Source organism: Streptomyces sp. NPDC093225 (assembly GCF_044753805.1).
GTDB lineage: Bacteria > Actinomycetota > Actinomycetes > Streptomycetales > Streptomycetaceae > Streptomyces.
On sequence record NZ_JBIVNX010000044.1, the window covers coordinates 1 to 56,316 of the forward strand.

Sequence of the window (56,316 nt, forward strand, 5' to 3'; positions counted from 1 at the left end):
TGCGGGGCGGGGGGGGGGCGTCAAGGGCGCCCTTCGGGCGTCGCCTGCGGCGATTGCGCTGCGCTTCACCCTTGACGCCCCGACCCGGCCCGGAAGGGCAAAACCTCGGCGGACAGGCCCCGGAAAGGACGCCCGGGGCAGGTGTGAAGACTTCGGCCCGTCGAGTCCGGCCGGCGGGGTCAGCGCCTCGGATCGCTACGCCCCACTGGTTCGGGTGGCGGGCTCCGGGTCCGGTGGGGGCTGGACATAAGCCGCCCACGATCGCTACGCCCCACCGGTTCGGGTGGCGGGTGCGGCTGGGTGGGGGCTGGGCATAAGCCGCCCACGATCGCTACGCCCCACTGGTCGGTTCGGCGGCTGCCGGGCCGGATGGGGCGGTCGGACTTCTCCTACGGCTTCACGCCCATGAGGTCGCGCAGGGGCGGGGGGAGGAGGTCGTTGCACTTGAGGGCGGCGGACTTCGTCAGGGCGTCGTCGCGGCAGACGTAGAAGTCCTTGTACGCGATCTGCATGGCGTAGGTGCTGGCCGTGAGGATCAGGGCCAGGGCTGCCGTGAGGAGGCCGGCGACCGCGGGGGTGGTCTGGGGGCGCACGGGCGGGGTCGGGGTGCCCGGGGCCGGCGGGGTGGGCTTGGCGCGGAGGGAGCTGAAGCCCCAGTACATCGCGAGGGAGCCGAGGAGGAGGCCCATCGCGGGGACGTGGAAAAGGGTGAAGAAGAAGGCCCACATGCCCGAGAGGAGGGCGTACCGGGCGCGGCGCTGGACCGGGTCCGTGGGGTCCCAGCGGGGGGCCGGCTGCTGCGGGGGCTGGCCGGGGCCGAAGGGGCCCATGGGGCCGGTGGGGCCGGTCGGGCCCGTGGGGCCGGCGTCCGAGTGGCGGGGGCGCCACGGTTGGTCCGGGCGGCCCTCCGGGGGTGCTGCGAAGGGGTTGTCGTCGGGCGCAGGCGCGGTGGGGCCCTCCGGCGCCTCGCCGGAGTCGGGGGCGGAGGGCTGGGCGGAGGACTGCTTCGGGTCCGGCATCGGGTGTGTTTCTTCCCCTTGGGTGCTGCGCTGACACTGCGACGTGTACGCCCGACGCTACCGCCCGGCCATGCCCCCGTCCCTCGGGGGTTGTCCGGTGTGCCGGTATCGTTGCGTGCGGTCGGTCGCTTCGTATGGTTCCCCGTATATCGGGGGCGCGGAGTTTCGTACGATCGCATAAGACGCACCCGCGAGAAAGGGCCTCACATGGCCGCCTCCCGCCTGGTCGTGCTGGTCTCAGGCTCCGGCACCAACCTCCAGGCCCTGCTCGATGCCATCGCGGCGGATCCGGAGGGCTACGGCGCCGAGATCGTGGCCGTCGGGGCGGACCGCCCCGGGATCGCCGGTCTCGAGCGCGCCGAGCGGGCCGGGATCCCCACCTTCGTGTGTGCGGTCAAGGACCACGCCTCGCGGGAGGAGTGGGATGCGGCGCTGGCCGCCGCGACCGCGCAGTACGAGCCCGACCTCGTCGTCTCCGCCGGGTTCATGAAGATCGTGGGGAAGGAGTTCCTCGCGGCCTTCGGCGGGCGGTTCGTCAACACGCACCCCGCCCTGCTGCCCGCCTTCCCCGGTGCGCACGGTGTGCGGGACGCGCTGGCGTACGGGGTGCGGGTGACGGGCTGCACCGTCCACTTCGTGGACGACGGCGTGGACACCGGACCGATCATCGCCCAGGGTGTGGTCGAGGTCCGGGACGAGGACGACGAAGCCGCGCTGCACGAGCGCATCAAGGAAGTCGAGCGCACCCTGCTCGTCGATGTCGTGGGGCGTCTGGCCCGCCACGGCTACCGCATCGAGGGACGAAAGGTAACGATCCAGTGACCGCCGAAGGTACGAAGCGGCCCATCCGCCGCGCTCTGGTCAGCGTGTACGACAAGACCGGGCTGGAGGAGCTGGCCCAGGGGCTGCACGAGGCGGGCGTCACGCTGGTGTCGACCGGGTCGACCGCGTCGAAGATCGCCGCCGCGGGCGTGCCCGTCACCAAGGTCGAGGAGCTGACCGGGTTCCCGGAGTGCCTCGACGGGCGGGTCAAGACGCTGCACCCGCGGGTGCACGCGGGGATCCTGGCCGACCTGCGCCTGGAGAGCCACCGGGCGCAGCTGGGTGAGCTGGGCGTGGAGCCGTTCGACCTGGTCGTCGTGAACCTGTACCCGTTCCGGGAGACCGTCGCCTCGGGCGCGTCCGAGGACGAGTGCGTCGAGCAGATCGACATCGGCGGGCCGTCGATGGTGCGGGCCGCCGCCAAGAACCACCCGTCGGTGGCCGTGGTGGTCAGCCCCGAGCGGTACGGCGACGTGCTCGAGGCCGTGAAGGCCGGCGGGTTCGAGCTGGGTGCGCGCAAGCGCCTGGCGGCCGAGGCGTTCCAGCACACCGCCGCGTACGACGTCGCGGTGGCCTCCTGGTTCACGAACGCCTACGCCCCGGAGGAGGGCGCGGTGCTGCCCGAGTTCCTCGCGGGCGCGTGGGAGCGCAAGGCGACCCTGCGCTACGGCGAGAACCCGCACCAGGCCGCGGCCCTCTACTCGGACGGGCAGCCGGGCGGGCTCGCGAACGCCGAGCAGCTGCACGGCAAGGAGATGTCCTTCAACAACTACGTGGACACGGAGGCCGCCCGGCGGGCCGCCTACGACCACGACGAGCCGTGCGTGGCGATCATCAAGCACGCCAACCCGTGCGGCATCGCGGTGGGTGCGGACGTGGCCGAGGCGCACCGCAAGGCGCACGCCTGCGACCCGCTGTCCGCGTTCGGCGGCGTCATCGCCGTCAACCGGCCGGTGACGGTGGAGCTGGCCGAGCAGGTCGCGGAGATCTTCACCGAGGTCATCGCCGCCCCCGGGTACGAGCCCGGCGCGGTGGAGGTGCTCGCCAAGAAGAAGAACATCCGCGTGCTGAAGGTGGACGGCGACGCCCGTCCGGTCGGCGACCTGCGGCCCGTGTCGGGTGGCGTGCTGCTGCAGCAGGGTGACGTCTTCCAGGCCGAGGGCGACGACCCGGCGAACTGGACGCTGGCCACGGGCGAGGCCCTGTCGGAGGGCGAGCTGGCGGAGCTGGCGTTCGCGTGGAAGGCCTGCCGGGCCGTCAAGTCCAACGCGATCCTGCTCGCCAAGGACGGCGGCTCGGTCGGCGTCGGCATGGGCCAGGTCAACCGGGTGGACTCGGCGAAGCTCGCGGTCGAGCGGGCCGGTGCGGAGCGCGCGCAGGGCTCCTACGCGGCCTCGGACGCCTTCTTCCCGTTCCCGGACGGGCTGGAGATCCTGACGGCGGCCGGCATCAAGGCCGTGGTCCAGCCGGGTGGCTCGGTGCGTGACGAGCAGGTCGTCGAGGCGGCGAAGAAGGCCGGCGTGACCATGTACTTCACGGGGACCCGGCACTTCTTCCACTGATCCCCGCTTCCGGACCCGGCCCTGCGCCGGGTCCGCAGACGGCGAAGGCCGCCGCCCGCTGGTGCGGGTGGCGGCCTTCGCCGTGGGCGTTACTTGACCTTGACGACCAGGGTGCCGGCGGCACGGTCGTGCCAGCCCTGCAGCTTGCCCGAGTTGTCGAAGAAGGGGGAGAGGTAGACCAGGACGGCACCGATGTAGCAGAGGAAGGCGCCGACGATCGGGATGATCCAGCGGATGAAGCCGCCGCCCAGGCCCGGGTTCTGACCGGTGTTCTCCTTGACGACCTTCAGGCCCAGGGCCATCTTGCCGACGGTGGCACCGAGCAGGGAGATCATCAGCCACTCGTAGAGCAGGGTGACCAGGAAGAACAGCAGCATGACGCCCAGGAAGGTCATGATGATGCCGCCGGCCGCCTCGTTGGCGTCGTTCACGCAGTCGGCGTACTCCTGGCTGCCGAACTGCATGCCGGAGCAGTCGTCGATGGACTTCGAGGCGCCGAAGACGCCCGCGAGGCCGATCGCGCTGAAGATGAAGTAGAGGATGCCGATGGCCACGCCGTCGATCAGACGGGCGCCGAGGCGGCGGCCCATCGTCGCGACCTGGACGGTGCCGAGGCCGGCCACGTTGATGTAGCCGTTGTTCGCCTGAAGGGTGCCGGGGGCCTGCGGAGGCACGCCGCCGTACGGCGGCTGGCCCGGCGCCGGGTAGCCGTAGCCGCCCTGCGGCGGGACGCCCTGCGGGGCCTGCTGCGGGTAGCCGTAGCCGGGCTGGCCCTGCGGCTGCTGGGGCTGCTGCCCGTACGGGTTGTTCGGGTCGCCGAAGCTCATGTCGGGGTGTTCCTCCGTATGGAAGTGCGGGGACGCGCGACCGCGCACGGAGGAACCTGCGAACTGAGCGGTCGGCCCCCCCGGCACTGCCCGCGGCACTACTATCCGGCCATCGTGGTGGGCCCGGCTCGCTCTTGTCCAGTCGGTTGCACGTCGGTTGCGGGCTCGTTGTGCACCTGCAACCTCATGTGCGGTCGTTCGGGTCGACGGTGCGACGTGTTCGAAATCCGGGCGCGGACGGAAGTGGAACCGGGCACCCCGATCCGGGAGGATGGAACCATGACCGCCCAGATTCTCGACGGCAAGGCCACCGCAGCCGCCGTCAAGTCCGAACTGGCCGCCCGCGTGGCGGCGCTCAAGGAGCGGGGCGTCACGCCCGGCCTGGGAACCCTGCTGGTCGGCGACGACCCCGGCAGCCGCTGGTACGTCAACGGCAAGCACCGGGACTGCGCCGAGGTCGGCATCGCCTCGATCCAGCGCGAACTGCCCGGCACCGCCACCCAGGAGGACGTCGAGGCGGTCGTCCGCGAGCTCAACGAGGATCCCGCGTGCACGGGTTACATCGTGCAACTCCCGCTCCCCAAGGGCATCGACACCAACCGCGTGCTGGAGCTGATGGATCCGGCCAAGGACGCGGACGGCCTGCACCCCACCAACCTCGGCCGGCTCGTCCTCAACGAGCCCGGCCCGCTGCCCTGCACCCCGTACGGCATCGTGCACCTGCTGCGCCACCACGGCGTGGAGCTGGACGGCGCGCACGTCACGGTGGTCGGGCGCGGCGTGACGGTGGGGCGCTCGATCGGCCTGCTGCTGACGCGCCGGTCGGAGAACGCGACCGTGACCCTGTGCCACACGGGCACCCGCGACCTGTCCGCGCAGCTGCGCCGGGCGGACGTCGTCGTGGCGGCGGCCGGCGTGCCGCACCTGGTCAAGCCGGAGGACGTCAAGCCCGGCGCGGCGGTCCTCGACGTCGGCGTGAGCCGCGACGAGAACGGCAAGATCGTGGGCGACGTCCACCCGGGCGTGGCGGAGGTGGCCGGCTGGCTGTCCCCGAACCCGGGCGGCGTCGGCCCGATGACCCGGGCGCAGCTGCTGGTCAACGTGGTGGAGGCGGCCGAGCGGGCCGCGGACACCGGCGGGGCCGTACGGGCCGCCGGCGACGCGGTGGCGGCCGAGCGGGCGGCGGAGGAGCGGGCCGAGGCGGAGCCCGGTGTCGGCTGAGCGCACGGCCGGGGCGCCCGTGGCCGCCTCGCGGGAGGAGGCACCCGGCTCCGGGGTCGATAATGCGTTCGTGAACGGTTCTCCGAACGGTTCCCCGCAGGGGTCGGAAGACCCGGCGCAGCCCGCCTCGCGGCGGTTCCCCCGGGTCACGCGGGACACCGCCCGGCCCGAGGGCGGCGGCCGGGCTGCCCCCGGGGACGCCCCCGCGCCGGCCCGGCAGTGGCCGATGCTCGCCGTGCTCTCCGCCACCGCGGCGGGGCTGCTGCTCACCGCGCTCGACTACTTCCGGGCGGGCTGCCTGGTGATCGGCGTGGCGCTGGTCGTGGCGGCCGTGCTGCGGCGGGTCGTGCCGTCGGTCGGGATGCTGGCGGTGCGCTCCCGGTTCACGGACATGGTCACGTACGGGCTGCTGGGCATGGCGATCATCCTGCTAGCGCTGGCGGTGGAGCCCGTGTGGCCACCGATCGCACCGCTGCTGAAGGTGCCCTTCCTGGAGGACGCCGTACGGTTCACCCTTCGCTGACCGGAACGTCGATCGGATCTTCCGATCGACGGTGGAACGTACGCCATTCCTTCGAACCCCCGACCCGTGTGCGACGCACCACACGGGGTCGGGGGTTAGCGCTGTTCCGGGTCGGATAGCCTGACCGCGGATGTCTCTTCACATCAAGATTCAGGGAAGCGGCGTCCTCCAGCACCCGGGGCACCCAGGCCCCATCGCCAGCTGTCTAACGGAGAAGGCCATGACCCGCACTCCCGTGAATGTCACCGTCACCGGCGCCGCCGGCCAGATCGGCTACGCGCTGCTCTTCCGCATCGCGTCCGGTCACCTGCTCGGCGCGGACGTGCCGGTCAAGCTCCGCCTCCTCGAGATCCCGCAGGGCATGAAGGCCGCCGAGGGCACCGCCATGGAGCTCGACGACTGCGCCTTCCCGCTGCTCAAGGGCATCGACATCTTCGACGACCCGAACAAGGGCTTCGAGGGCTCCAACGTCGCGCTGCTCGTCGGCGCCCGTCCGCGCACCGCGGGCATGGAGCGCGGCGACCTGCTCTCCGCCAACGGCGGCATCTTCAAGCCGCAGGGCAAGGCCATCAACGACCACGCCGCGGACGACATCAAGGTCCTGGTCGTGGGCAACCCGGCCAACACCAACGCCCTGATCGCCCAGTCCGCCGCCCCGGACGTCCCGGCCGAGCGCTTCACCGCGATGACCCGCCTGGACCACAACCGCGCGATGACGCAGCTGGCCCAGAAGACCGGTGTCGACGTCACCGACATCAAGCGCCTGACCATCTGGGGCAACCACTCCGCGACCCAGTACCCGGACATCTTCCACGCGGAGATCGCCGGCAAGAACGCCGCCGAGGTCGTGAACGACGAGGCGTGGCTGGCCGACACCTTCATCCCGACCGTCGCCAAGCGCGGCGCCGCGATCATCGACGCCCGTGGCGCCTCCTCGGCCGCCTCGGCCGCCAACGCCGCCATCGACCACGTCTACACCTGGGTCAACGGCACCGCCGCGGGCGACTGGGCCTCGATGGGCATCCCGTCGGACGGCTCCTACGGCGTCCCGGAGGGCCTGATCTCCTCCTTCCCCGTCACCTGCAAGGACGGCAAGTACGAGATCGTCCAGGGCCTGGACATCAACGAGTTCTCCCGCAAGCGCATCGACGCCTCCGTCAAGGAGCTGTCGGAGGAGCGTGACGCGGTCCGCGAGCTCGGCCTGATCTGACGTTCCGGACACCGGTCCTGACCGGTGCGTAGAACGCGCTGAGCGCCCCGGCAAACCCTGCCGGGGCGCTTTGGCGTGTTTGCAGCTGTGGCCCTCACTCGCCGGAACCTAGAGTGCGGGGAGTGACCCAGACCACGGTTCCGCCGCAGCCCCCCGGCCCGCCTCCGCAGGGCCGGCCGGCCGGTCGGAGGCCGGTCGCCCCGTGGGCCAGCGAGGCCGGCCGCTCCTTATGCGCGGGGGTCTACCTCGACCCCGTCTTCCGGCACCAGGTGATCGACGAGCTGTACGTGCACGAGGAGCGGGTCGTCGCCCCCAGTTACGGCGTGGACGCCGCCCGGGTCCTCGCCCACGCCCTGCGCGCCAGACGGCACGAACTCGGCTGGGCGGTCGGGGTCCTGCTCACCTGGTGGCTGGCCTGGAAGCTGACCGCCGGACTGTTCGTGATGGACCTGCTGCTGCCCTGTCTCCTGCTCAGCCTGGCGGCCGGCGTCGCCAAGCCGCGCAAGGGTCCGGCGGGCACGCGCGTTCTCGCGGCCCTGGTGCGGTTCTACGGCCGGCTGCTGCTCGGCCTCGCGCTGGTCGGGCAGGTCGTCGCCATCTGGGTGAGCGGCAACGCGTTCGAGCGGGCGGAAAACGGTCTCGTCCAGGCGTTCTGGGATCTGCGCCGGCTCGTCGACGTGCAGGGACGGCTGATGCCGGAGGAGTGGGAGCGCCGCGTCATCCTCGGCGAAGACACCACGAAGCTCTTCTACGGCGTGCTGCTCTTCTTCGCCGTGCTCGCCCTGCTGGCCGGGCTGCAGCGCGGCCAGTTCTCCCGGATGATGGCCGCCGAGCTGTCGCCGCAGAAGTACCCCGACCCCAAGAACGACCCCGCGGAGAAGGCCGCGGGCCTGCGGTTCGCCAAGGTGCAGCGGTGGATCCGCAACGAGCAGTACTCGGCGGTGGTCCTGTACGGGACCGCGAGGCCGTTCTGCGGGGCCGGGCTGCCGTTCAAGGTGTGGAACCTCTCGGTCGAGCTGAGGCCCCGGACGGACCTGGAGGACCGCGAGCCCGAGCCGCTCGACAACGAGCGGGTCCTCGAGCACGTGGTGCCGCTCGTGGAGGCGCTGCGGGTCCCCTCGCCCCGGCGCCGGCCCCAGGCCGCCGCCGCGGTCCTGGACCGGCTGCGGGAGCTGGCGGTGGACGAGTGCGTCTTCCTGCCGGTGGCCGGCCTGCGCGACCGCTACGAAGTGCCCTGCGAGCCGGACGATTTCGAGGAGCACCGCGCCGCGGCCATCGAGGAGGGCGGCGAGAAGCGCCGGCACTTCCTGCGCATCCGCGTCGGCGGCTGGGACGAGGACGTGGTCGTCACCGTCTTCGTACGCGTCCACACCCAGGGCGGGATGCTGATGCTGGAGGTGGCCCCGCACGTGCTCATGCCGGTGCGCGAGGCGTACCAGGAGGCGGACGCCATCGCCCAGCGCTACCGGAACAACAGCCGCTTCGGCAAGGTCGTCTGGGCCGTGGGACATGCGCCGCGCTCGCTCACCACGGCCGTGGCCACCCTCGGGCGGGGTGTCGTGAGCCTGTGGCAGGTGCTGACGGCCGGCCACGGTGGCGCGCGTCCGGAGGGCCCGAAGCAGGCGGTCCGGGAACTGGCCACCGACCTGGACTCGTCGCTGTTCCAGGACATGGACGTGGTGCGCTACCTCAAGACGATCGAGGACCGCGTGACGGGCGGGGTCAAGGTGGCGCTGCACGAGGCGGGTTGGCAAACCGGCGAGTTCGAGCAGAAGATCGTGAACGTGGGCTCGGGCGCCACCTACGTCGGAGAGGTGCACGACAGCGCCGTGAACTTCGGCGAGCAGGGCAGCGCCACGGTCGAGAACAAGAACAAGGGCAAGGCCAAGAGGAGCAGCGGTGGCAAGCAGTGACGACCGGGGGTCGTTCCGGATCGGCTCGATCTCCGGCAGTGCCGTCAACTTCGGGCAGGGCGGTACGGCCCACAACACCAACAACCACGGCACGGCGGCCGGCCAGGACCCGGCCCACGCCGAGCTGCTGCGGCTGGTGCGCGAGCTGCGGGAGGACCTCGGGCGGGTGCGCGCGAGCGAGCAGACGCGGGCGCTCGACGGGGAACTGGCCGGGGCGCAGGAGGAGCTGGAGTCCGCGGGCGAGGCGGGGCCGGGCCGGCTGGCCCGGCTGCGGGACGCGCTGACGCAGGCGGGCCCGGTGGTGGACGTACTGGCCTCGGGTGCGGCGGTCGCCGCGTCCGTCGCGCAGCTGCTGGGGGGCTGAGGCATGGCCGACGGTCCCCGTTGGAACCCGCAGACCCAGACCTGGGAGTTCGGCCCGGCGGACCTCCAGGCCCCGGACTCCGTGTCGCACGCCCCGGCGCCCGAGGCCGGTGCCGAGGCCGGGGGCGCGCCCGCGGGTCCGGCCGCGCCGCAGCCCGCGTACGACCCGCTGCGCGGGTGGCAGGGGTCCTCCGCCGCGGACGCCGGGAGCCCGGCGGGGCCGCCGCCCGCCGCGGGCGCGCCGGTCGGCGCCGCCCCGGGCGCGGGACCGAGCGCCGGGACGCCCCCGCTGCCGCCGCTCCCGCCGACCGCCCCGGTCGTGCCGGGTTCCCCGTACCCCGGAACGCCCGGTACGCCGTACCCGACCGCTCCGTACCAGGGCGTGGACTGCGTGCTGCCCGCGCCGCCGCCGTTGCCGCCCCGGCCGCAGGCGCCGGCCCGGTCGGGCTGGCTGTCGCCGCTCACCGTCGGCGTGGCGGTGGCGGCGCTCGTGGCCGGCGCCGCGGCCGTCTGGTTCGTCCAGCGCGGCGGCGACGCCACGCCGCAGGCCCGCGCCACGGCCCCGGCGACCCCGACGGACGGGGCGAACGGCGACGGGACCCGGAGCCCCTCGGACCCGGCCACCGACCCGGCCTCGGCCTCCCCGTCGCCCTCCGCGTCCGGCGTGCCGGCGGGCTTCCGGGAGGTCCGGGACGCGTCCGGGTTCACGACCGTGGTCCCCGAGGACTGGCAGCGCTCGCAGGAGGCCACCGGGGTGTTCTACCGGTCCGCGGACCGGGCCTGGCTGCTCCAGGTCTTCACGGTCGAGGAGGCGGGCCTGTCCCCGCTGGAGGCCGTGCGCGGCGCCTCGCAGAGCCTGTCCGGCAAGCCGGGCTACCGGGAGGAGCGCACCCGGGAGTACGGCGACGGCTCGGCCGACCTCGTGTACGCGTACGACAACGCGGAGTCGGGCGGCCGCCGCAAGGGCATCGAGCGGGTCTTCGTGGCTTCCGACGGCAAGAAGTACGCCGTCCTCGTCGCCGGTCCGGAGACCGACTGGCCCCGTCAGGCGCAGACCGAGACCGCGGTGGTCGACGCCTTCCGGCCCACTTCCTGAGGGCCGCTCAGGCGGTCTCGGGGGGCTCGCCGAAGCGGGCCAGGGCCAGGGCCCCGGCGACGGCCACGACGAAGCCGACGACGGCGAGCCAGGCCAGCCCCGCCCGGGGCTCGTCGCCCAGGCAGACGACCCCGACCACCGAGGGGCCGATGGTCTCGCCGAGCACCAGTCCGGCGGTGGCGGCGGTCACCGAGCCCTGCTGGAGCGCCGAGGTGAGCAGCAGGAACCCCGCCGCCCCGCCGAGCAGGAGGGCGTAGAAGGCGGGGTTCGCGAACGCGGCGGGGGAGACGTCGTCGATGAGCCGGACCGCGACCTCGACCACGCCGAAGCCGGTGCCCGAGGCCAGGCCCAGCACCAGCGAGCGGGACCGGCCCGGCAGCCGGCCGGCCGCTGCGCCGAGCAGCAGGACCGCGACGGCCGTGCCCAGCAGCGCCCACTTCAGGGCGTCCGAGCCGGGCCGGTCGCCCTCGGGCCCCGAGGCGAGCCCGATCATCGCCAGCCCCGCGCAGACCGCGGCCACCGCGGCCCATTCGGTCCGGGTCAGCCGCACCCGCATCAGCCGGGCGGCGACCACGGCCGTGACGGCCAGGCTGGCGGCGAGGGCCGCGCTGACGGCGTAGATGGGCACGGAGAGCAGCGCGACGATCTGCAGGACGAAGCCCAGCCCGTCCAGCCCGAGCCCGGCCGCGTAGCGCCACTGCCGCACCGCGCGCACGAACAGGGCGGGGTCGACGCCGGAGCCGGTACCGGGGGCGGTGGCGCGGGTGGCGACGGCCTGGAGGACGGAGGCCGTGCCGTAACAGACGGCGGAGGCGAGTGCACAGATCATCCCGAGCAGCACGAAAGGGACTCTAGTCCAGCGGGGGTCCGCCGCCGTCCGTACCGGACTCGTCCCGGCCGCGTATCGGATGCGTACCACCTGCCCGGCCGGATTCCGCCCCTCTTGCGGCTGGTTCTACGCTGTAGGGAACGCATAAACGCTTCACAGGGGGGACTCCACAATGGAACAGCGCACCGGCAGGCGCCTGCGCTCCGGCGCCGTCGTGCTCGGCGGCATGGGCCTGCTCGCGGCCACGCTCGTGGCCTGCGGCTCGGACCCGGACAAGCGGTGCGCCGACCGCGTCACGCTGGAGAAGCTGCCCACCTCCGACTGCAAGAGCGGGGGCCGCGGCTCGTACTACTACGGCGGCAGCGTCGGCAAGGGCGGCAAGCTCTCCGGCGGCAGCTTCGACAAGTCGGCCGTCTCGCGCGGTGGCTTCGGCAAGTCGAGCGGCGGCAAGTCCGGCGGCGGCAAGTCCAGCGGCGGCTGAGGCGGACCGTGCAGCGCCACCGCATCGATCCCCGCCCCGACTGGCAGCGCACCGTCGAGGAGCAGGGCCTGGTCTACCCGCTCACCCGTCACCCCGACGGCTCCCTGCGCCCCTACTGGGACGAGAGCGCGTACTACTCCTTCGGCCTGCCCGAGGTCGAGGCGCTGGAGGAGACGGTCGAGGAACTCCACGCCATGTGTCTGGCCGCGGCCGGCCACATCGTGGCGCAGAACCGTTTCGCCGATCTGGGCGTCACCGACGCGCGGCTCGCCGGGCTCATCGCCGAGTCCTGGCGCCGCCGGGACGAACTGCCTTCTCTGTACGGCCGGTTCGACCTGCGTTACGACGGCACGGGCCCCGCGCTCATGCTGGAGTACAACGCGGACACCCCCACCTCCCTGGTGGAGGCGGCCAGCCCGCAGTGGTTCTGGATGGAGGACCGCTTCCCGGGCGCGGACCAGTGGAACTCCCTGCACGAGCGGCTCGTCGCGGCCTGGCGCCGGCAGGCGCCGCTGCTGCCGCCCGGCCCGGTGCACTTCGCCCACTCCGAGAGCGACGAGCTCGGCGAGGACCTGATGACGGTCGCGTACCTGCGCGAGACCGCCGAGCAGGCCGGGCTGGAGACCGAGGCGCTGGCCGTGGAGCGGATCGGCTGGGACGCGCTGGCGGGCCGGTTCGTCGACGAGCGGATGAAGTTCGTCCGCAGCTGCTTCAAGCTCTACCCGTGGGAGTGGCTGGCGAGCGACGACTTCGGCCCGTACGTCCTCGACACCCTCGACAACGGCGGCGGCTCCGGCTCGACCTGCTGGATCGAGCCGGCGTGGAAGATGCTGCTGTCCAACAAGGCGCTGCTGGCCGTTCTGTGGGAGCTCTACCCCGGCCACCCGAACCTACTCCCGGCCTACCTCGACGGCCCGCGCGAGCTGGCCGACGCGGACGGCCCGGGCTACGTGGCCAAGCCGCTGCTCGGCCGCGAGGGCGCCGGGGTCACGGTGCACGGACCCGGCCCGGGCGGCGCCCCGTTCGTACCGGACCCGGAGGAGACGTACTGCTTCCAGGCCCTCGCGCCGCTGCCGGACTTCGACGGCAACCGCACCGTGCTCGGCGCGTGGGTGGTCGACGGCGAGTCGGCCGGCCTCGGCATCCGGGAGTCGGCGGGGCTGGTCACCGACGAGTACGCCCGCTTCCTGCCGCACGTCATCCGCTGACCGCGCGCCGGCCCGCACCCCCGGGTGCGGGCCGGCGCCCGGTCGAGCCCCCGTCCTACGCGTCCAGCACGGCCCGGAGCTGGTCCAGCCCCCAGTCCAGGTCCTCCTTGGAGATGACCAGCGGGGGCGCGATGCGGATGGTCGCCCCGTGCGTGTCCTTCACCAGCACGCCGCGCTCCATCAGGCGTTCCGACACGTCCCGGCCCGTCCCGTGCCCGGGGGCGATGTCCACGCCCGCCCACAGGCCGCGCCCGCGGACCGCGGTCACCGCCCCGCCGCCCACCAGCAGCCCCAGCTCGCGGTGCAGGTGGTCGCCGAGCTCGGTGGCCCGCTGCTGGTACTCGCCGGTCCGCAGCATCGCGATGACCTCCAGCCCCACCGCGCAGGCCAGCGGGTTGCCGCCGAAGGTCGAGCCGTGCTCGCCGGGCTTGAAGACCCCGAGCACGTCCCGGTCGGCGACCACCGCCGAGACCGGCACGACACCGCCGCCCAGCGCCTTGCCGAGGACGTACACGTCCGGGACCACGCCCTCGTGCTCGCAGGCGAACGTCCGGCCGGTGCGGCCGAGTCCGGACTGGATCTCGTCCGCCATGAACAGCACGTTCCTGCGACGGGTCAGCTCCCGCACCCCGGCCAGGTAGCCGGGCGGCGGGACCAGGACACCGGCCTCGCCCTGGATCGGTTCGAGGAGCACCGCCACCGTGTTCTCGGTGACGGCCGATTCCAGCGCGGTCAGGTCGCCGTAGGGGACGATCTCGAAGCCGGGGGTGTACGGGCCGTAGTGGTCGCGGGCCTCGTGGTCGGTGGAGAAGCTGACGATGGTGGTGGTGCGGCCGTGGAAGTTGTTCGCCGCGACCACGATCTTGGCGTGGCCGTCCGGCACGCCCTTGACCTCGTACCCCCACTTGCGGGCGGTCTTCACGGCCGTCTCGACCGCCTCCGCCCCGGTGTTCATCGGCAGGACCATGTCCTTGCCGCACAGCGCGGCGAGCTGCGTGCAGAAGTCCGCGAAGCGGTCGTGGTGGAAGGCCCGCGAGGTGAGCGTGACGCGCTCCAGCTGCGCCTTCGCCGCGTCGAGCAGGCGCCGGTTGCCGTGGCCGAAGTTGAGCGCGGAGTAGCCCGCGAGCATGTCGAGGTACCGGCGGCCCTCGACGTCGGTCATCCACGCGCCCTCGGCGGAGGCCACCACGACGGGCAGCGGGTGGTAGTTGTGCGCGCTGTGGGCCTCGGCGGAGCGGATGGCGTCTGACGTGTTCGACACGGGGTCTCCGTTCGTGCTGCGGGCGAGGATCGAGGGGCGGGGGTGGCGCCCCAACTCCTATCGTCGCTCGGATCCTGGACGCGGAAACCTTCCGCCACGGCCTGCCCGATATGGTGTCCGTACGCGCGGCGACTGGCGTACGGAGAACGAACTCCGGGGGAGCCGTGCGCGCACGACCGCACCAGCGGGCCGCTCGCCTGGGCCGCCGCGGGGACGAACCGCCATCGACCCCACGACGAGGAGCTCCCCATGAGCCCGCGCGACGCCCGCCATCCCGCCCTCTCCGCGATCGACCCGGACCTCGCCGCCCTGATCGGCGCCGAGGAGACGCTCCAGGCGGAAACCCTGCGGCTGATCCCGAGCGAGAACTACGTGTCCGCGGCCGTGCTGGAGGCCTCCGGCACCGTGCTGCAGAACAAGTACAGCGAGGGCTACCCCGGCCGCCGCTACTACGAGGGCCAGCAGAACATCGACCGCATCGAGGCGCTGGCCGTCGAGCGGGCCCGGGCGCTCTTCGGGGTGGACCACGCGAACGTCCAGCCGTACTCCGGCTCGCCCGCGAACCTGGCCGTCTACCTGGCCTTCGCCCGGCCGGGGGACACCGTCATGGGCATGGCGCTGCCGATGGGCGGCCACCTCACGCACGGCTGGGGCGTCTCGGCGACCGGCTCCTGGTTCCGGGGCGTGCAGTACGGCGTGCGCGCCGACACCGGACTGATCGACTACGACGAGGTCCGCGAGACCGCGCTCAAGGAGCGCCCGAAGGTGATCTTCTGCGGTGGTACGGCGCTGCCCCGGACCATCGACTTCGCGGCGTTCTCGGAGATCGCCGAGGAGGCCGGGGCCGTCCTGGTCGCCGACATCGCGCACATCGCCGGTCTGGTCGCGGGCGGTGCCCACCCGTCGCCGGTCCCGTACGTCGACGTGGTCTCCACCACCACGCACAAGACGCTGCGCGGCCCGCGCGGCGCGATGCTGATGTGCCGCGAGGAGCACGCCAAGGCCATCGACAAGGCGGTCTTCCCGGGCCTCCAGGGCGGCCCGCACAACCAGACCACGGCGGGCATCGCGGTGGCGCTGCGCGAGGCGGCGGAGGTCTCCTTCGCCTCGTACGCCCACGCCGTCGTGGCCAACGCCAAGGCGCTGGCCGAGGCGCTGCTGGCACGGGGCTTCGACCTGGTGTCGGGCGGCACGGACAACCACCTGATCCTGATGGACCTGACCTCCAGGGAGGTCCCGGGCAAGGTGGCGGCGAAGGCGCTGGACCGGGCGGGGATCGTCGTGAACTACAACACGGTGCCGTACGACCCCCGCAAGCCCTTCGACCCGTCCGGCATCCGCATCGGTACGCCGGCCCTGACCTCGCGCGGCCTCACCCCCGACCACATGCCGGCCGTCGCCGCCTGGATCGACCGCGGTGTCGCCGCGGCGGCCTCCGGCGACGAGGCGGCCCTCGCGGTCGTCCGCAAGGAGGTCGCCGACCTCCTGACCGCCTACCCGGCCCCGGGCCTGCCGGTCGCCTGACGGGACCGCGCCCCGGACCTCGCGCCCCGGTCGCGGGCGGGCTGGAAATCCGGCCCGCCCGCGATCGGGCGGTCACCCACCGCGGCCGGGAGACCGCGCCGCACCTGAGAGAATGACCCCATGGCCACTCGTCCTCGCGCGCTCTCCGGTATCCAGCCGACCTCGGGTTCGTTCCACCTCGGGAACTACCTCGGTGCCATCCGCCAGTACGTCGCCCTCCAGGAAACGCACGACGCGTTCTACATGGTCGTCGACCTGCACGCGATCACCGTCCCGCAGGACCCCGCCGCGCTCCGGGAGAACACCCGCCTGTCCGTCGCGCAGCTGCTGGCGGCCGGCCTCGACCCGGACCGCTGCACCCTCTTCGTCCAGAGCCACGTGCCCGAGCACGCGCAGCTCGGCTGGGTCATGAACTGCCTCACCGGCTTCGGCGAGGCCGGCCGGATGACCCAGTTCAAGGACAAGTCCGCCAAGCAGGGCGCCGGCAACACCACGGTCGGCCTCTTCACGTACCCGATCCTCCAGGTCGCCGACATCCTCCTCTACCAGGCGAACGCCGTCCCGGTCGGCGAGGACCAGCGCCAGCACATCGAGCTCACCCGCGACCTCGCCGAGCGCTTCAACCAGCGCTACGGCCAGACCTTCACCATCCCGGCCGCGCACATCGTCAAGGAGGTCGCCAAGATCTACGACCTCCAGGACCCGACGGCCAAGATGAGCAAGTCCACCGCGAACCCCAAGGGCCTGGTCAACCTCCTCGACGAGCCCAGGGCCACCGCGAAGAAGATCAAGAGTGCGGTCACCGACACCGACACCGTGATCCGCTTCGACCCCGAGGCCAAGCCGGGCGTAAGCAACCTGCTGACCATCCAGTCCGTGCTCACCTCCACCCCGGTCGCCGAGCTCGAAGAGAAGTACGAGGGCAAGGGATACGGCGCGCTGAAGACGGACCTGGCCGAAATCGTGGTCGACTTCGTCACGCCCTTCCGGGAGCGCACGCAGGAGTACCTCGACGACCCGGAGACGCTGGACAACATCCTGGCCAAGGGCGCGGAGAAGGCCCGCGCGGTCGCCGCCGAGACCCTGGCCCAGGCCTACGACCGGCTCGGTTTCCTGCCCGCGAAGCACTGAGGGAACACCGGTCCGGCCGGATGTCACAGGTCCGGGACGGCAGTGGGACAGCACTGTCGACCTGGGCCCCTGGCCGTTTCGGGGGTGCTGGCCCCACACTGGGACCGGCACCATCCCGCACCACAGGCCACGCACAGCAGACGATCACGAGGAGAACACGTGGGGACCGTAACGCTCGGCGTTTCGATCGCGGTCCCGGAGCCGTACGGCAGCCTGCTCCAGCAGCGGCGCGCCGGCTTCGGGGACGCCGCCGCGCACGGCATCCCCACCCACGTGACCCTCGTCCCGCCCACCGAGGTGGAGGCGGACCGGCTGCCGGAGATCCGCGCCCACCTCACCGAGGTCGCGGCGGCCGGCCGGCCGTTCGTGATGCGGCTGGCGGGCACCGGCACCTTCCGCCCGCTCTCGCCGGTGGTCTACGTCAAGGTCGTCGAGGGCGGCGAGGCCTGCGCCCGGCTCCAGGGCCAGGTCCGCGACCCCGACGGGCCGCTGCTGCGCGAGCTGGCGTTCCCGTACCACCCGCACGTGACCGTCGCCCACAACATCTCCGAAGAGGCGATGGACCGGGCGTACGAGGAACTCGCCGACTTCGAGGCGGAGTGGCTGTCCACCGGCTTCGCCCTCTACGAGCAGGGATCGGACGGGGTCTGGCGCAAGCTGCGCGAGTACCCTTTCGGCGTCGCGGCGGCCGGGGTCCCGGCCCAGCTGCCCCGGGACGCTCACCGGGACGAGCCGACGCTCCAGGCGTAGCCGCGGATCCTGCGGGCCCGGAACCGGAGGGTCCGTAGGACGACGTCGTGGAACGGGTGCGTGCGATCGGGGCGCATCATGGCCCCGACCGTAGCGGCCAAAGATGACGATTCCGGTGATTTCTTTCGACGGGCCGGTGATGATCGTCCACACGTTTGCGGACGATCCGTCCCGGTCCTGACGGTTTTCCCGGCCCGCCGCCCCTACGGTGAGGGTCATGGACTGGCTGAAGAACCTCCCGGTGATCGGCCCGGTGGCGGTCCGCCTGATGCGGACCCACGCCTGGCGCTCGTACGAGCGGCTCGACCGCGTGCACTGGACCCGGCTCGCGGCCGCCATCACCTTCATCAGCTTCCTCGCGCTCTTCCCCCTGATCACCCTGGCGGCGGCCGTCGGCGCCGCCCTGCTCTCCCGCGGCCAGCTGGACCAGCTGGAGGCCAAGCTGACCGAGCAGGTCCCCGGCATCTCCGACCAGCTGGACATCGAGGGCCTGGTGCAGAACGCCGGCACCGTCGGGGCCGTCTCCGCCCTGCTGCTGCTCGTCACCGGTGTCGGCTGGGTCGGCTCGATGCGGGACTGCCTGCGCGCGGTCTGGGACAGGGACGACGAGGACGAGGGCAATCCGGTCGTCCGCAAGGGCAAGGACGTCCTGGTGCTGCTGGGCCTCGGAGGCGTGGTCCTGGCCTCCGGCGCCGCCTCCGTCTTCGGCTCCAGCGCGGTGGGCCGCACGGCCGACTGGATCGGGCTCCCGCGCGGCGGCGCGGGCGGGGTGCTGCTGCGCGCCGCCGGGTTCGTGGTCGCCGTGCTGGCCGCCTTCCTCCTCCTGCTGTACCTCCTGACGCTGCTGCCCGGCGTCGAGCCCCCGCGCCGCCGGCTGCTGGTGGCGACGCTCATCGGAGCTGCGGGCTTCGAGCTCCTCAAGCTCCTGCTGAGCAGCTACATCCAGGGGGTGGCGGCCAAGAGCATGTACGGGGCCTTCGGCGTGCCGGTGGCCCTGCTCCTGTGGATCAACCTCAGCTCGAAGCTGCTGCTGTACTGCGCCGCGTGGACGGCGACGGGACCGGAGGAGGAGGCGCGGGCGGGGTCGGCGGCGGAGGCGGAGCCCGCTTCCGGACCCGTCAGTCGTGCGCGGCCCGACGGCCCCGACGCCCCTTCGGCCAGCGCCGGTTGACGACGAAACCGCCGCCCGCGATCGCGATGAGCACCCCGCCCGCCACCGCCAGCGCGGTCCCCACCCCGCCCGAGGACTGCTCGGCCGCGGCCTGCTGCTCCTGCTCGTGGCTCTGCGCCGGCGAGCCCAGCGAGGAGGTGTCCGCGCTCTTCGGCGGCACCAACTCGCCCACCGGCGTGACCTTCCCGGCGGCCGCGAAGCCCCAGTCGAGCAGGGCGGCGGTCTCCTCGTAGACGGCGTTCGCGCCCTCGGCCGGGTTCATGACCGTCACGAGCAGCTTGCGCGACCCGCGCTGGGCCACGCCCGTGAACGTCGCGCCGGCGTTGGTGGTGTTGCCGTTCTTGACGCCCGCGATGCCCTTGTAGGGGTTCACCCCGTAGGCGCCGGTCATGAGCCGGTTGGTGTTCTGGATGGCGAAGTGATCGCGCGGCTTGCCGGGCTTCTGCTCGCCGGGGAACTCCGCCTCGGCCGTGGCGCAGTACTCGCGGAAGTCCTTCTTCTGGAGCCCGGAGCGGGCGAACAGGGTCAGGTCGTAGGCGCTCGAGACCTGCCCCGGGGCGTCGTACCCGTCGGGGGAGACCACGTGCGTGTCGAGGGCCTGCAACTCCTCGGCGTGCGCCTGCATGTCGGCGACCGTCTTCTCGACGCCGCCGTTCATCGCGGACAGCACGTGCACGGCGTCGTTCCCGGACCGCAGGAACACCCCGAGCCACAGGTCGTGAACGGTGTAGTCGAGGTCCTCCTTGACGCCGACCAGGCTGGAGCCCGCGCCGACGCCCTCCAGTTCCTCGTCCTTGACCTTGTGCACCTGGTTCTTGGGGAGGGTCGGCAGCACGGTGTCCGCGAAGAGCATCTTCAGCGTGGAGGCCGGGGGCAGTCGCCAGTGCGCGTTGTGCGCGGCCAGCACCTCGCCCGATTCGGCGTCGGCCACGATCCACGACAGCCCGCTCAGGGTGGCGGGCAGGGCGGGCGCGCCCGGGCCCAGCTTGACCTGCGTACCGGGCTTGCCGAGCAGGCTCCCGCCGACGGTGGACATCGAGGCGGGCGGCGCGGGCTGCTTCCTGGTCTTCTTGACCGGGTTCTTGGGGTCCGGCATGGGCGCGGCGAGGGCCGGGCCGGCGGTCAGGGCGGGCAGCAGCAGCGCGGCGGCGAGAGCCGTCAGTACGGTCTTCTTTGCAGACACGCAGGTGAACGTACATGCAGTCCGCCGGGAAGCGGAGCCGGGCGGGCCGAACCGCCGCAACGTCTGCCGAGACAGCCCACCCCGACGCGGCCGTCCTGGGGACTGAGCCGATACTGGCCCCATGAGACTCAGCCGTTCCGCCTCCTGGTTCCTGCTCGCCTTCGGGGTGTGGAGCTGGATCATCTGGACCACTTTCGTCAAGAACCTGTGGAAGGACGGCAGCGGCCTCGCCTTCGACGACGCCGGGGACCCGACCGCCTACTTCTGGGTGCATCTTGCGCTCGCGGTCACTTCCTTTCTCCTGGGGACGGGCGTTGGAGTGATCGGGTTGCGCGGGGTCCGCGCGCTGCGGCGCGAGTCACGATGACCGTCGTCCTCTTCGTCGCGATCGCGCTGGCGGTCCTCGGCCTGCTGGTGCTGGTGCACCGGTGGCTGTGGGTCCGGCTGGTCCGTGACACGGCGCTCACGGGGCGGTGGCGCACGCTCGGTACGGGCGCCCTGGTGGCCCTGCCCCTGCTGACGGTCGGCGCCCTCGTCTCCGGCCGGGCCGGCGCCCCCTTCTGGCTCCAGCGGGTGCTCGCCTGGCCGGGATACCTGTGGCTGGCCGTCCTCCTGTACCTGTCGCTGGCCCTCCTGGTCGCCGAACCGGTCCGCGCGCTGTGGCTGAGGAGGTCGGCGCGGGCTTCGACCCCGGCCCCGGCCCCGACTCCGGCCCCGCCGGTGGCTGCGGCGGAGCCGGAGCCGGAGCCGGCCGAGGCCGGGCCCACCCGCAGGGTGTTCGTCGCCCGGACGCTGGCCGGAGCGGCGGTGGCGGCTGCGGCCGGCACGGTCGCGTACGGCACGTACGGGGTCATGCGCGGCCCGGCGGTGAAGCGCATCACGGTGCCGTTGGCCAAGCTCCCCAGGGCGGCCCACGGCTTCCGCATCGCCGTCGTCAGCGACATCCACCTCGGCCCGATCCTGGGCCGTGCCCACACCACCCGCATCGTCGACCGGATCAACGCCACCCAGCCCGACCTGATCGCGGTCGTCGGCGACCTCGTCGACGGCAGCGTCGCGGACCTCGGCCCCGCCGCCGAGCCCCTCGCCCGGCTACGGGCCCGTCACGGCGCGTACTTCGTGACCGGGAACCACGAGTACTTCTCCGGCGCCCAGCAGTGGGTCGACCACGTGCGGGAGCTCGGCCTGCACCCCCTGGAGAACGCCCGCACCGAACTGCCCGGCTTCGACCTGGCCGGCGTCAACGACGTGGCCGGCGAACGCGAGGGCCACGGTCCCGACTTCGCCAAGGCCCTCGGCGACCGCGACCCGGCCCGCACGGCCGTGCTGCTCGCCCACCAGCCGGTGGTGATCGACGACGCGGTCCGGCACGGCGTCGACCTCCAGCTCTCCGGGCACACGCACGGCGGCCAGCTCTGGCCGGGGGAGTACGTCGCCGCGCTCGCCAACCCCACCGTGGCCGGTCTGGAACGCTACGGGGACACGCAGCTGTACGTCTCGCGCGGGGCCGGGGCCTGGGGGCCGCCGGTGCGGGTCGGAGCGCCGTCGGACATCACAGTCGTAGAGCTTGCGTCTTATCAGGCGTAACTTGCCCAAACCTGTAGCGACACGCCCTTCCACTTGTGAAATTTCCGTGGTTGAGTGGGCAACGTTTTGCAGGAGCTGATGGCTATGGGGGCCGTTGGCTCCTCTGTCGGTGGCTATAGGGAGCCACCGGCCCAGTGGGCGACGGCTAGGGACCGTCGGCCAGGAGCTGTCGGCCGTGGGTTGGCCGACGGCTTTGAGTCGTCGGCTATGGGGGCCGCCGGCTCGGGGGTTGATGGAGGAATTCTCGCCATGCGGCGTGTAGCAGTCATAGGCCTGGCGGCCGGTTCGGTTCTGGTGGTCGCCGGTGTCGGCGCCTGGCAGCTCCTTCCGTCCGTAGGGGAGAAGAACGACGCGATCACGGTCGGCACGACCGACGAGGTCTCGTCGCTGGACCCGGCGGGCGCGTACGACGCCGGTTCCTGGGCGCTGTTCAGCAACGTCTACCAGTCGCTGCTGACCATGAAGACGGGCTCGCAGATGCCGGTGCCGGACGCCGCGAGCTCCTGCCGGTTCATCGGCCAGAAGCTCACCACGTACCAGTGCGAGCTGCGGCCGGGCGTGAAGTTCTCCAACGGCCGGGAGATCACCGCCGCGGACGTGAAGTTCTCGTTCGACCGCATCAAGGCGATCAAGTCGGACCAGGGCCCGGGCCCGCTGTTCAACACGCTGAGGTCGGTCAGCACCCAGGGCCGCACGATCACCTTCAACCTCTCCGCGCGCGACGCGACCTTCCCGTTCAAGATCGCCTCGGGTGCCGGCTCGATCGTGGACAAGGACAAGTACCCGGCCGCCGGTCTGCGCACCGGTTCCGAGGTCGACGGCTCCGGCGTGTACACGCTCAAGTCGTTCACCAAGGGCCAGATCGAGCTCACGCCGAACGACTCGTACAGCGGCAACGCGCGCGCTCCCCACGTGCCCGTCACCATCAAGTACTACGAGGACTCGGACCAGCTCAACGACGCGTGGACGGGCCACGAGGTCGACGTCGCCCACCGCGACCTGCCGCCGAACGTGCTGGCCGGCCTCAACCCGGGCATGAAGGACATCCGCTACCACGAGTCGGGCGGCTCCGAGACCCGCAACATGGTCTTCAACGCCCGCAAGGGCTCGGCCTTCGAGGACCGGGCCGTGCGCCAGGCCGTCGCCGCCGTGCTCGACCGCTCCCAGATCGCGAACCTGGTCTTCGAGGGCACCGTCACCCCGCTGTACTCGCTGATCCCGCAGGGCATCAGCGGCCACAGCACCGCGTTCTACGACGCCTACCCGCAGCCCAGCGCCGCCAGCGCCAAGTCGCTGCTGCGCGAGGCGAACGTGAGCACCCCGGTGTCCTTCACCCTCGGCATCAACAAGCGCGGCACCAACGTCGCAGAGGCCGAGAACATCAAGAAGCAGCTGGACGAGTCCGGCCTCTTCAAGGTCAAGGTGGACGTCCAGCCGGACTTCACCACGTTCCAGAAGGCCTACGCGGCCGGCAAGTTCGACGCGTACAACGTCGGCTGGATCCCGGACTTCCCGGACCCGGACAACTTCACCGCCCCGCTGATCGGCTCCGACTCCTCGATGCTCAGCGGCTTCTCCGACCCGGCCGTGCAGAAGCTGATCACCCGGACCCAGTCCTACAGCGACCGCGGCATGGCCGCGAACGACTTCCGCGAGCTGCAGCGGCAGGTGGCCCTGAAGGTCCCCATGCTGCCGATCTGGCAGAAGAAGGACTACGTGGTCAGCCGCGAGGCGGTCACGGGTGCCCAGTTCCTGTCCGACGGCACGGGCGTGTGGCGCCTCGGCGACCTGAACTGGCTCTGACGGGGAATCCGGCACCGGCGGGCACGGCCTGAGGGCCGTACCGCTCAGCCCTCGGCGGGGGACTCCACGGAGTCCCCCGCCTTCTCGTCCTTCGCGCCGGTACGGGACTTCGCGGTCTTCGTGGCCCGCGTCGCGGCCGAGGCCGCCATCCCCGGCAGGAAGTCCGAGAACAGCTCGTGCACCTCGTGGACGAGCGGCCGCAGCACCCGGAACCGGGCCAGCGCCACGCCCCGCGTGGTGAGGGCGGAGCCGCGCTCGGCGAGCCGGCGGGTGCGCTCGGAGTTCTCCGAGCGGTCGAAGACCCAGTAGAGCACCAGGCCCATCTGGGAGAGCCACATCAGCTCGGGCAGGACGTCCCGCAGCTCGTCCGGGACCTTCGCCTTGGAGCCGGCCAGCACCTCGCGGTGCAGGGCGATCGCCGCCTCGCGGGCGTTCTCCGACTCGGGGGAGAAGGGGCTGAGCGGGCTCTCCGGGTCGGCGGCGTTCTTGAAGAACTGGGCCGCGAACTCGTGGTACGGCTCCGCGATGTCCAGCCAGGACGTCAGCACCCCGGACATGCGGGTCTGCAGGTCGCTCTCGCGGTCGAGGATCGGCCGGACCGCCGCCTGGTGCTCCGCGCCGATCCGGTCGTAGAACCCCTGGACCAGGTGTTCCTTGGACGAGAAGTAGTAGTACGCGTTGCCGACGGAGACGCCGGCCTCCTTCGCGATGGCCCGCATCGTCGTCTTGTCGTAACCGCGCTCCTGGAACAGCCGGAGCGCGGTCTCGAGGATGAGCGTGCGGGTCTGCTCGCTCTTGGCGGGCTTTGCTTCAGTCACGGTGTCCGAGCCTATCCGGGCACCGCACACCCGTCGGAACAGCCCGTGGTGCCCGCGGTGGTGCCCGCGGCGCCCGCCGTGCCCGCGCGCACCTTGGCCGCGGCGAGCATCGTGGCGCGGGCGAAGGGCAGACCGGTCGGGGTGGCCAGCCAGCGGGCCTTGGGCCGGTGTTCGGCCAGCGCCCACAGGCAGACGATGAAGGCGCCGGTGCCGCGCCAGACCTGGCCCTTGTCGCCGACCACCGTGATCTCGCGGAGGGTCGCGGCGTGGTCGAGCCGCGGGAAGCGGCGGTGGGCCTCGAACGACCCCGCCGGCACGAGGGCCAGCGGGACGAGCCACTTCTGGCCGAGCAGCCAGTTGCGCAGGTGCACGCAGAGCGGGCACTGGGCGTCGTACAGCACCGTCAGCCGGCGCACCGGGGTGCGGGTCGGGACGGGGGGCGCCGGGGTCGGCGCGGCGGCCGTCGCCATGGCTCAGGCCCCGGCCGGCGCGGTCCAGGCGTCGGGAGCCACCGGCGGGGTGTTCTCCCGCTCCAGGATCCCGCGGCGGCGCATCTTGTTGAGCACCCAGACGTTGCCGAGGTGCATGACGCCGAGGACGAGGAGCACGACGCCCAGCTTGGCCGACAGCGCCTCCAGGAGGCGGGCGGCGTCGGGGATGTCCTCGGCGGCCTTGAGGTAGAGGCTGACGAAGCCGAGGTTGACGAGGTAGAAGCCGACCACCAGCAGGTGGTTCACGGCGTCCGCGAGCTTCTCGTTCCCCTGGAGGACGTCGGCGATGAAGATGCGGCCGTTCCGGCTGAGCGTGCGGGCCACCCAGACGGTGAGTCCGACGCTGATGAGCAGGTAGGCGACGTACGCGACAACAGTGAGGTCCATGACCCCACCCCCCTCTTGAACGTGTTCAAACGGTTGGTAGGACTGACTGTAGCCCTCCTTTTGAACACGTTCAAGCCGTGGTTTGAACATGTTCAGGGAAGGGGCGGGGGTGCGCCGGGAGGAGGGGGCGGCGCGGGGAGGGGAGAGGCGTGCGGGGAAGGAGGGGTGTGCCGGGAGGAGGGGGGTGGCGCGGGGAGCGGAGCGCTGGGGCCCGGTACGACGAAACGGCCGAGGCCCCGGGAAGTCCCGGGGCCTCGGCCGTCGTACGTAAGGGGCGCGGGTGGGGCCGGGGGAACGTGCCCCACCCGCGCCGGGTTGCGCAGAGCCCCGGGGTACGGGGGGAACCCCGGCTCATGCGCGGCCGATGACCAGTCGGCTCGTTATGTACTGCGCCGGGGGCGCGGAAAGTGTTACACCCGCGCGTCAGCGGTTCGCGGAGCTCGCGCCGGCGGCGTCCCCGGACCGGCCGGAGCCGCCTTCGGACCCCTTGGCGGAGCCGGCGGCGGAGGCCTTCGAGGCGGTCCCGGCGGCACCGGACCCGGCGACACCGGCCGTCCGGGCGGCGGACTTCGCCGTGGGGTCGGTGGTGGGCTTCGGCGTGGCCTTCGTGGTGGGGCCGGTGGCGCGGGCGGTGGCCGCGGGGGCGGGTGCGGCCTTCGGGGTGACGGGCGCGCCCGTACCGGCCGTGCGGGGGTTGAAGCCGAGCGGCGACGAGCCGTTCTTCCCCTTGTCGCCGCCCTTGCCCTTGTCCTTGTCGTCGCCCGTGCCGCCCAGCAGCCGGTCGCAGAAGCGCTCCAGCGTGCTGCCGCCCGCCGCGCTCTCCAGGTCCAGCCGCCGCTTGCGGTCCAGCTTCCCGGCCCGCAGGTCCTTGCAGTGCTCGGTCAGCTTGGCCCGGAGCTCGGGGCTCGTGGTGGCGCCCGTGCCGCCGGTGTCCGTGCCGCCGGTCCCGGTGCCGGTGCCGCCGGTGGCCTTGTCCTCGGGGTGCTCGCTCGCCGGCGTGCCGCCGGTGGCGGTGCCGCCCGTGACGGTGCCGGAGCCGGGCGTGCCGGAGGCGGACCCGGTCGCGGGGCCGTCCGGCAGCAGCTTCGGCGAGACCGGGTCGCCTTCGGCGATGTCGGTCGCCGAGCCGCTCGGGCCCGTGGAGGGCAGCTCCGAGACGGACAGCGACGGGGCGGGGCCGGCGATGACGCTCTGCGGCAGCAGCCCGGAGGTGGCGGCGGCCGCCACCCCGCCGACGGCCAGCCCCGCCACGGCCGCCGCGAGCACCAGCCGCAGCGGGCGGCGCCGGAACGCGCCCGGGCGGCCGTGCTCCCGTACGGGCAGGGCGGCGGAGGTGGTCAGGGCGGGGAGTTCGGCGGACCCGGTGGTGCCGTGGGCGGCGCCGCCGAGCCGTACGGTCGGCTCCTCGGCGGCGCGGATCCGGGCCTCGCCGGCGCGCGCGCTGCGGAAGGCGGCCAGTGCGGCGGCTTCGCCGGGCAGTTCGGTGTCGAGGCGGGTGGGCGGGACGAGCGAGTCCAGCGCTTCGGCGAGCCGCTCGGCGTCGCTGCGGGCGCGGTCGTCCCGTGCCGTCCGCGTCCCCGCCGTCCGGTCGGCCGCGGTCCCGGCGGGACCGCCGTCGCCGGGCAGGACGGGTCCACCGCGCAGCAGCTGTTCCGCCGCGGCCCGGTCGAGCCATCCGTAGCGATCGTCGGCCATCACATGTCCCTCTGCGTCCGCCAACGCGATTGCGTCACACTGGTCCGCACCTTCTGGCCCCGTGTGGGGTCGCGCTGTGCGGGTACGGCGTCCAGTTCGCCGCCGCCCCCCTGGCCTCCCGCGCCACCGGAATCATTGGTTCCGTGCGGGCCGCCGACAGCATCGGCATTATCGCCGAACTCGGTGCCGATCAGTTCCGCGAGCTTCTTCAGTCCGCGGTGGGCGGCGGTGCGGACGGCGCCGGGCCGCTTGCCGAGGGTCTCGGCCGCGCTCTTGGCGTCGAGCCCGACGACCACGCGCAGGACGACGGCCTCGGCCTGGTCCTGCGGCAGCCGGGATATGAGCTCCATGGTGCGGCCGGTGGAGAGGGACTCCATGGCCTCGCCGAACGTGTCGGAGTCCGCGGCCCGACCGGTGAGCTCGGTCTCGTCGCCGCCGACGGCGGGCCGGCGGCCGCGCATGCGTATGTGGTCGAGGGCCCGGTTGCGCGCGATCCGGGCGGCCCAGCCGCGGAACCGGTCGGCGTCGCCCTCGAAGGAGGAGAGGTCGCGGGCGATCTGGAGCCAGGCCTCGGACGCCACGTCCTCGGCCTCCCATTCGCCGACGAGCGTGCGTACGTACCCGAGCAGGCGCGGGTGTACGGCGCGGTACACAGTACGGAACGCGCTTTCGTCGCCGTCCTGTGCCGCGAGCACTGCGGCGGTCAGCTCCGCGTCGTCCCCCAGCAACTCCCCAACCCGTTCAATGTCCTGTCCGTCCCTGCGCAAATCAGCACGTTACGGCGTTCCTGCATGTCTCGTCCATGACTTGTACAACCAGCAACCATCTGTGAGCGCAGCGGGGTGTGACACAAACCGCAGCCTTGGCGCTGACAGGTATACGGGCTTGTCGCACGAGCCCGTAACGGACGGCGGCCGGGGCCTCTCCTGTGGGGGGTGGCGGCCTCGGTCGCCTCCGGAGCCCTCAGGTGAGCACCTCTTCGCGCCACAGCACACCACGCCTACCCGTGCGAGTGAAAATCCGCTGATTGTGCGCCCGGCCCGTAGCGGCGCTCGGTAGCGTGGCGGCACACCCCCGTCGCGCCCCGAGGAGCCCCCCGCTGTCCAGTCATCTCCCGGGACAGGTCCGCGGCAGCTCGGGGCTGACCCTCTTCAACGCGGCGACCCCGGACGCCGCCGAGGACGCCCTCCTCCACTGCTGCGGCAGCCGCCGCTGGGCGCACCGGGTCGCGGCCCACCGCCCGTACCCGGACCTGGACGCGCTGCTCGCCGCGGCCGACGAGGCGGCGTACGACCTCTCGCGGGCGGACCTGACGGAGGCGCTGGCCGACGAGTTCCCGGCCGAGCTGCACCGCGACGCGCTGCCCGCCGCCCATCTGGCGCTGGCGGCGGCCCAGGACGAGTACGAGCGGACGTTCGGTTACGCCTTCCTCATCTGCCTGGACGACCACCCCGCCGAGGAGCACCCCGACCAGGTGCTGGAGGCGCTCCACCGGCGGATGGCGAACGACCCCGAGGAGGAGCGCACGATCGCGGCCGAGGAGCTGCGGCGGCTGGCGCGCGGCCGGCTCCTCGCGCTCGTCGGGGCGCTCGTCGGCGCCGGCGTCCTCATGGCTTCCGCGGCATCCGCGCCCGGCCCGCCCACAGGCGTGGGCGTACGCCCGAATTGGGCAGGTTCGGACCTGTCCGATAGCCCGTCCGTGCCTGTTTGATCACACCACCGGACCCCGGGCAAAGGAACCGACAAGTCGTCGCTACGATGTCGGGGGCCGGTGGACCGTACCCGGCCGGGCCCGACCGACAACGAAGCCGGCGGCCCTCGCCTCGCTTCCGGAGGGTTTTCCGTGCCGGCTGGAACGCTGTACCGCGGCCGGGAAGGAATGTGGAGTTGGGTGGCTCACCGAGTCACCGGCGTCCTCATCTTCTTCTTCCTGTTCGTACACGTCCTCGACACCGCTCTCGTCCGCGTCTCCCCCGAGGCGTATGACGATGTCGTGGCCACCTACAAGACCCCGATCGTCGCGCTGCTGGAGTACGGCCTCGTGGCCGCCATCCTCTTCCACGCGCTCAACGGTCTCCGTGTCATCGCCGTGGACTTCTGGTCCAAGGGCCCGCGCTACCAGAAGCAGATGCTCTGGTCCGTCGTGGGCGTCTGGATCGTGCTGATGATCGGGGCTATCTACCCGGTCCTCAACCACGCCTACCTCGAGCTGTTCGGGAAGTGACACAGATGTCCGCAGACACCTCTTCTTCCGCGATCGGCGCCGTCGAGGGCGTGAGCCTGTACGACGTCGAGAACCCGGCCCCGTACATCGAGGCCCCGCGCAAGCGCACCGGCAAGACGCCCCGCGCCACCCGCGGCAACTTCGAGATGGCCGCCTGGCTCTTCATGCGCCTCTCGGGCGTCGTCCTGGTCGTGCTGGTCATCGGCCACCTGCTGATCCAGCTCGTGCTGGACGGCGGCGTCAGCAAGGTCGGCTTCGCCTTCGTCGCCGGCCGCTGGGCCTCCCCGTTCTGGCAGGTCTGGGACCTGCTGATGCTGTGGCTCGCCATGCTGCACGGCGCCAACGGCCTGCGTACCGTCATCAACGACTACGCGGAGCGCGCGAACACGCGCCTGTGGCTGAAGGGCCTGCTCTACACCGCCACGGTGTTCACCATCCTCCTGGGCACGCTGGTGATCTTCACCTTCGACCCGAACATCCGCTAGGCAACGGGGCTGAGGCGACACATCGCATGAAGATCCACAAGTACGACACCGTCATCGTCGGCGCCGGTGGCGCGGGCATGCGCGCCGCCATCGAGGCGACGAAGCGCAGCCGCACCGCGGTCCTGACGAAGCTCTACCCCACCCGCTCCCACACGGGCGCCGCGCAGGGCGGCATGGCCGCCGCGCTGGCCAACGTGGAGGAGGACAACTGGGAGTGGCACACCTTCGACACGGTCAAGGGCGGTGACTACCTGGTCGACCAGGACGCCGCCGAGATCCTGGCGAAGGAGGCCATCGACGCGGTCCTCGACCTCGAGAAGATGGGCCTGCCGTTCAACCGCACCCCGGACGGCACCATCGACCAGCGCCGCTTCGGCGGCCACTCGCGCAACCACGGCGAGGCCCCGGTCCGCCGGTCCTGCTACGCCGCGGACCGCACCGGCCACATGATCCTCCAGACGCTGTACCAGAACTGCGTCAAGGAGGGCGTGGAGTTCTTCAACGAGTTCTACGTCCTGGACCAGCTGATCACCGAGGTCGACGGCGTCAAGAAGTCCGCCGGTGTGGTCGCGTACGAGCTGGCCACCGGCGAGATCCACATCTTCCAGGCGAAGGCCGTCATCTACGCCTCCGGCGGCAACGGCAAGTTCTTCAAGGTGACCTCCAACGCGCACACCCTCACCGGTGACGGCCAGGCGGCCTGCTACCGGCGCGGTCTGCCGCTCGAGGACATGGAGTTCTTCCAGTTCCACCCGACCGGCATCTGGCGCATGGGCATCCTGCTGACGGAGGGCGCCCGCGGTGAGGGCGGCATCCTCCGCAACAAGGACGGCGAGCGCTTCATGGAGAAGTACGCGCCGGTCATGAAGGACCTCGCGTCCCGTGACGTCGTCTCCCGCTCCATCTACACGGAGATCCGGGAGGGCCGCGGCTGCGGTCCCGAGGGCGACCACGTGTACCTGGACCTCACGCACCTCCCGCCGGAGCAGCTGGACGCCAAGCTCCCGGACATCACGGAGTTCGCGCGCACCTACCTCGGCATCGAGCCCTACACGGACCCGATCCCGATCCAGCCCACCGCGCACTACGCCATGGGCGGCATCCCGACCAACGTCGAGGGTGAGGTCCTGACGGACAACACCACCGTCGTCCCGGGCCTGTACGCGGCCGGCGAGGTCGCCTGCGTGTCCGTGCACGGCGCCAACCGCCTGGGCACCAACTCGCTGCTCGACATCAACGTCTTCGGCCGCCGCGCCGGCATCGCCGCCGCGGAGTACTCCGCCAAGGCCGACTACGTCGAGCTGCCGGAGAACCCGGGCCAGCTGGTGACCGACATGGTCGAGCAGCTGCGCGCCTCCACCGGCTCGGAGCGGGTCGCCGACCTGCGCAACGAGCTGCAGGAGACGATGGACGCGAACGTGTCGGTGTTCCGCACGGAGCAGACCATCAAGACGGCGGTCGAGAAGATCGCGGAGCTGCGCGAGCGCTACAAGAACGTCTCGATCCAGGACAAGGGCAAGCGGTTCAACACGGACCTGCTGGAGGCCATCGAGCTGGGCAACCTGCTCGACCTGGCCGAGGTCATGGCCGTCTCGGCCCTGGCCCGCAAGGAGTCCCGCGGCGGTCACTACCGCGAGGACTACCCGAACCGCGACGACGTCAACTTCATGCGCCACACCATGGCGTACCGCGAGGTGGCTGCCGACGGGAAGGACTCCGTCCGGCTCGACTACAAGCCCGTCGTCACCACCCGCTACCAGCCGATGGAGCGTAAGTACTGATGGCTACCCCGACCCTCGACAAGGTGGAGGCGGAGGCTGCCGCCTCCCCCTACATCACGGTCACCTTCCGGATCCGCCGCTTCAACCCCGAGGTCTCCGACCAGGCGGAGTGGCAGGACTTCCAGATCGAGATCGACCCGAAGGAGCGCGTGCTCGACGGTCTCCACAAGATCAAGTGGAACCTGGACGGCACGCTCACCTTCCGCCGCTCCTGCGCGCACGGCATCTGCGGCTCCGACGCGATGCGGATCAACGGCAAGAACAGGCTCGCCTGCAAGACGCTGATCAAGGACATCAACCCGGAGAAGCCCATCACGGTCGAGGCCATCAAGGGCCTCACGGTGATGAAGGACCTCATCGTCGACATGGAGCCCTTCTTCCAGGCGTACCGGGACGTCATGCCGTTCCTGGTCACCAAGGGCAACGAGCCGACCCGCGAGCGCCTGCAGTCCGCCGAGGACCGCGAGCGCTTCGACGACACCACCAAGTGCATCCTGTGCGCCGCGTGCACGTCCTCGTGCCCGGTGTTCTGGAACGACGGCCAGTACTTCGGCCCGGCGGCGATCGTCAACGCGCACCGCTTCATCTTCGACTCGCGTGACGAGGCCGGCGAGCAGCGGCTGGAGATCCTGAACGACAAGGACGGCGTGTGGCGCTGCCGCACGACCTTCAACTGCACCGACGCGTGCCCCCGCGGCATCGAGGTCACGAAGGCGATCCAGGAAGTCAAGCGCGCGCTGATCACGCGCCGCTTCTGACCTTCCCGGTCCCGCAGGTCGTACGAGGGCCCCGTCCCCCGGTGTTTCCGCACCGGGGGACGGGGCCCTCGCCCGTTCGGGTGAGTGCGCCGGATCCGGCCCCGGGGCCCGCGGGCGCCCTACGATGATGCTCTCGACAGCAGCCCACGGGAGGCACGTGATGTCAGCAGCACCCGCTGAGCAGCCCCACGGTGGTGGTCGGCCTCTGATCGACGAGGCCAACCGGATCATGGAGCGGCTTCCTGGCTACCGCGTCGAGATCATCGGAGGCGTCATCGTCGTGACTCCACCAGCGGACATCGCTCATTCGCGCGGGCTCACGAAGCTCATGCGCCCCTTCTTGGCCGCAGGTCTGGACGACGACGAGTCCGAGATCCACCAGGGCATCGGGCTCTGGTTGCCCGCAGGTCCCTCGGACTATGCGATCCCTGATCTCTGCATCGTGGATGCAGACGCCGACGCGTATCTCATCGAGAACAATTGCTACGCCCCGTCAGTCTTCCGGCTCGTCCTCGAGGTGACGTCGAGCAACTACCAGAACGATCTGCGGGGCAAAGTCATCGCTTACGGCAATGCCAAGATCCCCGTCTACGTCATCGTCGACCGTAGGCACAACCGTCTGCACGTTCTCACCGACCCGGTCGCCGACGGATACGAGACCCACCGCGTCCACGCGCCCGGCGAGCTCGTCACCCTGCCCGAGTCGATCGGGGCCAAGGTCACCCTCGACGTCGAGGAGATCCTGCGGGCCGCCGCCCCGCGGGCCGAGTAGCCCCACGGGGCGGCGAGCGACGTCACCAGTAGACGACGACCTTGTCGCCGACCTTCACCTGGTCGAAGAGCTGGGACAGCTTGACCTTGTCGCGGACGTTGACGCAGCCGTGCGAGGCGCCGGCGTAGCCGCGGGCGGCGAAGTCGGCCGAGTAGTGGACCGCCTGGCCCCGGCTGAAGAACATCGCGTACGGCATCGGCGTGTGGAAGAGCGTCGACGTCCACTCCTTCGCCTTCCACTCCACGTTGAACTGGCCCTCGCGGGTGGGCGTGTTCTCGGAGCCGAAGCGCACGTCGAAGGCCAGCTGCACCTTGCCGTCGATCATCCAGGCGAGGGTGCGGCTCTCCTTGCTGATGCACATCACGCGGCCGGTCAGGCAGCGCGCGTCCGGCTTGTCCAGTTCGTTGGTGGTCGGCGGGGTCAGCTCGTCCGCCGTCGGCTCGTGCGTCATCCCGAGCAGCTTGTCCCAGGTCCCCTGGTCGACGCTGCCGGTGACGGTCAGCTGCCGCTTCGTCTGGAAGCCCTTCACCGCGGTGGCGGTCATGCTGCCGTAGAAGCCGGTGGGGGAGCGCTTGAAGTAGTCCAGCTGGCGCAGTCGCGCCTGGAGCTCGCGGACCTGCTCGTTCTCGGTGCCCTCCGCCATCAGCGGCTTGTCCGCGGAGGCGGACGCGGAGGCCGACGGGGACGCCGGGTCCGAGGCCGACCCGGACGGCGACGCCGACGGGGTCGCGCCGCCCTTGTCGTCCTGCGACGGGCTGCTCGAGGCGCCCGCCCCGCCCCCGGAGGCCCCGGCGGCGCCCGAGTCCTGCGGGCCGCAGCCCGTCACGACGGCCGCGGCGACGGCCGCCACCAGCGCGGCTCTGAAGACCTTCTGGCGGTACATGTGTTCCCCCCGATTTCCGACTGTGTCCATAGGGATGCTTCCCGGGCCGTGAAGGTTGCGAACGGCTCCGGTGCGGGACAGGTTGTACCAGTACCCGGCACACCTCTTGATGGAGGAGCGGTAACGATGACGCGGCATTCGGAGTCGGGCCTTCCCCTCGAACCGGTCTACGGCCCGGATGACCTGCGCGGCTGGGACCCCGCCGAGCGCCTCGGCGCGCCCGGCTCGTACCCGTTCACGCGCGGGGTGTACCCGTCGATGTACACCGGACGGCCGTGGACGATGCGCCAGTACGCCGGCTTCGGCACGGCGGTCGAGTCCAACGCCCGCTACCGGCAGCTCATCGAGCACGGCACGACCGGCCTTTCGGTGGCCTTCGACCTGCCCACCCAGATGGGCCACGACTCCGACGCCCCGCTCGCGCACGGCGAGGTCGGCAAGGTCGGGGTGGCGATCGACTCGGTCGAGGACATGCGGGTGCTGTTCGACGGCATCCCGCTGGACCGGGTCTCGACGTCCATGACCATCAACGCGCCGGCCGCGGTGCTGCTCCTGATGTACCAGCTGGTGGCGGAGGAGCAGGGGGTGCCGGCCGACCGGCTGACCGGCACGATCCAGAACGACGTGCTGAAGGAGTACATCGCCCGGGGGACGTACATCTTCCCGCCCCAGCCCTCGCTGCGGCTGACCTCCGACATCTTCCGGTACTGCCGGACGGAGGTCCCCAGGTGGAACACCATCTCGATCTCCGGCTACCACATGGCGGAGGCCGGCGCCTCGCCGGTGCAGGAGATCGCCTTCACGCTGGCCGACGGGGCCGAGTACGTCCGTACGGCGGTGGCGGCCGGGATGGACGTGGACGACTTCGCGCCCCGCCTGTCGTTCTTCTTCGTCGCCCGGACCACCCTGCTGGAGGAGGTGGCGAAGTTCCGGGCGGCCCGCCGGATCTGGGCGCGGACCATGCGGGAGGAGTTCGGGGCGAGGGACCCCAAGTCCCTGATGCTCCGCTTCCACACCCAGACCGCGGGGGTGCAGCTGACGGCCCAGCAGCCCGAGGTCAACCTGGTGCGGGTGGCCGTGCAGGGCCTCGCGGCGGTGCTCGGCGGGACCCAGTCCCTGCACACCAACTCCTTCGACGAGGCGATCGCGCTGCCCACCGAGAAGGCCGCCCGGCTGGCGCTGCGCACCCAGCAGGTGCTGGCGTACGAGACGGACGTGACCGCGACCGTGGACCCGTTCGCCGGCTCGTACGCGGTCGAGCGGATGACGGACGAGGTGGAGGCGGCGGCCGTGGCGCTGATGGGACGGGTCGAGGACCTGGGCGGCGCGGTCAGCGCGATCGAGCGCGGGTTCCAGAAGGGCGAGATCGAACGGAACGCGTACCGGATCGCGCAGGAGACGGACGGCGGCGAGCGGGTGGTGGTCGGGGTGAACCGCTTCGCGCTCGACGAGGAGGAGCCGTACGAGCCGCTGCGCGTGGACCCGGCGATCGAGGCGCAGCAGGCGGCGCGGCTGGCCCGGTTGCGGGCCGAGCGGGACGGGGCGGCGGTGGACCGGGCCCTGGCGGACCTGCGGAGGACGGCCGCGGGCACCGGGAACGCGCTCTACCCGATGCGGGAGGCGCTGCGGGCGCGGGCCACGATCGGCGAGGTGTGCGGGGCGCTGCGGGAGGTGTGGGGGACGTACGTGCCGGTGGAGTCGTTCTGAGCCCTCCTCCCGGACTCGTGGAGAGGGCGGAGCCCCCCTGGGGCGACAGGTGCCATCTCACGTGATGGAGATGACATGGGCGGTGTCGTACCTGCGTGCGACACTCGCCGCATGCTGGGTGTCACCGACCTTCCGACCTACCTCGCCGGCCTCGTCCTGATCGTGCTGCTGCCGGGGCCGAACTCGCTGTACGTGCTCTCCGTCGCCGCCCGCCGCGGCGTGCGGTCCGGGTACAAGGCCGCCGCCGGCGTGTTCACCGGCGACACGGTCCTGATGGTGCTGGCCGCGGTCGGCGCGGCCTCGCTGCTCCGGGCCAGCCCGGTGCTGTTCGGGATCGTGAAGTACCTCGGCGCGGGGTACCTCGCCTGGATGGCCGTGGGCATGATGCGGGCCGCGTGGACGATGTGGCGCGAGCGGGCGGCCCGGCAGGAGGAGATCATGACCGGCGAGCCGCCGGCCGACTCCGAGCACCCGTACCGGCGCGCGCTGCTGATCAGCCTGCTGAACCCGAAGGCCATCCTCTTCCTGCTGTCCTTCTTCGTGCAGTTCGTGGACCCGGACTACGCCTACCCGGCGCTGTCCTTCCTGCTCCTGGGCGTCCTGACGCAGCTGGCCAGCATGCTGTACCTCTCCACCCTCATATTCGGCGGCACCCGCCTGGCCGCCGCCTTCCGCCGCCGCAAGCGCCTCTCCGCGGGTGCCACCTCGGCCGTCGGCGTCCTCTTCCTCGGCTTCGCCGCGAAGCTCGCCACGGGCTGAGCGGTCCCTTGTGCGGGCATGTGCCATCGGCATGACCCGTCCGGGTGAACTGGGGCGGAACGTCGGTCGGCATGGATACGCTCATGAAGGATGAGCCCCCAGAAGGAGGACGCCGTGGCCGTAATCCAGCATGAGATGACGATCGGCGAGGCAGCCGATCAGCTCTCCAGCGCACTGCCGGGGCACCGAGTGGAGATCCTCCAGGGGAGGCTCACTGTGACACCGCCGGCCGATGGGGAGCACGCGCTCTCACTGACGTGGGTGATGCGGAAGTTCTTCGCTGCGGGCGACGAGGAGGCCGGGCTGTGCTCGGTCCAGGGCATCGGCCTCTGGCTCCCTACGGGCCCCGAGGACTACGCCATCCCGGACTTCGCCCTGGTCGAGGAAGACTTCCTGGACGCGAAGGTCCAGAAGAACTGCTACGCCCCCCACGTGTTCCGCCTGGTCATCGAGGTCACCTCGTCGAACTGGGCGGATGATCTGGGGCCCAAGGTCGACAGCTATGCCCAGGCGGGCGTTCCCGTGTACCTGATCGCGGATCGTCGGCACGAGGAGGTCCTGCTCTACACACGTCCGCACAGCGGTGTGTACGCATCGCGGGAGGTGTTCAAGCGGGGCATGACCGTCCCCCTGCCCGAGACGCGGGGCGTGAACGTCGAGCTGCCCGTGGACCGCTTGCTCGACGGTGTTCCCGAGACCACCTGAGGCACATCAGCCCAAGCCCCTGCGCAGGCGCGGGGTCAGGGGGCGTTCGACGTAGCGGTGCAGGAGCCAGGCCAGGGTCAGCATCAGGGCGAGCGTGGTGGCGAGGACGGCCGGCGCCGGGAGGTGCAGGGTGCGGCGCAGGACCCGGATGACGGCCCAGCCCAGGTGCTCGTGCACCAGGTAGAAGGGGTAGGTCAGGGCGCCCGCGACCGTCAGCCAGCGCCAGTTCGCCCACTGCGCGCGGCCCACCGCGATCAGCGCCACGGCCGCGAAGCCGGCGGTCACCACGGCGACGATCACCGCCGCGCTGCGGTACGAGAAGAACCGCGGGTCGGGGGCGTGCCACAGGCCGGCCACCGCGTAGTGCTGGCCGATCAGCCAGCCGGCCGCCACGACGCCCCAGGCGAGCACGTCCCGCCGGTCGCGGTGGACGAGGTAGAGGCCGATCCCGCCGATGAAGAACGGCGCGTACTCCGGCATCAGCGCCTGCGTCAGGAACGGCTGGTCCGCCGCGTCCGCGAGGGCCGCCGCCACCGTCCAGACCCCGCAGAAGAGCAGCGTCCGCCGCCGTCCGCCGCCCGGCAGCACCACGCACAGCGCGAAGAGGGCGTAGAAGCGCAGCTCCGCCCACAGCGTCCAGCACACCCCGAGCACCCGGGGCGCGCCCAGCGGCTGCTGGAGCATGGTGAGGTTCACCAGGGTGTCGCTCAGCCCCAGGGCCTCGTACGGCAGCCAGGGCAGCGCGAACACCAGGGTGACGAGCGCGATCGCGGCCCAGTACGCCGGGTAGAGGCGGGCCACCCGCGAGGCGAGGAAGGCGCGCAGGGGTCGCCCCCACGCGCTCATGCAGATCACGAACCCGCTGATCACGAAGAAGACCTGCACGCCCAGGCAGCCGTACGCCAGCCACGGCGAGGCCGCCGGGAACAGCTCCCGGGGCGAGGCGCCCCAGGACCGGGCGATCTCCCCGTCCCGCCCGCCGTAGTGGTAGCCGGCCACCATCAGGGCCGCGAGCAGCCGCAGCCCGTCCAGGGCACGGAGCCGGGACCCGGCCCCCGGGGCGCGCCCCGGGGACACCCGCGGCGCGGGCAGCTCCGCCGCGGACCCGGCGCCGGCCGGCGCGGAAGGCTCCGCCGCGGTCCCGGCCGCCGCGTCCGTGATCGTCCCCGAAGCCGTCCCCGACACCGTCTCCGCCGTCCCCGTCCCCGTCCCCGGGACCGTCCCCGCCGTCTCCCCGGCCGTCATCCCCGCCGTCACCCCGCCGCCGTGCGCCGGACCGACCGCCGCAGGTGCTTCACGCGCCGGACCACCCGCCGCACCGCGGGGCTGCGCGGCAGGAAGGACAGCTGCGCCGGCAGCGCGCCGGGCAGCGCCAGCGCGGTCAGCCGCCGTCGCTTGAAGTACCGCCAGGTGCGCTCGTCGAGGTGCGCCGCCAGGTACCGCTCGGCGTCGGGCCGTCGCGCCGCCAGGATCTGCGACTGCATCGCGTACCCGACCGCCGTGACCAGCCCGGTCAGCTCCTCCCGGACCCGCTCGGGCGCCGGCGGGGCCCAGGCCCGTACCGCCGCCCCGTCCTCCAGCTCCGGCAGCAGCGCGTCGACCAGGGTCAGCGGCACCCGGTTGCTGTTCTGGTACGGGGCCAGCCGGTCGAGCAGCGGCCCGGTGCCGGTGCGCGCGGCGGGGATCCCGTACAGGGTGGCGGCGGTCAACAGCCCGGTGGAGAAGCAGCCCACCACCAGGGCGGGCCGGGCCCGCTGGTACAGCGTCTCGGCCAGCACCGGGGTGTCGACCACCGTCAGCGCCGCACCGAGCCGCTCGGCCTCCTCCTCCACCAGGCGCGACCAGCGGGCCGGCGCGCTGGGGTGCGGCTTGAAGACGAGGTCGCGGTGGCCCAGCGCGTGCGCACCGCGGACCATCCGCACGTGCAGCTCCTCCTCTTCCTGCGGGCTGATCAGTTCGATCGCCGACAGGTACTGGCCCAGCAGCAGCGCCCCGCCCTCGGCCGCGGGCACCACCGGCGCCCCCTCGGCGAGTTCGGCGAGCACCTTCAGGAAGGACTCGGCCGGCACCAGTTCCGCCGGCACCCCGAACTCGGTGAGCAGCAGCGGTTGCAGCCCCGGTACGAGGTCCAGGTGGAGCAGCCGTCGCACCCGCCCGCCGATCTGCGGGTCCAGCTTGTTGCGGGTCGGTCCGTAGCTCATCAGCCCGTCGGCGTACACGTCGATCGGGGAGCCCGGGAACAGCTGCACCACCGCCTGCGCGGGCGCGACCTGGATGGACTCCACGACCAGCTCGACCCGGTCCTCGCCCAGCTCCCACAGGGCGCGCAACTGCCGCTCCCACAGGGGGGCGTCGTCGGGGCGGGGCAGCCAGCCGCCGGGGTGGAACGGCTCGATCGTGGCGTTCCAGTCCAGTACGTCGTCGAAGCGGGCGGCCAGCAGCGCGAAACCGGGCGCGGCGGCCGGGCCCGGGGTGGTCTCGGGCACCGCGGCGTTGTTGCTGACCAGCAGGATGCGCCGGTCGGCGGCCGGGAAGCGGCCGGCGTCGAGGGCGGCGGCCAGGGTGGCCGCGCCGTACAGGGTCGAGGCCAGGAAGATCTGCGTCGTACGGGTGGAGCGGGCGGAATTCACGCGCCCACCCCCGCGCCCGCCGAGGCGCGCCGACGGAGCCGGCGCAGCAGCACCGCACGGGGCACGTCCATGGAATCGAGCGCATCGTCGAGAACGTCCTGGGGCATTCGCCTCAGCGCGGCCGCGCTCATCGCACGGAGTTTTCTGGCCACGGCCGGTTCGAACCTTTCGATGGAACCCATATGGTGCGAAATAATTGCGCAATATGTGCGAACGGCCTTGGGGAGGAGAAGATCGGCATCGCGGTCGGCTGCGGTTTCGGACACGACTTGATCGAATGCCCGGATGAAATCCAGCTGCCGTACGTCGCCGATCTGCGTGAGCGATGTCGCCACCCCGCGCCGGTAGAAGATCCCGGCCTGCCCGACGGCCGCGAACGACTCCGCCCCACGGTGCAGCCGCCAGATCCACGGCCGGTCCTCGGCGGTCCGCAGGCCGTCCGTGAAGTGCAGCAGCCCCCGGTCCTTCAGCCGCCGGTGGTACATCCCCGCCCAGGCGTAGGGGTAGTCCACCGAGGTCGAGCGGTCGGCCGGCAGGATGGCCTCCCGCGGCACGGACACCTCGCCCTGCGGGCCGTGCGGCACCCGCTGCACCAGCCGGTTCCGGCCGGTCGACTGGACGTGGTCGATGCGGACGAAGTCGCAGCCCAGGGCCTCTATTTCGGCCAGGACGCCGGCCAGGTGGCCGGGTGCCAGCCAGTCGTCCCCGTCCATGAACGTCAGGTACTCGCCGCGGGCCGCGTCCAGCCCCGTGTTGCGCGCCGTGGCCAGCCCGCCGTTCTGTTCGTGCCGGATGAACACCGCCCCGGGCAGGTCCCGGGCCGCCCGCTCCAGGAGCTCCGGCGTCCCGTCGGTCGACCGGTCGTCGACGAGGATGAACTCGAAGTCGTCCCGCGCGTTCGCGCGGAGGCTTCGCAGGGCGTCTGGCGCATATGTCTGCACGTTGTAGAACGGCACGACGACGGAGAGCTTGACCACCTGCCTGACACTAGGACGTGGCGCGGCATTCACCATGGACCGGGCGGGGACTGCACGTGAACGAAGAATGGCAGGATGGTTAACCCGGTCGGGCGGTCAGTAATTCCGGGCCCGCCACGGCCGTATTCGCATCGTGTCGACGGGCTGTTAACCCCCTGTTGTCAGTCAGTTGGGCCGATCACCGGAATTCCCGCATAGCTTCACCGACGTGCCAGCAAGGACCAGTGGCGAAAGCCCCCGCGGGAAGACGCGGGTCGCCGTACTCGCCGATTCCGACACGCGATGGAAATGGGGCGCACTCACCGCGCACCGCCTCGCCCCCGACCTCCACCTCACCGGCTTCCTGCTGCGCGGCCGGGCCACTCCGACCGCGCGCCAGCTCGGTGAAGTCGGCGTCCGGGCCGACCGGTTGACCGAGGTGACGTGCCCCGAGTTCCTCGCGGAGCTGGAGCGCGAACCGTACGACGTGGTCGTCCTCGCCCTCGTCGGCGGCGCGGTCCAGGCGGTGCTGCACGGCGCCCGCGCCCTGTGGCCCGAGCCGGGCGGGCGCCCCGTCCTCGTCACCGGCTACGTCGGCGTCGTGTACGAGAAGCTCGCCGACGGACTGCTCCTGCGCCACGGAGCCGACCTCGTCCTCGCCAACTCCCGTCACGACGCGGACCGGTTCCGCGCCGTGTACGACGGAGTGGGCGCCGACGCGGCCGCCGTCACCGAGACCGCCCTGCCCTTCCTGGGCGGCGCCCCGTACGACGCCGCCGGCGACCGCCCGTACACCGTCGTGTTCGCCGCCCAGCCGTCCGTCCCGGAAAGCCGCGCCGACCGCACGTACCTGCTGCGCCGGGCCGTCGAGCACGCCCGCCGGCACCCGGACCGCGAGGTGTTGCTCAAGCTGCGCTCCAAGCCCGGCGAACACACCACGCACCTCGAAGAGCTGCCGTACCAGAAGCTCGTCGAGAAGCTCCCCGGCACCACGGCCAACTTCCGCCTGGTGTACGGGAACATGGGCGAGGTCCTGGACCGCACCGACCTGCTCGTCACCGTCAGCTCGACGGCCGCGCTCGAATCGCTGCACCGGGGCGTCCCCACCGCCGTCCTCACCGACCTCGGCGTCCGCGAGGCCCTCGGCAACCACCACTTCGTCGGCTCCGGCTGCCTCGCCAGCTGGGACCAGCTCGACGAGGGCCACCGCCCGAAGCCCGACCCCGACTGGCTGGCCCGCCAGGGCGTGGCCGCGGACGGGCCGTACGAGCGGGCCTTCGACACCGCCCGCGAGCGGCTCGCCGCATTGGCCGCGCTCCCCGAACTGCCCGCCCCCGCCCCCTACTACACGTGCGCCACCGCCCCCGGCTACCTGCCGGGCATCCTCGCCCGCCAGCACCTCGGCACCGACGGGCGCCCGCTGCCCGGCGCGGTCCGGCCCGCCACCGGGGAGTCCCGGCTGCGGCGCGCCGCCCGCTCCTGGCTGCGCGACGCCGCCCGCGGGGCCTACCGGCAGGGCGTCCAGCGCGTGGCCCCCGTCATCCGCCGAATGGGAGACCTGTGAGCACCCCCGCACACCCCGACCGAAGCCCGCGCGTCCTGGCCGTGATCCCCGCCCGGGGCGGCTCCAAGGGCGTACCGGCCAAGAACCTCGCCCCCGTCGGCGGACTGCCGCTGGTGGCCCGCGCCGTGCGGGCCTGCCGGGCCGCCGCCGAGGTCACCGACGTGGTCGTCTCCACCGACGACGCGGCCATCGCGGCCGCCGCCCGGGAGGCCGGCGCCGAGGTCGTCCCCCGGCCGGCCGAACTCTCCGGGGACACCGCCACCAGCGAGGCCGCGGTGCTGCACGCCCTCGACGCCCACGAGGCGCTGCACGGGCGGCCGGCCGACGTGGTCCTCCTCGTCCAGGCCACCAGCCCGTTCCTGACCAGCGAGGAGATCGACGGGGTGGCGGCCGCGGTGGTGCACCGGGGCGCCGACTGCGCGCTCACCGTCGCCCCCTTCCACGGCTTCCTGTGGCGCGAGTCGGCCACCCCGGCCGGCCGCAGCGGGTACGGCGTCAACCACGACGAGGCCCACCGTCCGCGCCGCCAGGACCGGCCCGAGGACCTGCTGGAGACCGGCGCGGCGTACGCGATGTCCGTCCCGGGCTTCCGCACGGCCCGGCACCGCTTCTTCGGGCACATCGTGCCCGTCCGCACCGACCCGGCCCGCGTGCTGGAGATCGACGACCCGCACGACCTGGACCGGGCCCGCGCCCTGGCCCCGCTCCTCGACCCCCCGCCGGACACCCTGCCGGCCCCCTGCACCCCGGCGCTCCACACCCCGGCGCCCTGAGCGGTCCCGAACCGGGCCCGCACCCGCACGCCCCGACCCGAGAACACGCACGACCCCCCTGAGTAACCCCCTGAGCACCCCCCGTACCAAAACCGAAGGACGTCATCTGCCATGACCGCCTCCACCGCCCGTCTGCGCACCCTCGGCTCGCACACCGCCGGCCCCGGCCGCCCCGTCTACGTCGTCGGCGAGATCGGCATCAACCACAACGGCGACCTCGGCAACGCCTTCGCGCTGATCGACGCCGCGGCCGACGCGGGCTGCGACGCCGTCAAGTTCCAGAAGCGCACGCCCGAGGTCTGCACCCCGCGCGACCAGTGGGAGATCGAGCGCGACACCCCCTGGGGCCGCATGACGTACATCGACTACCGGCACCGCGTCGAGTTCGGCGAGGACGAGTACCGCGCCATCGACGAGCACTGCGAGAAGCGCGGCATCGCGTGGTTCGCCTCCCCCTGGGACGTCGAGTCCGTCGCCTTCCTGGAGAAGTTCGACGTGCCCGCCCACAAGGTGGCCTCCGCCTCGCTGACCGACGACGAGCTGCTGCGCGCCCTGCGCGCCACCGGCCGCACCGTCATCCTCTCCACCGGCATGTCCACGCCGAAGCAGATCCGCCACGCGGTCGAGGTCCTCGGTAGCGACAACATCCTGCTCTGCCACGCCACTTCCACGTACCCGGCCAAGGCCGAGGAGCTCAACCTCCGCGTGATCAACACGCTCATGGAGGAGTACCCGAACGTCCCGATCGGCTACAGCGGCCACGAGACCGGCCTGCAGACCACCCTCGCCGCCGTCGCCCTCGGTGCCAGCTTCGTCGAGCGCCACATCACCCTCGACCGCGCGATGTGGGGCTCCGACCAGGCCGCCTCCGTCGAGCCGGGCGGCCTCGCGCGCCTGGTCCGCGACATCCGCACCATCGAGACCGCCCTCGGCGACGGCGTCAAGAAGGTCTACGAGTCCGAGCTCGGCCCCATGAAGAAGCTGCGCCGGGTCCAGGGCGAGGTCGCCGAGCTCGCCGGCGTCTGACCCCCACCCGCCGCACCCGGCCCGCTCCGGACCAGGAGCACGAGCAGAACCAGGAGAACACGGTGACAGCGCACGCGACCGCCGAGGCGAGCACGCTCGCCCTCGTGGAGAGCCCGGTCCAGCTCCTGAACGTCCTGGAGTGGGCCCACGCGGAGTCCCGGCTTCGAGCCGCCGGCCCGCAGGGGGAGCGCCCCCTGCTGGCCGGCGTACCCCACCAGCCCGCCGGCGGCAGCACCCGGCGCGCCGCGCCACTGCCCGGCCTGCGCATCGTCGTGCTGCCGCCGGTGGACCCCATGTCGCGCGGCCAGCTGCGGCGGATGGCCGCACTGGCCCGCGACGAGGGGCACGCAGTGCAGTGGCAGGAGGCCCGCGGCGGGGCGCTGGCGCCGTTCCGGGCGCTCGGCTCGCTGCGCGGGGCCGTGCGCCGGGCCGAGCGGCTCGTGGTGGGCGACCCGTTCTCGCGGTTCGTCCAGCTCCTCCTGACCTTCGTACGGGCCCGGGAGCTGGTGGTCGTCGACGACGGCACCGCGACCATGGAGTTCGTCGGGCAGATCGCCCGCGGCGAGCGGCTGGTGCGCTGGCACCGGGTCGGCGCGCAGGGCCTCCCCGGCAAGGTCAAGGAGCTGGTGTACGCGCCGGTGTCCGCGCAGGCGCGGCGCCGCTTCACCCCGGCGCGCTCCGGCCGCCGCCGGGTCACCGTGTTCAGCGCGATGCCGGTGACCGTCCCGGAGGGCGTGGAGCTGGTCGCGAACGAGTTCGCCTGGACCCGGTCCGCCTTCGGGCCGCCGCGGCTGTGCGCGGGCACGGACCTGGTGGGCACGTCGCTGGTGGAGACCGGCGTGGTAGCGCACGAGCGGTACGTCGAGGCCGTCCGGCGGCTGGCGGCCGTGCACGGGGCCACCCGCTACTTCGCGCACCGCCGGGAGGGCGCCGAGAAGCTGCGGGCGCTGAGCGAGGCCACCGGGCTCGAGATCGTCCGGCCCGACCTGCCGCTGGAGCTGATCGCCCGGCGCGGCCCCATCGGTCGTACGATCGTCAGCTTTCCGTCTACGGTCGTCCACACCCTGCCCTACGCACTGGCCGGCACCGGGGTGACCGTCGCGGTGTGCGACATCGACCCCGACTGGCTCACCGGGGCGGCCTCGCCGAGGGCCCAGAGTTTCCTCGCGGGGGTCACCGACACCGCCCGTGACGTGCGAAGGCTCGCCACGACGGGCGGAGCTTCCGCTTCCGCCGCGGCCGGATGAGCGGCGGAGTTTACCCCCAGGACACGTAGGTCATGCACCCACCGGCCGGGTTTTCTTCCCCTAACGGGCTGAACTTTTCATGATCTCCAGCCAGTTGGCCGTCAAGTGCGCCTAGGCTTCAACGGGTGAACCAGTTGATGTCCCGCGACCCCCAGACCGCCCTGCCCGGAAACCCCGAAGAGCCCTCCCTGCCGGGTCGGCTCCCGGAGAGCCTGCGCGCCGAACTGATCGCGTTCCGCCGGGACTTGCACATGCATCCCGAGCTGGGGCACCAGGAGTTCCGCACCACCGCAGCGATCAAGGCCAGACTGGAGAAGGCGGGCCTGGAGCCCCGCGTCCTCGAGACCGGCACCGGGCTGATCTGCGACATCGGCACCTGGGACGGCAAGCGGCCGATGCTGGCCCTGCGCGCGGACATCGACGCCCTGCCCATCCCGGACGCCAAGGCGCACGTGCCGTACCGCTCCACCGTGCCCGACCGGGCGCACGCCTGCGGTCACGACGTCCACACCACCACGGTCCTGGGCGCCGGCCTGGTGCTCGCGGCCCTGCACCGCCAGGGGCTGCTGCCCCGACCCGTACGGCTGCTCTTCCAGCCCGCCGAGGAGGTCCTGCCCGGCGGCGCGACCGACGCGATCGAGTGCGGGGCGCTCGACGGGGTCGGCCAGATCATCATGGTCCACTGCGACCCGCGCGTGGACGCCGGGAAGATCGGCCTGCGCGCCGGGCCGGTGACCTCCGCGTGCGACCGGCTGGAAATCACCCTCGAGGGCGCCGGCGGCCACACCGCCCGGCCGCACCTGACCACCGACATGGTCACCGCCGCCGCCCGGGTGGCCACGGACGTGCCCGCGCTGCTCTCGCGGCGGGTGGACACCCGCTCGGGCCTCGCCGTGACCTGGGGCAAGATCGCCTCGGGCCACGCGTGCAACGTGATCCCGATGACCGCGGAGCTGTGCGGCACGGTCCGCTGCCTGGACCTCGCCGCCTGGCACGACGCCCCGGACCTGATCCACGCGGCCATCGACGAGGTCGCCTCGATGCACCGGGCCAAGTCGGAGATCAACTACGTCCGCGGAGTGCCGCCGGTGGTCAACGACCCGGTGGTCGCCGACCTGCTCCGGGACGCCATGGTCGCCCGGCGCGGCCCGCACTCCGTCGAGGACACCGACCAGAGCCTGGGCGGCGAGGACTTCGCCTGGTACCTCGAGCACGTGCCCGGCGCGCTGGCCCGGCTGGGCGTCCGTACGCCCGGGGACCCCGTCAAGCGCGATCTGCACCGCGGCGACTTCGACGTCGACGAGTCCGCGATCGCCGTCGGCGTCGAGCTGTTCACGGCCGCCGCCCTGCTCGACGGGCGGCGCGCCAGGCCTGCCGGGTGAAACTCACACCACGGTTTCCCGGGCCGCCCGGCGGCCCGGGAAACCCCTGGTACAACGGGGGTTCACGTCCGATGTGTTACTGATCGGTCACTGTCCGGTTCACGACGATCCGATAACAGAAGCTGAAGGGGTCTTTAACTGACATCTACGCGCGTTACGATCGCCGCGAAACCAGCGCCGGTCAGTGGCGCTTCGGTCAGGTTTTGAAGGAGCCTCCCCTTGCGCCGGATCACCAGGATCGCAACCGTGAGCGTCGCGTCCGCGGCCCTCGCCCTTACCGCCACCGCCTGCGGCGGCAAGAAGTCCACGGACGCGGGTTCGTCGGAGTCGTCGACCGGTTCTTCCACCGCCGCCATCGCGTACGACATCGGCGGCCGCGGCGACCAGTCCTTCAACGACGCCGCCTACGCGGGCGCCGAGAAGGCCAAGTCCGACCTCGGCATGAACGTCAAGGAGGCGGAGCCGACCGAGGGTGAGAGCGACGCCGACAAGGTGCAGCGCCTCACCGAGCTGGCCCGCTCCGGCGCGAACCCGGTCATCGGCGTCGGCTTCTCCTACGCCCCGGCCATCAAGAAGGTCGCTCCGAAGTTCCCGAAGACCACCTTCGGCATCGTCGACGACACCTCGGTGACCGGCAAGAACGTCGCCAACCTGGTCTTCAACGAGGAGCAGGGCTCCTACCTCGCGGGCGTGGCCGCCGCCAAGGCGTCCAAGACCGGCAAGGTCGGCTTCATCGGCGGTGTCGAGGTTCCGCTGATCAAGAAGTTCGAGGCCGGCTACATCCAGGGCGTCAAGGACACCAACCCCAAGGCCGAGGTGCTGACCCAGTACCTGTCGCAGCCGCCGAACTTCGAGGGCTTCTCCAAGCCCGACCTCGGCAAGGCCGCCGCCCAGGGCCAGCTGTCCAAGGGCGCCGACGTGATCTACGCCGCCGCCGGTCTGGCCGGTTCCGGTGCCATCGAGGCCGCGTCGACCGCGGGCAAGTGGGCCATCGGCGTCGACTCCGACCAGTACAACCAGGCCGGTCTCGCGAAGTTCAAGGGCCAGATCCTGACCTCGGCGACCAAGAACGTCACCGGCGCCGTGTACGACCTGATCAAGTCGGTCAAGGACGGCAAGCCGGAGTCGGGCGAGATCCGCTACAACCTGGCCAAGGGTGGCGTCGGCCTCACCGACTCGAACCCCGAGTACAAGAAGATGGCGGACCTGATGGCCGCGGTGGAGAAGGCCAAGGCCGACATCATCGCCGGCAAGATCCAGGTCAAGACCGCTCCGTAAGGACGCGTTCTGCCGGGGTCCGGAGGGCTGGCAGCAGCCACCTCCGGGCCCCGGGCCGTGTTTGCGGCTCAATCTTTTCGTTTTTGGCAGTGCTACGCGCGTAGAGGTGTCGTGGACGCGATACCTTCTCTCACCGCCTTCCCCTGCCCTGCCAGCCCGCTCTGCCCGCCCCCTGCCTTCCAGCTCCTTCGCGCCAAGGAGAGTGCGTCATCAACGCGTCCAGCCCGCCCCCCGCCGTAGAACTGCACGGCATCACCAAGCGCTTCCCCGGCGTCGTCGCCAACAAGGACATCGCGATCACGGTCCGCAAGGGCACCGTGCACGCCCTGATCGGCGAGAACGGTGCCGGCAAGTCGACCCTGATGAAGATCCTCTACGGCATGCAGAAGCCGGACGAGGGCACCATCGCCATCGACGGGGAGCAGGTCTCCTTCAACACGCCCGGCGACGCCATCGCCCGCGGCATCGGCATGGTGCACCAGCACTTCATGCTGGCCGACAACCTCACCGTCCTCGAGAACGTGGTCCTCGGCGGCGAGAAGCTGTACGGCATCGGCTCCAAGGCCCGCAAGAAGATCCAGGAGATCTCCGACGCGTACGGCCTCGGCGTCCGCCCGGACGCCCTCGTCGAGGACCTCGGCGTCGCCGACCGGCAGCGCGTGGAGATCCTCAAGGTCCTCTACCGCGGTGCGAAGATCCTCATCCTCGACGAGCCGACCGCCGTGCTCGTCCCGCAGGAGGTCGACGCGCTGTTCGACAACCTGCGCGAGCTCAAGGCCGAGGGCCTGACCGTCATCTTCATCTCCCACAAGCTGGGCGAGGTGCTGAAGGTCGCCGACGACATCACCGTCATCCGGCGCGGCACCACGGTCGGCACCGCCGACCCGAAGACGGCCACCACCAAGCAGCTCGCCGAGCTGATGGTCGGCGCCGAGCTGCCCACCCCCGAGACCCGCGAGTCGACGGTCACGGACGTCCCCATGCTGAAGGTCGAGAACCTGACGCTGGCCGCCTCCGGCATCACCGCCGAGCCCGAGACCATGGCGGCGCCGGAGCTGTCGCCGGGCGGCACGTACGTCCAGGAGAAGGCCGTCGCCGGCCGTCTGCTGCTGGACGACGTCAGCTTCACCATCCACAAGGGCGAGGTCCTGGGCATCGCCGGCGTCGAGGGCAACGGCCAGACCGAGCTCATCGAGGCCCTGATGGGCATGAACCTCCCCGACTCGGGCGTCATCACGCTCGACGGCACGGACATCACCAAGGCGCCCGTCCGCAAGCGCCGCGTCGACGGCATCGGCTACATCCCCGAGGACCGCCACCGGCACGGCCTGCTGCTGGAGTCCCCGCTGTGGGAGAACCGCATCCTCGGCCACGTCACCGAGGCGCCCAACTCCAAGCGCGGCATCCTCGACCCGAAGGCGGCCCGCAAGGACACCGAGCGGATCGTGCGCGAGTACGACGTCCGCACCCCGGGCATCGAGGTCACCGCGGCCTCCCTCTCTGGCGGCAACCAGCAGAAGCTGATCGTCGGCCGCGAGATGAGCCACAACCCCAAGTTCCTGATCGCCGCCCACCCCACCCGTGGTGTGGACGTCGGCGCCCAGGCGCAGATCTGGGACGCGATCCGCGACGCCCGTCGCGAGGGCCTGGCCGTCCTGCTGATCTCCGCCGACCTCGACGAGCTGATCGGCCTGTCCGACACGCTCCGCGTGATCTACCGCGGGCGCCTGGTCGCGGACGCCGACCCCGCGACGATCACCCCGGAGGAGCTGGGCACCGCCATGACCGGCGCCGCCCGCGGGCACCTGGAGGCCGGCGAGAACGGCACCACGACCCAGACCCAGAACGACGACTCCGCCGCGGGCGCCGATTCGCCGGAGGACGAGGCGCGATGAAGAAAATCGACAAGGACAAGCTGATCCTGGGCGCCGCCGGACCGGTGCTCGCACTGGTCAGCGCGTTCGTCCTGACCTCGCTGGTGCTGCTCGCCACGGGCGTCAACCCGATCGAGCCGATCCGCCTGATGATCGAGAACGCCGGGTACGAGGACGTCCAGGTCCTGATCCTGAACCAGACCGGCACCTACTACCTGGCAGCCCTGGCCGTCGCCATCGGCTTCCGGATGAACCTCTTCAACATCGGCGTCGACGGCCAGTACCGCCTCGCCGCCATGCTGTCGGCGGTCGTCGGCGCGGCCGTGACCCTGCCGGGCCCGCTGCACATCCTGCTGATCGTGGTCGTCGCCATGTGCGTCGGCGCCTTCTGGGCCGGCATCGCCGGTGTCCTCAAGGCCAAGCGCGGCGTCAGCGAGGTCGTCTCGACGATCATGCTGAACGCCATCGCCACCAGCCTGATCGCCTGGCTGCTGCTGCCGAAGAACCTCGGCGTGCAGCCCGAGGGCTCCAACGACCTGACCACCGGCGACATCCCCGAGTCCGGCTGGTTCCCGTCGGTGAGCATGGGCGACGCCGGTGAGATCTACGGCTTCACCTTCGTCGCCTTCGCGCTCGGCATCGTCTACTGGTTCGTCCTCAACCGCACCCGGTTCGGCTTCGACCTGCGCGCCACCGGCGCCAGCGAGTCCGCCGCCCAGGCCTCCGGCGTCGACGCCAAGAAGATGATCCTCACCGCGATGCTCATCTCCGGCGCCGTGGCCGGCCTCGCCGGCCTGCCGACGCTGCTCGGCGACACGCACACGTACAGCCTGTCCTTCCCGGTCGGCGTGGGCTTCACCGGCATCACCATCGCGCTGCTCGGTCGCAACCACCCGGTCGGCATCTTCTTCAGCGCCCTGCTGATCGCGTTCCTGGACAAGGCGTCCGCGTCCCTGGACCAGTACGGGTACGCCAAGGAGATCGCCACGATCATGAAGGGCCTCATCGTGATCGCGGTCGTCGTCTCGTACGAGCTCGTCCGCCGCTACGGCATCCGCCGCCAGCAGCAGAAGGTCGGCGAGGAGCTGGCCGCCGGCGGCGCCATGAAGACCGAGAAGGAGGTCGCGGCGTGAGCACCAGCACCGTCTCCGCGACGAGCGCCGCGCCCACGGGCGGCGGCCGCAAGAAGCTGACCCTGCCCTGGATCCTGCTGATCATCGCCGGTGGCCTCGCCCTGGTGTCCCTGGTCCGCGTCATCTCCGGCGCCAACGACCTGACCTCCGTCGGCCAGGTCTCCGGCGCCCTCCAGCTCGCCGTCCCGATCGGCCTGGCCGGCCTCGGCGGCCTGTGGGCCGAGCGCGCGGGCGTGGTCAACATCGGCCTCGAGGGCATGATGATCCTCGGCACCTGGTTCGGCGCCTGGGCCGGCTACCAGTGGGGCCCGTGGACCGGCGTCGTGCTGGGCATCGTGGGCGGCGCCCTCGGCGGCCTGCTGCACGCGATCATCACCGTGACGTTCAACGTCAACCACATCGTCTCCGGTGTGGCCGTGAACATCCTCGCGGTCGGCATCACCCAGTACCTGTCGAACTACACCTTCGCCGAGGCGCCGGGCGGCTCCTCCAAGCAGTCCCCGCGCATCGACCCGATCACCGACATCACGATCCCGGGCCTGTCCGACGCCTTGTCCGACCTGCAGGCCAAGCACTGGTTCCTGATCTCGGACCTCGCCGGCGTGCTCGGCGGCCTGGTCACCAGCCTGTCGCTGCTCACGATCGTCGCGATCCTGCTGATCCCCGCCACCTGGTGGGTGCTGTGGCGGACCGCGTTCGGCCTGCGCCTGCGCTCCTGCGGCGAGAACCCGACCGCGGCCGAGTCCCTCGGCGTGAACGTGTACAAGTACAAGTACATCGCCGTGGTCGTCTCGGGCGGCCTGGCCGGCCTCGGCGGCGCCTTCCTCGCCATCGTCTCCACCGGCATCTACCAGGAGGGCCAGACCGGCGGCCGCGGCTACATCGGTCTCGCCGCGATGATCTTCGGCAACTGGATGCCGGGCGGCATGGCCATGGGCGCCGGCCTGTTCGGCTTCACCGACAGCCTCAAGCTGCGCGGCGGTGCCGAGAACGTCCACGCGATGCTGCTGCTGGTCGGCATCCTGCTCGTCCTGGCCGCGGCCTGGCAGCTGTACAAGCGCAAGCACTGGCAGGCCGGCATCGCGCTGGCCGTCGGCGCCGGCGTGTTCGTCTGGTACGCCCTCACCGACGTCCTGCCGAGCCAGTTCGTGGACGCGGCCCCGTACGTCACCACCCTGCTGGTCCTCGCGCTGTCCGCACAGCGACTGCGGATGCCGAAGGCCGACGGCCTGCCGTACCGCAAGGGCCAGGGCAAGTGACCGCGTCCGGCTCCGGTCCGGCCGCCGGGCGTTCCGGGGGCTCCGAGGCCTCCGCGGGCTTCGGGGGCTCCACGGGCTCAGCGGTCGACTGGGAGGCCCTGCGGGCCACCGCCCGGGACGCCATGTCCCGGGCGTACGCCCCCTACTCGGGCTTCCCGGTCGGCGCGGCCGCGCTGGTGGACGACGGCCGGGTCATCACCGGCTGCAACGTGGAGAACGCCAGCTACGGGCTCGGCCTGTGCGCCGAGTGCGGGCTGGTCTCCCAGCTCGCGGCCACCGGCGGCGGTCGGCTCACGCACTTCACGTGCGTGGACGGTCGGGGCGGCCTCCTGGTGCCGTGCGGCCGCTGCCGCCAGCTCCTCCACGAGTTCGGCGGGCCGGACCTGCAGGTGGACACCCCGGAGGGCATCCTGCCGCTCTCCGCGATGCTGCCGCAGGCCTTCGGCCCGGACCACCTGAAGTAGGCCCCGGGCCTCGTAGGACGGCCCTTCCGCACGGACGCGGGAGGGCCGTCCGCTTCTCTTCCTTCTCTTCCGTCTTCTCTTCCGTGGGGCCCCTTGCGCCCCGCCTCTATGCGCGTAGAGTCGCGTATCTGTACGACGATGTACGAAACGGCACGTCACCGCCGTCACCGCCGGAAAGGTAGTCATCCATGGACGTCATCTCCGTCATCCGCACCAAGCGGGACCGTGGCGAGCTGAGCCCCGAGCAGATCGACTGGGTCATCGACGCCTACACCCGCGGCGAGGTGGCCGACGAGCAGATGTCCGCCCTCGCCATGGCGATCCTGCTCAACGGCATGAACCGGACCGAGATCGCCCGCTGGACCGCCGCCATGATCGCTTCGGGTGAGCGCATGGACTTCTCCTCCCTGTCCCGCCCGACCGCCGACAAGCACTCCACCGGTGGCGTCGGCGACAAGATCACGCTCCCGCTGGCCCCGCTCGTCGCGGCCTGCGGCGCGGCCGTGCCGCAGCTCTCCGGCCGGGGCCTGGGCCACACCGGCGGCACCCTCGACAAGCTGGAGTCCATCCCCGGCTGGCGCGCCCTGCTCTCCAACGAGGAGATGCTGAACGTCCTGGACACCACCGGCGCCGTCATCTGCGCCGCCGGCGACGGGCTCGCCCCCGCCGACAAGAAGCTCTACGCGCTGCGCGACGTCACCGGCACCGTCGAGGCCATCCCGCTGATCGCCTCCTCGATCATGTCCAAGAAGATCGCCGAGGGCACCGGCTCCCTGGTCCTCGACGTGAAGGTCGGCTCCGGCGCCTTCATGAAGAACATCGACGACGCGCGCGAGCTGGCCCGCACCATGGTCGGCCTCGGCACCGACTCCGGCGTCAAGACCGTCGCCCTGCTCACCGACATGTCCACCCCGCTGGGCCTGACCGCCGGCAACGCGCTGGAGGTCCGCGAGTCGGTCGAGGTCCTGGCCGGCGGCGGCCCGGCCGACGTGGTCGAGCTGACCATCGCCCTGGCGAAGGAGATGCTCGAGGCGGCCGGCATCAAGGACGCCGACCCGGCGAAGGCGCTGGCCGACGGCTCCGCCATGGACCACTGGCGCCGGATGATCGCGGCCCAGGGCGGCGACCCGGACGCGACCCTGCCGGTGGCGCGCGAGCAGCACGTCGTCACGGCCCCGTCCTCCGGCGTCCTGACCCGCCTCGACGCGTACGGCGTCGGCGTCGCCGCGTGGCGCCTGGGCGCCGGTCGCGCGCGCAAGGAGGACCCGGTGCAGGCGGGCGCCGGCATCGAGTTGCACGCGAAGCCGGGCGACACGGTCACCGCGGGCGCGCCGCTGATGACCCTGCACACGGACACCCCGGAGAAGTTCGACTACGCCCTGAAGTCCCTCGAGGGCACGTACGACATCGCGCCGGCCGGCACCGCGTTCTCCGCGACCCCGATCGTCCTGGACCGCATCGCCTGACGCGGACGCTCGTTCGGGTGAACGGGATCGGTGGACTCCCGCCGGTCCCGTTCGTCATGCTGGGATCGGCGCCAGCAGCTTGAGGAGCACGCCATGAGCGCATTCGCAGTCGAGCACCGGCCGCAAGGCGGCGACGACTGGGACCGGCTCGTCCGTTTCTGGGAGGAGATGGACTGGCCGGAGGGCTGCAAGGTGGAGATCATCGGGGGGATCATCACCGTGGCGCCACCGCCCGTCAACGCCCACAACTACATCGCCGAGCGGGTGCACCGCCGCCTGTACAGCGTGGTTCCCGATGATTGGGGGGTCTACGAGACCCTCAACGTTGCAGTTCCGTCCAAGAGCGGCATCTATATCCCGGACCTTGCCGTGGCCCCACACGGCGTGCTGCTGGGAGGGGACGACTTCGTTGCCGCCGAGGCTGCCGAGCTCGCCGTCGAGGTGACGTCGAAGTCGAACGCCGTCAATGACCGGGTCGCGAAGCTCAACGGATATGCAGCGGCGGGAGTCCCGCTTTACCTCCTCATCGACCCGCACGCGCCCGGCGGCCCCACCATCCACCTCTACGGCGAGCCCCAGGGCGGCGTTTACCGCGTGCTGTGGGCAGGCAAGTTCGGTGAGACCGTCAAGCTCCCTGAACCGTTCAACCTCGATATCGACACGTCCGACTTCCCTGTCCCGTAGTCGCTCGCCGCTCTGCCGATGAGTTCGGGCCCGGGTGGCGGTCAACCTCTGCGTGACGATCACGGAGGAGATGCCCCTGCCCGGGCCCGCGCTGCGGACCGAAGACACGGAACCGCTGTGCGCGGCGCTTGCGGAGCGCTACCGGCGCGGCGCAGCCGAGGTCGTGTGTGATCTCGCCGGACTCACCGCCCCAGGCCTGCCCACCCTCGACGCGCTGGCGCGCCTGGCGCTGACCGCCCGCCGCCACGGTGGCAGCCTCCGGCTGACCGGCGCCCCGCCGGGCCTGGCCGCGCTCCTGGAGCTGAGCGGCCTCGGCGACGTCCTGGCCCAGCAGCAGGCCGGCCAAGGCGACGCCGGCCAAGGCGACGCCGACCAACGCCAAGCCGAGCTACGCCAACCGCTCCGGCAGGCCGAAGAGGGGGAACCACCGGTCGGTGTCCAGGAACGCGTTGAGCCCGACGATCCGCCCGCCTGACACCTCCAGCACCTGCAGTGCCCACGGCTCGTGCCCCTGGCCCGACGCGCTCGGCCGGTACTGGCCGAACGCCGGCATCCCGTTCGCCGTCGTCGGGACCAGGCGCGAGCCCTTGCAACCGATGCCCTGGTTCAGGTGCCAGGCCGCGATGTCGGCCCGGCCCTGCAGCCACAGGTCGAACGGCGGCATCGACAGCACCGCGTCCTCGTGCAGCAGCGCGGTCAGCGCCGTGATGTCGTACGCCTCGAAGGCCTCGAGGTAGCGGGCCAGCAGCGAGCGCTGCTCCTCGTCCAGCGGGTCGGCCGACTCGGTCTTCTTGACCTGCTGCGCCGACATGGTGGCGCGCGCCCGCTGCAGGGCGCTGTTCACCGAGGCCACCGAGGTGTCGAGCAGCTCCGCGACCTCGTCCGCCTTCCACGCGAGCACCTCGCGCAGGATGAGCACCGCCCGCTGCTTGGCCGGCAGGTGCTGGAGCGCGGCCACGAACGCCAGCCGCACCGACTCCTTCGCCTGTGCCAGCTCCGCAGGGTCGGCCGGTGCCTGCGGCAGCACCCGCGCGTCCGGCACCGGCTCCAGCCACGTGACCTCGGGGCGGGTGTTCAGCACCGCGGAGGCCTGCCGGCCCTGGTCGGTCAGGTCCATCGGGCGGGCCCGCTTGTTGCCCGCGTTGAGTAGGTCCAGGCAGACGTTCGTCGCGATCCGGTACAGCCACGAGCGCAGCGAGGACCGCCCCTCGAACTTCTCGTACGAGCGCCAGGCACGCACGTACGTGTCCTGCACCGCGTCCTCGGCGTCGAAGGACGAGCCGAGCATCCGGTAGCAGTACCCGGTCAGCTCGACCCGGTAGCGGTCCAACGCCTCGTCCAGGTCCGGACGCGCCGCGGGTGTGGCGAGGTCGCTCATGAAGATCAGTCCCCCAGATAGATCCCTACCACTGGGAAACTACCCGAGGGGACTGACAGCGGCCCGCCGAAGCACCGGAAAACCGGTGCGGTGCCGTCAGGTGCCCGGCTTCCGCCCGTAGACGAAGACGTCCTCACCGTTCTTGAGCAGGTTCCAGTACGCCTTCGCGTCGGTCGGCGTCATGTTCACGCAGCCGGCCGAACCCGGCGGGTTCCACATGCTCTTCGTGACCGAGTGGAAGGCCTGGCCGCCG

54 protein-coding genes and 1 pseudogene (1 of these 55 only partly in view) are annotated in these 56,316 nt (G+C 71.9%); 39 read left to right on the plus strand and 16 right to left on the minus strand.

Annotated features, from left to right (window positions below):
• Positions 1-389: 389 nt before the first annotated feature.
• Complete coding sequence (locus ACIQCH_RS29980) at positions 390-1,019, minus strand: hypothetical protein (RefSeq protein ID WP_402585998.1); 630 nt, start codon at positions 1,017-1,019, stop codon at positions 390-392.
• Between the two features lie 207 nt (positions 1,020-1,226).
• On the opposite strand from ACIQCH_RS29980, the gene purN reads away from it, so the two are divergent.
• Both purN and purH read left to right on the plus strand, forming a co-directional pair.
• Entirely contained in the window at positions 1,227-1,841 is a 615-nt protein-coding gene (gene purN, locus ACIQCH_RS29985; RefSeq protein WP_402585999.1) for a phosphoribosylglycinamide formyltransferase, read from the plus strand.
• Positions 1,838-3,403: a bifunctional phosphoribosylaminoimidazolecarboxamide formyltransferase/IMP cyclohydrolase gene (gene purH, locus ACIQCH_RS29990; RefSeq protein ID WP_402586001.1), complete on the plus strand. Its 1,566-nt coding sequence runs from the start codon at positions 1,838-1,840 to the stop codon at positions 3,401-3,403. The genes purN and purH overlap by 4 nt, the downstream gene beginning before the upstream one ends.
• An 89-nt stretch (positions 3,404-3,492) precedes the next feature.
• Here the strand turns inward: purH and ACIQCH_RS29995 are convergent, their stop codons facing one another.
• Positions 3,493-4,230: an RDD family protein gene (locus tag ACIQCH_RS29995; protein ID WP_030204124.1), complete on the minus strand. Its 738-nt coding sequence runs from the start codon at positions 4,228-4,230 to the stop codon at positions 3,493-3,495.
• Positions 4,231-4,509: 279 nt separating this feature from the next.
• Here ACIQCH_RS29995 and ACIQCH_RS30000 point away from each other — a divergent pair, with 279 nt between their 5' ends.
• From ACIQCH_RS30000 to ACIQCH_RS30025, 6 genes are all read left to right on the plus strand, one after another.
• Complete coding sequence (locus ACIQCH_RS30000; protein WP_402586003.1) at positions 4,510-5,451, plus strand: bifunctional methylenetetrahydrofolate dehydrogenase/methenyltetrahydrofolate cyclohydrolase; 942 nt, start codon at positions 4,510-4,512, stop codon at positions 5,449-5,451.
• A gap of 70 nt (positions 5,452-5,521) precedes the next feature.
• Positions 5,522-5,974: a DUF3017 domain-containing protein gene (locus ACIQCH_RS30005; protein WP_402586005.1), complete on the plus strand. Its 453-nt coding sequence runs from the start codon at positions 5,522-5,524 to the stop codon at positions 5,972-5,974.
• A 220-nt stretch (positions 5,975-6,194) separates the two neighbouring features.
• Entirely contained in the window at positions 6,195-7,184 is a 990-nt protein-coding gene (locus tag ACIQCH_RS30010) for a malate dehydrogenase (protein ID WP_402586007.1), read from the plus strand.
• Positions 7,185-7,306: 122 nt separating this feature from the next.
• The gene (locus ACIQCH_RS30015) at positions 7,307-9,097 is read left to right on the plus strand and encodes a hypothetical protein (RefSeq protein WP_402586009.1); all 1,791 of its coding nucleotides are present in this window, start codon (positions 7,307-7,309) and stop codon (positions 9,095-9,097) included.
• Positions 9,084-9,461: a hypothetical protein gene (locus ACIQCH_RS30020; protein ID WP_402586011.1), complete on the plus strand. Its 378-nt coding sequence runs from the start codon at positions 9,084-9,086 to the stop codon at positions 9,459-9,461. Before ACIQCH_RS30015 ends, ACIQCH_RS30020 begins: the two co-directional genes overlap by 14 nt.
• 3 nt (positions 9,462-9,464) lie before the next feature.
• Positions 9,465-10,556, plus strand: a complete 1,092-nt coding sequence (locus ACIQCH_RS30025) for a serine/arginine repetitive matrix protein 2 (protein WP_402586013.1) — start codon at positions 9,465-9,467, stop codon at positions 10,554-10,556.
• 7 nt (positions 10,557-10,563) lie between these two features.
• Here ACIQCH_RS30025 and ACIQCH_RS30030 read toward each other — a convergent pair whose 3' ends face one another.
• A complete protein-coding gene (locus ACIQCH_RS30030) occupies positions 10,564-11,385 on the minus strand; it encodes a DMT family transporter (protein ID WP_402586096.1) in 822 nt (273 codons plus the stop codon).
• A gap of 172 nt (positions 11,386-11,557) precedes the next feature.
• On the opposite strand from ACIQCH_RS30030, the gene ACIQCH_RS30035 reads away from it, so the two are divergent.
• Positions 11,558-11,866, plus strand: coding sequence for a hypothetical protein (locus ACIQCH_RS30035; RefSeq protein WP_030204111.1), 309 nt, complete (start codon positions 11,558-11,560; stop codon positions 11,864-11,866).
• A gap of 8 nt (positions 11,867-11,874) precedes the next feature.
• Entirely contained in the window at positions 11,875-13,074 is a 1,200-nt protein-coding gene (locus ACIQCH_RS30040; RefSeq protein ID WP_402586015.1) for a glutathionylspermidine synthase family protein, read from the plus strand.
• A gap of 55 nt (positions 13,075-13,129) precedes the next feature.
• Here ACIQCH_RS30040 and rocD read toward each other — a convergent pair whose 3' ends face one another.
• Positions 13,130-14,335, minus strand: coding sequence for an ornithine--oxo-acid transaminase (rocD, locus tag ACIQCH_RS30045; RefSeq protein ID WP_402586017.1), 1,206 nt, complete (start codon positions 14,333-14,335; stop codon positions 13,130-13,132).
• Positions 14,336-14,584: 249 nt separating this feature from the next.
• Here rocD and glyA point away from each other — a divergent pair, with 249 nt between their 5' ends.
• From glyA to ACIQCH_RS30065, 4 genes are all read left to right on the plus strand, one after another.
• The gene (glyA, locus tag ACIQCH_RS30050; RefSeq protein ID WP_402586019.1) at positions 14,585-15,859 is read left to right on the plus strand and encodes a serine hydroxymethyltransferase; all 1,275 of its coding nucleotides are present in this window, start codon (positions 14,585-14,587) and stop codon (positions 15,857-15,859) included.
• A gap of 120 nt (positions 15,860-15,979) precedes the next feature.
• On the plus strand, positions 15,980-16,990 hold the full coding sequence (gene trpS / locus ACIQCH_RS30055; protein ID WP_402586021.1) for a tryptophan--tRNA ligase: 1,011 nt from the start codon (positions 15,980-15,982) through the stop codon (positions 16,988-16,990).
• 159 nt (positions 16,991-17,149) lie between these two features.
• The gene (locus ACIQCH_RS30060; RefSeq protein ID WP_402586022.1) at positions 17,150-17,740 is read left to right on the plus strand and encodes a 2'-5' RNA ligase family protein; all 591 of its coding nucleotides are present in this window, start codon (positions 17,150-17,152) and stop codon (positions 17,738-17,740) included.
• A gap of 217 nt (positions 17,741-17,957) precedes the next feature.
• A complete protein-coding gene (locus ACIQCH_RS30065) occupies positions 17,958-18,911 on the plus strand; it encodes a YihY/virulence factor BrkB family protein (protein ID WP_402586024.1) in 954 nt (317 codons plus the stop codon).
• On the opposite strand, the gene ACIQCH_RS30070 is transcribed toward ACIQCH_RS30065, so the two are convergent.
• The gene (locus ACIQCH_RS30070) at positions 18,859-20,094 is read right to left on the minus strand and encodes a D-alanyl-D-alanine carboxypeptidase family protein (RefSeq protein WP_402586026.1); all 1,236 of its coding nucleotides are present in this window, start codon (positions 20,092-20,094) and stop codon (positions 18,859-18,861) included. The genes ACIQCH_RS30065 and ACIQCH_RS30070 overlap by 53 nt on opposite strands.
• 121 nt (positions 20,095-20,215) lie before the next feature.
• Here ACIQCH_RS30070 and ACIQCH_RS30075 point away from each other — a divergent pair, with 121 nt between their 5' ends.
• The 3 genes from ACIQCH_RS30075 to ACIQCH_RS30085 all read left to right on the plus strand — a co-directional run bounded on the left by ACIQCH_RS30075 (position 20,216) and on the right by ACIQCH_RS30085 (position 23,484).
• Positions 20,216-20,461: an SCO4848 family membrane protein gene (locus ACIQCH_RS30075; protein ID WP_030204100.1), complete on the plus strand. Its 246-nt coding sequence runs from the start codon at positions 20,216-20,218 to the stop codon at positions 20,459-20,461.
• A complete protein-coding gene (locus ACIQCH_RS30080; RefSeq protein ID WP_402586028.1) occupies positions 20,458-21,681 on the plus strand; it encodes a metallophosphoesterase in 1,224 nt (407 codons plus the stop codon). The genes ACIQCH_RS30075 and ACIQCH_RS30080 overlap by 4 nt, the downstream gene beginning before the upstream one ends.
• Positions 21,682-21,930: 249 nt before the next feature.
• Positions 21,931-23,484: an ABC transporter substrate-binding protein gene (locus tag ACIQCH_RS30085; protein ID WP_402586029.1), complete on the plus strand. Its 1,554-nt coding sequence runs from the start codon at positions 21,931-21,933 to the stop codon at positions 23,482-23,484.
• Positions 23,485-23,528: 44 nt separating this feature from the next.
• On the opposite strand, the gene ACIQCH_RS30090 is transcribed toward ACIQCH_RS30085, so the two are convergent.
• The 5 genes from ACIQCH_RS30090 to ACIQCH_RS30110 form a co-directional block, all read right to left on the minus strand.
• A complete protein-coding gene (locus ACIQCH_RS30090) occupies positions 23,529-24,302 on the minus strand; it encodes a TetR/AcrR family transcriptional regulator (RefSeq protein ID WP_402586031.1) in 774 nt (257 codons plus the stop codon).
• An 11-nt stretch (positions 24,303-24,313) separates the two neighbouring features.
• On the minus strand, positions 24,314-24,772 hold the full coding sequence (locus ACIQCH_RS30095) for a thiol-disulfide oxidoreductase DCC family protein (protein WP_402586033.1): 459 nt from the start codon (positions 24,770-24,772) through the stop codon (positions 24,314-24,316).
• Between the two features lie 3 nt (positions 24,773-24,775).
• Positions 24,776-25,180 carry a hypothetical protein gene (locus ACIQCH_RS30100; protein ID WP_402586035.1) on the minus strand — a complete coding sequence of 135 codons (405 nt, stop codon included), beginning with the start codon at positions 25,178-25,180 and terminating at the stop codon, positions 24,776-24,778.
• A 423-nt stretch (positions 25,181-25,603) separates the two neighbouring features.
• Complete coding sequence (locus ACIQCH_RS30105) at positions 25,604-26,875, minus strand: hypothetical protein (RefSeq protein WP_402586037.1); 1,272 nt, start codon at positions 26,873-26,875, stop codon at positions 25,604-25,606.
• On the minus strand, positions 26,875-27,603 hold the full coding sequence (locus ACIQCH_RS30110) for an RNA polymerase sigma factor (protein WP_402586098.1): 729 nt from the start codon (positions 27,601-27,603) through the stop codon (positions 26,875-26,877). The genes ACIQCH_RS30105 and ACIQCH_RS30110 overlap by 1 nt, the downstream gene beginning before the upstream one ends.
• 371 nt (positions 27,604-27,974) lie before the next feature.
• Between ACIQCH_RS30110 and ACIQCH_RS30115 the strand changes: the two genes are divergently transcribed.
• The 6 genes from ACIQCH_RS30115 (at position 27,975) to ACIQCH_RS30140 (ending at position 32,895) form a co-directional block, all read left to right on the plus strand.
• On the plus strand, positions 27,975-28,586 hold the full coding sequence (locus ACIQCH_RS30115; RefSeq protein ID WP_402586100.1) for a 2-oxo-4-hydroxy-4-carboxy-5-ureidoimidazoline decarboxylase: 612 nt from the start codon (positions 27,975-27,977) through the stop codon (positions 28,584-28,586).
• 132 nt (positions 28,587-28,718) lie between these two features.
• Positions 28,719-29,099, plus strand: coding sequence for a succinate dehydrogenase, cytochrome b556 subunit (sdhC, locus tag ACIQCH_RS30120; protein WP_402586039.1), 381 nt, complete (start codon positions 28,719-28,721; stop codon positions 29,097-29,099).
• 5 nt (positions 29,100-29,104) lie between these two features.
• Positions 29,105-29,584 (plus strand): succinate dehydrogenase hydrophobic membrane anchor subunit, encoded by a 480-nt coding sequence (locus ACIQCH_RS30125; RefSeq protein WP_402586041.1) that lies wholly within the window; start codon positions 29,105-29,107, stop codon positions 29,582-29,584.
• A 26-nt stretch (positions 29,585-29,610) separates the two neighbouring features.
• The gene (sdhA, locus tag ACIQCH_RS30130; RefSeq protein WP_402586043.1) at positions 29,611-31,365 is read left to right on the plus strand and encodes a succinate dehydrogenase flavoprotein subunit; all 1,755 of its coding nucleotides are present in this window, start codon (positions 29,611-29,613) and stop codon (positions 31,363-31,365) included.
• Positions 31,365-32,123 (plus strand): succinate dehydrogenase iron-sulfur subunit, encoded by a 759-nt coding sequence (locus tag ACIQCH_RS30135; protein ID WP_402586045.1) that lies wholly within the window; start codon positions 31,365-31,367, stop codon positions 32,121-32,123. Before sdhA ends, ACIQCH_RS30135 begins: the two co-directional genes overlap by 1 nt.
• Positions 32,124-32,283: 160 nt before the next feature.
• A complete protein-coding gene (locus tag ACIQCH_RS30140; RefSeq protein WP_402586047.1) occupies positions 32,284-32,895 on the plus strand; it encodes a Uma2 family endonuclease in 612 nt (203 codons plus the stop codon).
• A gap of 22 nt (positions 32,896-32,917) precedes the next feature.
• On the opposite strand, the gene ACIQCH_RS30145 is transcribed toward ACIQCH_RS30140, so the two are convergent.
• Positions 32,918-33,778 carry a peptidoglycan-binding protein gene (locus ACIQCH_RS30145; RefSeq protein ID WP_402586049.1) on the minus strand — a complete coding sequence of 287 codons (861 nt, stop codon included), beginning with the start codon at positions 33,776-33,778 and terminating at the stop codon, positions 32,918-32,920.
• A 126-nt stretch (positions 33,779-33,904) separates the two neighbouring features.
• On the opposite strand from ACIQCH_RS30145, the gene ACIQCH_RS30150 reads away from it, so the two are divergent.
• The 3 genes from ACIQCH_RS30150 (at position 33,905) to ACIQCH_RS30160 (ending at position 36,949) form a co-directional block, all read left to right on the plus strand.
• Entirely contained in the window at positions 33,905-35,485 is a 1,581-nt protein-coding gene (locus tag ACIQCH_RS30150; protein WP_402586051.1) for a methylmalonyl-CoA mutase, read from the plus strand.
• 111 nt (positions 35,486-35,596) lie between these two features.
• Positions 35,597-36,244: a leucine efflux protein LeuE gene (gene leuE, locus ACIQCH_RS30155; protein ID WP_402586053.1), complete on the plus strand. Its 648-nt coding sequence runs from the start codon at positions 35,597-35,599 to the stop codon at positions 36,242-36,244.
• A 90-nt stretch (positions 36,245-36,334) separates the two neighbouring features.
• Entirely contained in the window at positions 36,335-36,949 is a 615-nt protein-coding gene (locus tag ACIQCH_RS30160; protein WP_402586055.1) for a Uma2 family endonuclease, read from the plus strand.
• Positions 36,950-36,955: 6 nt separating this feature from the next.
• Here ACIQCH_RS30160 and ACIQCH_RS30165 read toward each other — a convergent pair whose 3' ends face one another.
• The 3 genes from ACIQCH_RS30165 to ACIQCH_RS30175 are packed head-to-tail and all read right to left on the minus strand — an operon-like array spanning position 36,956 to position 40,556.
• Positions 36,956-38,194, minus strand: a complete 1,239-nt coding sequence (locus ACIQCH_RS30165) for an acyltransferase family protein (protein WP_402586057.1) — start codon at positions 38,192-38,194, stop codon at positions 36,956-36,958.
• Positions 38,195-38,202: 8 nt separating this feature from the next.
• The gene (locus ACIQCH_RS30170) at positions 38,203-39,579 is read right to left on the minus strand and encodes a polysialyltransferase family glycosyltransferase (RefSeq protein ID WP_402586059.1); all 1,377 of its coding nucleotides are present in this window, start codon (positions 39,577-39,579) and stop codon (positions 38,203-38,205) included.
• Entirely contained in the window at positions 39,576-40,556 is a 981-nt protein-coding gene (locus ACIQCH_RS30175; protein ID WP_402586061.1) for a glycosyltransferase family 2 protein, read from the minus strand. Before ACIQCH_RS30175 ends, ACIQCH_RS30170 begins: the two co-directional genes overlap by 4 nt.
• Before the next feature lie 208 nt (positions 40,557-40,764).
• Between ACIQCH_RS30175 and ACIQCH_RS30180 the strand changes: the two genes are divergently transcribed.
• From ACIQCH_RS30180 to ACIQCH_RS30240, 13 genes and pseudogenes are all read left to right on the plus strand, one after another.
• A complete protein-coding gene (locus ACIQCH_RS30180) occupies positions 40,765-42,099 on the plus strand; it encodes a DUF6716 putative glycosyltransferase (RefSeq protein ID WP_402586063.1) in 1,335 nt (444 codons plus the stop codon).
• A pseudogene (locus tag ACIQCH_RS30185) lies at positions 42,096-42,833 on the plus strand (cytidylyltransferase domain-containing protein); the annotation flags it as partial. The gene ACIQCH_RS30180 and the pseudogene ACIQCH_RS30185, both read left to right, overlap by 4 nt.
• 150 nt (positions 42,834-42,983) lie before the next feature.
• Complete coding sequence (locus tag ACIQCH_RS30190; RefSeq protein WP_402586065.1) at positions 42,984-43,898, plus strand: N-acetylneuraminate synthase family protein; 915 nt, start codon at positions 42,984-42,986, stop codon at positions 43,896-43,898.
• 62 nt (positions 43,899-43,960) lie between these two features.
• The gene (locus tag ACIQCH_RS30195; RefSeq protein WP_402586067.1) at positions 43,961-45,145 is read left to right on the plus strand and encodes a hypothetical protein; all 1,185 of its coding nucleotides are present in this window, start codon (positions 43,961-43,963) and stop codon (positions 45,143-45,145) included.
• Between the two features lie 137 nt (positions 45,146-45,282).
• Positions 45,283-46,527, plus strand: a complete 1,245-nt coding sequence (locus ACIQCH_RS30200; RefSeq protein ID WP_402586102.1) for an amidohydrolase — start codon at positions 45,283-45,285, stop codon at positions 46,525-46,527.
• Positions 46,528-46,746: 219 nt separating this feature from the next.
• Positions 46,747-47,805: a BMP family protein gene (locus tag ACIQCH_RS30205; RefSeq protein WP_402586069.1), complete on the plus strand. Its 1,059-nt coding sequence runs from the start codon at positions 46,747-46,749 to the stop codon at positions 47,803-47,805.
• A 209-nt stretch (positions 47,806-48,014) separates the two neighbouring features.
• The gene (locus tag ACIQCH_RS30210; protein WP_402586104.1) at positions 48,015-49,700 is read left to right on the plus strand and encodes an ABC transporter ATP-binding protein; all 1,686 of its coding nucleotides are present in this window, start codon (positions 48,015-48,017) and stop codon (positions 49,698-49,700) included.
• The gene (locus tag ACIQCH_RS30215) at positions 49,697-50,812 is read left to right on the plus strand and encodes an ABC transporter permease (protein WP_402586071.1); all 1,116 of its coding nucleotides are present in this window, start codon (positions 49,697-49,699) and stop codon (positions 50,810-50,812) included. The genes ACIQCH_RS30210 and ACIQCH_RS30215 overlap by 4 nt, the downstream gene beginning before the upstream one ends.
• Positions 50,809-52,071, plus strand: coding sequence for an ABC transporter permease (locus tag ACIQCH_RS30220; protein WP_402586073.1), 1,263 nt, complete (start codon positions 50,809-50,811; stop codon positions 52,069-52,071). Before ACIQCH_RS30215 ends, ACIQCH_RS30220 begins: the two co-directional genes overlap by 4 nt.
• Positions 52,068-52,535: a cytidine deaminase gene (locus tag ACIQCH_RS30225; protein WP_402586075.1), complete on the plus strand. Its 468-nt coding sequence runs from the start codon at positions 52,068-52,070 to the stop codon at positions 52,533-52,535. Before ACIQCH_RS30220 ends, ACIQCH_RS30225 begins: the two co-directional genes overlap by 4 nt.
• A 188-nt stretch (positions 52,536-52,723) precedes the next feature.
• Positions 52,724-54,001, plus strand: coding sequence for a thymidine phosphorylase (locus tag ACIQCH_RS30230; RefSeq protein WP_402586077.1), 1,278 nt, complete (start codon positions 52,724-52,726; stop codon positions 53,999-54,001).
• 93 nt (positions 54,002-54,094) lie between these two features.
• A complete protein-coding gene (locus ACIQCH_RS30235; RefSeq protein WP_402586079.1) occupies positions 54,095-54,685 on the plus strand; it encodes a Uma2 family endonuclease in 591 nt (196 codons plus the stop codon).
• Between the two features lie 34 nt (positions 54,686-54,719).
• A complete protein-coding gene (locus ACIQCH_RS30240) occupies positions 54,720-55,160 on the plus strand; it encodes an STAS domain-containing protein (RefSeq protein WP_402586081.1) in 441 nt (146 codons plus the stop codon).
• On the opposite strand, the gene ACIQCH_RS30245 is transcribed toward ACIQCH_RS30240, so the two are convergent.
• The gene (locus tag ACIQCH_RS30245) at positions 55,074-56,063 is read right to left on the minus strand and encodes a sigma-70 family RNA polymerase sigma factor (protein WP_402586083.1); all 990 of its coding nucleotides are present in this window, start codon (positions 56,061-56,063) and stop codon (positions 55,074-55,076) included. The two genes, ACIQCH_RS30240 and ACIQCH_RS30245, sit on opposite strands and share 87 nt — an antisense overlap.
• A gap of 96 nt (positions 56,064-56,159) precedes the next feature.
• Positions 56,160-56,316, minus strand: the 3' portion of a protein-coding gene (locus ACIQCH_RS30250; protein ID WP_402586106.1) for a L,D-transpeptidase family protein. 473 nt of this gene lie beyond the right edge of the window; only the last 157 of its 630 coding nucleotides appear in the window; its start codon lies beyond the right edge, outside the window — the gene reads right to left on this strand; it ends in the stop codon at positions 56,160-56,162.

What these genes read in the sequence shown, in the direction of transcription:
- ACIQCH_RS29980 (WP_402585998.1), bottom strand. Translation starts at nt 1,019, where the DNA reads ATGCCGGACCCGAAGCAGTCCTCCGCCCAGCCCTCCGCCCCCGACTCC.
- purN (WP_402585999.1), top strand. Translation starts at nt 1,227, where the DNA reads ATGGCCGCCTCCCGCCTGGTCGTGCTGGTCTCAGGCTCCGGCACCAAC.
- ACIQCH_RS29995 (WP_030204124.1), bottom strand. Translation starts at nt 4,230, where the DNA reads ATGAGCTTCGGCGACCCGAACAACCCGTACGGGCAGCAGCCCCAGCAG.
- ACIQCH_RS30000 (WP_402586003.1), top strand. Translation starts at nt 4,510, where the DNA reads ATGACCGCCCAGATTCTCGACGGCAAGGCCACCGCAGCCGCCGTCAAG.
- ACIQCH_RS30010 (WP_402586007.1), top strand. Translation starts at nt 6,195, where the DNA reads ATGACCCGCACTCCCGTGAATGTCACCGTCACCGGCGCCGCCGGCCAG.
- ACIQCH_RS30025 (WP_402586013.1), top strand. Translation starts at nt 9,465, where the DNA reads ATGGCCGACGGTCCCCGTTGGAACCCGCAGACCCAGACCTGGGAGTTC.
- ACIQCH_RS30030 (WP_402586096.1), bottom strand. Translation starts at nt 11,385, where the DNA reads ATGATCTGTGCACTCGCCTCCGCCGTCTGTTACGGCACGGCCTCCGTC.
- ACIQCH_RS30035 (WP_030204111.1), top strand. Translation starts at nt 11,558, where the DNA reads ATGGAACAGCGCACCGGCAGGCGCCTGCGCTCCGGCGCCGTCGTGCTC.
- glyA (WP_402586019.1), top strand. Translation starts at nt 14,585, where the DNA reads ATGAGCCCGCGCGACGCCCGCCATCCCGCCCTCTCCGCGATCGACCCG.
- trpS (WP_402586021.1), top strand. Translation starts at nt 15,980, where the DNA reads ATGGCCACTCGTCCTCGCGCGCTCTCCGGTATCCAGCCGACCTCGGGT.
- ACIQCH_RS30065 (WP_402586024.1), top strand. Translation starts at nt 17,958, where the DNA reads ATGGACTGGCTGAAGAACCTCCCGGTGATCGGCCCGGTGGCGGTCCGC.
- ACIQCH_RS30075 (WP_030204100.1), top strand. Translation starts at nt 20,216, where the DNA reads ATGAGACTCAGCCGTTCCGCCTCCTGGTTCCTGCTCGCCTTCGGGGTG.
- ACIQCH_RS30080 (WP_402586028.1), top strand. Translation starts at nt 20,458, where the DNA reads ATGACCGTCGTCCTCTTCGTCGCGATCGCGCTGGCGGTCCTCGGCCTG.
- ACIQCH_RS30085 (WP_402586029.1), top strand. Translation starts at nt 21,931, where the DNA reads ATGCGGCGTGTAGCAGTCATAGGCCTGGCGGCCGGTTCGGTTCTGGTG.
- ACIQCH_RS30095 (WP_402586033.1), bottom strand. Translation starts at nt 24,772, where the DNA reads ATGGCGACGGCCGCCGCGCCGACCCCGGCGCCCCCCGTCCCGACCCGC.
- ACIQCH_RS30100 (WP_402586035.1), bottom strand. Translation starts at nt 25,180, where the DNA reads ATGGACCTCACTGTTGTCGCGTACGTCGCCTACCTGCTCATCAGCGTC.
- ACIQCH_RS30105 (WP_402586037.1), bottom strand. Translation starts at nt 26,875, where the DNA reads ATGGCCGACGATCGCTACGGATGGCTCGACCGGGCCGCGGCGGAACAG.
- ACIQCH_RS30125 (WP_402586041.1), top strand. Translation starts at nt 29,105, where the DNA reads ATGTCCGCAGACACCTCTTCTTCCGCGATCGGCGCCGTCGAGGGCGTG.
- sdhA (WP_402586043.1), top strand. Translation starts at nt 29,611, where the DNA reads ATGAAGATCCACAAGTACGACACCGTCATCGTCGGCGCCGGTGGCGCG.
- ACIQCH_RS30135 (WP_402586045.1), top strand. Translation starts at nt 31,365, where the DNA reads ATGGCTACCCCGACCCTCGACAAGGTGGAGGCGGAGGCTGCCGCCTCC.
- ACIQCH_RS30140 (WP_402586047.1), top strand. Translation starts at nt 32,284, where the DNA reads ATGTCAGCAGCACCCGCTGAGCAGCCCCACGGTGGTGGTCGGCCTCTG.
- ACIQCH_RS30145 (WP_402586049.1), bottom strand. Translation starts at nt 33,778, where the DNA reads ATGTACCGCCAGAAGGTCTTCAGAGCCGCGCTGGTGGCGGCCGTCGCC.
- ACIQCH_RS30150 (WP_402586051.1), top strand. Translation starts at nt 33,905, where the DNA reads ATGACGCGGCATTCGGAGTCGGGCCTTCCCCTCGAACCGGTCTACGGC.
- leuE (WP_402586053.1), top strand. Translation starts at nt 35,597, where the DNA reads ATGCTGGGTGTCACCGACCTTCCGACCTACCTCGCCGGCCTCGTCCTG.
- ACIQCH_RS30160 (WP_402586055.1), top strand. Translation starts at nt 36,335, where the DNA reads ATGAGCCCCCAGAAGGAGGACGCCGTGGCCGTAATCCAGCATGAGATG.
- ACIQCH_RS30165 (WP_402586057.1), bottom strand. Translation starts at nt 38,194, where the DNA reads ATGACGGCCGGGGAGACGGCGGGGACGGTCCCGGGGACGGGGACGGGG.
- ACIQCH_RS30190 (WP_402586065.1), top strand. Translation starts at nt 42,984, where the DNA reads ATGACCGCCTCCACCGCCCGTCTGCGCACCCTCGGCTCGCACACCGCC.
- ACIQCH_RS30200 (WP_402586102.1), top strand. Translation starts at nt 45,283, where the DNA reads ATGTCCCGCGACCCCCAGACCGCCCTGCCCGGAAACCCCGAAGAGCCC.
- ACIQCH_RS30215 (WP_402586071.1), top strand. Translation starts at nt 49,697, where the DNA reads ATGAAGAAAATCGACAAGGACAAGCTGATCCTGGGCGCCGCCGGACCG.
- ACIQCH_RS30230 (WP_402586077.1), top strand. Translation starts at nt 52,724, where the DNA reads ATGGACGTCATCTCCGTCATCCGCACCAAGCGGGACCGTGGCGAGCTG.
- ACIQCH_RS30235 (WP_402586079.1), top strand. Translation starts at nt 54,095, where the DNA reads ATGAGCGCATTCGCAGTCGAGCACCGGCCGCAAGGCGGCGACGACTGG.
- ACIQCH_RS30245 (WP_402586083.1), bottom strand. Translation starts at nt 56,063, where the DNA reads ATGAGCGACCTCGCCACACCCGCGGCGCGTCCGGACCTGGACGAGGCG.